Origin of the sequence: Clostridium sp. AM34-11AC (genome assembly GCF_003435375.1) — a bacterium.
Classification (GTDB): domain Bacteria; phylum Bacillota; class Clostridia; order Lachnospirales; family Lachnospiraceae; genus Pilosibacter; species Pilosibacter fragilis.
Map to the genome: position 1 here is coordinate 1 of NZ_QWGL01000020.1, position 57,671 is coordinate 57,671.

At 50.5% G+C, this 57,671-nt stretch carries 46 protein-coding genes and 6 tRNA genes (1 of these 52 running past the window's edge); 49 read left to right on the plus strand and 3 right to left on the minus strand.

Features of this window, described 5'->3' with window-relative positions; genetic code table 11:
* The first annotated feature begins 89 nt into the window (after positions 1 to 89).
* The 6 genes from DW826_RS11790 to DW826_RS11815 all read left to right on the plus strand — a co-directional run bounded on the left by DW826_RS11790 (position 90) and on the right by DW826_RS11815 (position 658).
* Positions 90 to 162: transfer RNA gene (locus tag DW826_RS11790), tRNA-Val, on the plus strand.
* Positions 163 to 178: 16 nt separating this feature from the next.
* Positions 179 to 251, plus strand: a tRNA-Thr gene (locus tag DW826_RS11795).
* A 28-nt stretch (positions 252 to 279) separates the two neighbouring features.
* Positions 280 to 361: transfer RNA gene (locus tag DW826_RS11800), tRNA-Tyr, on the plus strand.
* A gap of 53 nt (positions 362 to 414) precedes the next feature.
* Positions 415 to 488 (plus strand) — tRNA-Met (locus DW826_RS11805).
* 4 nt (positions 489 to 492) lie between these two features.
* A tRNA-Phe gene (locus DW826_RS11810) sits at positions 493 to 565 on the plus strand.
* Between the two features lie 20 nt (positions 566 to 585).
* Positions 586 to 658: transfer RNA gene (locus tag DW826_RS11815), tRNA-Lys, on the plus strand.
* 125 nt (positions 659 to 783) lie between these two features.
* Here the strand turns inward: DW826_RS11815 and DW826_RS11820 are convergent.
* Positions 784 to 1,470: a TIGR00266 family protein gene (locus DW826_RS11820; protein ID WP_015553911.1), complete on the minus strand. Its 687-nt coding sequence runs from the start codon at positions 1,468 to 1,470 to the stop codon at positions 784 to 786.
* A 307-nt stretch (positions 1,471 to 1,777) separates the two neighbouring features.
* Between DW826_RS11820 and DW826_RS11825 the strand changes: the two genes are divergently transcribed.
* From DW826_RS11825 to DW826_RS11905, 18 genes are all read left to right on the plus strand, one after another.
* The gene (locus tag DW826_RS11825) at positions 1,778 to 3,049 is read left to right on the plus strand and encodes a hypothetical protein (RefSeq protein ID WP_147327148.1); all 1,272 of its coding nucleotides are present in this window, start codon (positions 1,778 to 1,780) and stop codon (positions 3,047 to 3,049) included.
* A gap of 222 nt (positions 3,050 to 3,271) precedes the next feature.
* Complete coding sequence (locus tag DW826_RS11830) at positions 3,272 to 4,843, plus strand: aminotransferase class I/II-fold pyridoxal phosphate-dependent enzyme (RefSeq protein ID WP_278286578.1); 1,572 nt, start codon at positions 3,272 to 3,274, stop codon at positions 4,841 to 4,843.
* Positions 4,844 to 5,097: 254 nt separating this feature from the next.
* Complete coding sequence (locus DW826_RS11835) at positions 5,098 to 5,679, plus strand: guanylate kinase (RefSeq protein WP_117552809.1); 582 nt, start codon at positions 5,098 to 5,100, stop codon at positions 5,677 to 5,679.
* Positions 5,680 to 5,830: 151 nt separating this feature from the next.
* A complete protein-coding gene (gene holB, locus DW826_RS11840; RefSeq protein ID WP_117552823.1) occupies positions 5,831 to 6,823 on the plus strand; it encodes a DNA polymerase III subunit delta' in 993 nt (330 codons plus the stop codon).
* 10 nt (positions 6,824 to 6,833) lie between these two features.
* Complete coding sequence (locus tag DW826_RS11845; protein WP_117552810.1) at positions 6,834 to 7,745, plus strand: stage 0 sporulation family protein; 912 nt, start codon at positions 6,834 to 6,836, stop codon at positions 7,743 to 7,745.
* Complete coding sequence (locus DW826_RS11850; RefSeq protein WP_117552811.1) at positions 7,735 to 8,472, plus strand: tRNA1(Val) (adenine(37)-N6)-methyltransferase; 738 nt, start codon at positions 7,735 to 7,737, stop codon at positions 8,470 to 8,472. The genes DW826_RS11845 and DW826_RS11850 overlap by 11 nt, the downstream gene beginning before the upstream one ends.
* Before the next feature lie 196 nt (positions 8,473 to 8,668).
* Entirely contained in the window at positions 8,669 to 9,517 is an 849-nt protein-coding gene (gene rsmI, locus DW826_RS11855; RefSeq protein WP_015553916.1) for a 16S rRNA (cytidine(1402)-2'-O)-methyltransferase, read from the plus strand.
* 214 nt (positions 9,518 to 9,731) lie between these two features.
* The gene (locus DW826_RS11860) at positions 9,732 to 10,007 is read left to right on the plus strand and encodes a hypothetical protein (protein ID WP_117552812.1); all 276 of its coding nucleotides are present in this window, start codon (positions 9,732 to 9,734) and stop codon (positions 10,005 to 10,007) included.
* A 168-nt stretch (positions 10,008 to 10,175) separates the two neighbouring features.
* The gene (gene pgsB, locus DW826_RS11865) at positions 10,176 to 11,303 is read left to right on the plus strand and encodes a poly-gamma-glutamate synthase PgsB (RefSeq protein WP_117552813.1); all 1,128 of its coding nucleotides are present in this window, start codon (positions 10,176 to 10,178) and stop codon (positions 11,301 to 11,303) included.
* Positions 11,296 to 11,721, plus strand: a complete 426-nt coding sequence (gene pgsC, locus DW826_RS11870; RefSeq protein ID WP_117472162.1) for a poly-gamma-glutamate biosynthesis protein PgsC — start codon at positions 11,296 to 11,298, stop codon at positions 11,719 to 11,721. The genes pgsB and pgsC overlap by 8 nt, the downstream gene beginning before the upstream one ends.
* Positions 11,722 to 11,737: 16 nt before the next feature.
* The gene (gene pgsW, locus DW826_RS11875; RefSeq protein WP_117552814.1) at positions 11,738 to 12,811 is read left to right on the plus strand and encodes a poly-gamma-glutamate system protein; all 1,074 of its coding nucleotides are present in this window, start codon (positions 11,738 to 11,740) and stop codon (positions 12,809 to 12,811) included.
* Positions 12,801 to 14,240 carry a HAMP domain-containing sensor histidine kinase gene (locus DW826_RS11880; RefSeq protein WP_117552815.1) on the plus strand — a complete coding sequence of 480 codons (1,440 nt, stop codon included), beginning with the start codon at positions 12,801 to 12,803 and terminating at the stop codon, positions 14,238 to 14,240. Before pgsW ends, DW826_RS11880 begins: the two co-directional genes overlap by 11 nt.
* Positions 14,209 to 14,832 carry a response regulator gene (locus DW826_RS11885; protein WP_117483873.1) on the plus strand — a complete coding sequence of 208 codons (624 nt, stop codon included), beginning with the start codon at positions 14,209 to 14,211 and terminating at the stop codon, positions 14,830 to 14,832. Before DW826_RS11880 ends, DW826_RS11885 begins: the two co-directional genes overlap by 32 nt.
* A 341-nt stretch (positions 14,833 to 15,173) precedes the next feature.
* Complete coding sequence (ggt, locus tag DW826_RS11890; protein ID WP_165859998.1) at positions 15,174 to 17,036, plus strand: gamma-glutamyltransferase; 1,863 nt, start codon at positions 15,174 to 15,176, stop codon at positions 17,034 to 17,036.
* Between the two features lie 93 nt (positions 17,037 to 17,129).
* A complete protein-coding gene (locus DW826_RS11895) occupies positions 17,130 to 17,789 on the plus strand; it encodes a DUF6305 family protein (RefSeq protein WP_117513033.1) in 660 nt (219 codons plus the stop codon).
* Positions 17,790 to 17,872: 83 nt separating this feature from the next.
* The gene (locus DW826_RS11900; RefSeq protein WP_015553925.1) at positions 17,873 to 19,159 is read left to right on the plus strand and encodes a TRAP transporter large permease subunit; all 1,287 of its coding nucleotides are present in this window, start codon (positions 17,873 to 17,875) and stop codon (positions 19,157 to 19,159) included.
* 15 nt (positions 19,160 to 19,174) lie between these two features.
* Positions 19,175 to 19,330 (plus strand): hypothetical protein, encoded by a 156-nt coding sequence (locus tag DW826_RS18260; protein ID WP_015553926.1) that lies wholly within the window; start codon positions 19,175 to 19,177, stop codon positions 19,328 to 19,330.
* Between the two features lie 15 nt (positions 19,331 to 19,345).
* On the plus strand, positions 19,346 to 20,473 hold the full coding sequence (locus DW826_RS11905) for a succinylglutamate desuccinylase (RefSeq protein WP_181968053.1): 1,128 nt from the start codon (positions 19,346 to 19,348) through the stop codon (positions 20,471 to 20,473).
* Positions 20,474 to 20,540: 67 nt separating this feature from the next.
* Here the strand turns inward: DW826_RS11905 and DW826_RS11910 are convergent, their stop codons facing one another.
* Both DW826_RS11910 and DW826_RS11915 read right to left on the minus strand, forming a co-directional pair.
* Positions 20,541 to 21,068, minus strand: a complete 528-nt coding sequence (locus tag DW826_RS11910; RefSeq protein ID WP_117552816.1) for an ECF transporter S component — start codon at positions 21,066 to 21,068, stop codon at positions 20,541 to 20,543.
* Positions 21,069 to 21,280: 212 nt separating this feature from the next.
* Positions 21,281 to 22,039, minus strand: a complete 759-nt coding sequence (locus tag DW826_RS11915) for an amidohydrolase family protein (protein ID WP_015553930.1) — start codon at positions 22,037 to 22,039, stop codon at positions 21,281 to 21,283.
* A 423-nt stretch (positions 22,040 to 22,462) separates the two neighbouring features.
* Here DW826_RS11915 and DW826_RS11920 point away from each other — a divergent pair, with 423 nt between their 5' ends.
* The 25 genes from DW826_RS11920 to DW826_RS12040 all read left to right on the plus strand — a co-directional run.
* Complete coding sequence (locus DW826_RS11920; RefSeq protein WP_117552824.1) at positions 22,463 to 23,425, plus strand: beta-ketoacyl-ACP synthase III; 963 nt, start codon at positions 22,463 to 22,465, stop codon at positions 23,423 to 23,425.
* Positions 23,426 to 23,547: 122 nt separating this feature from the next.
* Positions 23,548 to 23,781, plus strand: a complete 234-nt coding sequence (acpP, locus tag DW826_RS11925; RefSeq protein ID WP_015553932.1) for an acyl carrier protein — start codon at positions 23,548 to 23,550, stop codon at positions 23,779 to 23,781.
* A 104-nt stretch (positions 23,782 to 23,885) separates the two neighbouring features.
* A complete protein-coding gene (gene fabK, locus DW826_RS11930; RefSeq protein ID WP_278286476.1) occupies positions 23,886 to 24,824 on the plus strand; it encodes an enoyl-[acyl-carrier-protein] reductase FabK in 939 nt (312 codons plus the stop codon).
* A gap of 8 nt (positions 24,825 to 24,832) precedes the next feature.
* Positions 24,833 to 25,741, plus strand: coding sequence for an ACP S-malonyltransferase (fabD, locus tag DW826_RS11935; RefSeq protein WP_117552817.1), 909 nt, complete (start codon positions 24,833 to 24,835; stop codon positions 25,739 to 25,741).
* Positions 25,742 to 25,821: 80 nt separating this feature from the next.
* On the plus strand, positions 25,822 to 26,565 hold the full coding sequence (gene fabG / locus DW826_RS11940) for a 3-oxoacyl-[acyl-carrier-protein] reductase (RefSeq protein ID WP_117470021.1): 744 nt from the start codon (positions 25,822 to 25,824) through the stop codon (positions 26,563 to 26,565).
* Between the two features lie 113 nt (positions 26,566 to 26,678).
* Entirely contained in the window at positions 26,679 to 27,914 is a 1,236-nt protein-coding gene (gene fabF / locus DW826_RS11945) for a beta-ketoacyl-ACP synthase II (protein WP_015553936.1), read from the plus strand.
* 11 nt (positions 27,915 to 27,925) lie between these two features.
* On the plus strand, positions 27,926 to 28,402 hold the full coding sequence (gene accB / locus DW826_RS11950) for an acetyl-CoA carboxylase biotin carboxyl carrier protein (protein WP_015553937.1): 477 nt from the start codon (positions 27,926 to 27,928) through the stop codon (positions 28,400 to 28,402).
* 74 nt (positions 28,403 to 28,476) lie between these two features.
* The gene (gene fabZ, locus DW826_RS11955) at positions 28,477 to 28,899 is read left to right on the plus strand and encodes a 3-hydroxyacyl-ACP dehydratase FabZ (RefSeq protein ID WP_015553938.1); all 423 of its coding nucleotides are present in this window, start codon (positions 28,477 to 28,479) and stop codon (positions 28,897 to 28,899) included.
* A gap of 13 nt (positions 28,900 to 28,912) precedes the next feature.
* Positions 28,913 to 30,268: an acetyl-CoA carboxylase biotin carboxylase subunit gene (locus DW826_RS11960; RefSeq protein ID WP_117483878.1), complete on the plus strand. Its 1,356-nt coding sequence runs from the start codon at positions 28,913 to 28,915 to the stop codon at positions 30,266 to 30,268.
* A gap of 190 nt (positions 30,269 to 30,458) precedes the next feature.
* Positions 30,459 to 32,243: an acetyl-CoA carboxylase carboxyltransferase subunit alpha gene (locus DW826_RS11965; RefSeq protein ID WP_117483879.1), complete on the plus strand. Its 1,785-nt coding sequence runs from the start codon at positions 30,459 to 30,461 to the stop codon at positions 32,241 to 32,243.
* 83 nt (positions 32,244 to 32,326) lie between these two features.
* Positions 32,327 to 33,466 carry a nitronate monooxygenase family protein gene (locus tag DW826_RS11970; protein WP_117483880.1) on the plus strand — a complete coding sequence of 380 codons (1,140 nt, stop codon included), beginning with the start codon at positions 32,327 to 32,329 and terminating at the stop codon, positions 33,464 to 33,466.
* A gap of 196 nt (positions 33,467 to 33,662) precedes the next feature.
* Positions 33,663 to 34,313, plus strand: a complete 651-nt coding sequence (locus DW826_RS11975; RefSeq protein ID WP_117470022.1) for a nucleoside recognition protein — start codon at positions 33,663 to 33,665, stop codon at positions 34,311 to 34,313.
* Between the two features lie 252 nt (positions 34,314 to 34,565).
* Positions 34,566 to 36,236 carry an ABC transporter substrate-binding protein gene (locus DW826_RS11980; protein ID WP_117552818.1) on the plus strand — a complete coding sequence of 557 codons (1,671 nt, stop codon included), beginning with the start codon at positions 34,566 to 34,568 and terminating at the stop codon, positions 36,234 to 36,236.
* Positions 36,227 to 37,222 (plus strand): ABC transporter permease, encoded by a 996-nt coding sequence (locus DW826_RS11985; RefSeq protein ID WP_117513018.1) that lies wholly within the window; start codon positions 36,227 to 36,229, stop codon positions 37,220 to 37,222. The genes DW826_RS11980 and DW826_RS11985 overlap by 10 nt, the downstream gene beginning before the upstream one ends.
* Positions 37,222 to 38,043 (plus strand): ABC transporter permease, encoded by an 822-nt coding sequence (locus DW826_RS11990; protein ID WP_117469946.1) that lies wholly within the window; start codon positions 37,222 to 37,224, stop codon positions 38,041 to 38,043. The genes DW826_RS11985 and DW826_RS11990 overlap by 1 nt, the downstream gene beginning before the upstream one ends.
* 13 nt (positions 38,044 to 38,056) lie before the next feature.
* The gene (locus tag DW826_RS11995; RefSeq protein ID WP_117552819.1) at positions 38,057 to 38,896 is read left to right on the plus strand and encodes an ABC transporter ATP-binding protein; all 840 of its coding nucleotides are present in this window, start codon (positions 38,057 to 38,059) and stop codon (positions 38,894 to 38,896) included.
* Positions 38,893 to 39,510 carry an ATP-binding cassette domain-containing protein gene (locus tag DW826_RS12000; protein WP_117513016.1) on the plus strand — a complete coding sequence of 206 codons (618 nt, stop codon included), beginning with the start codon at positions 38,893 to 38,895 and terminating at the stop codon, positions 39,508 to 39,510. Before DW826_RS11995 ends, DW826_RS12000 begins: the two co-directional genes overlap by 4 nt.
* Positions 39,511 to 39,757: 247 nt before the next feature.
* Complete coding sequence (locus DW826_RS12005) at positions 39,758 to 40,798, plus strand: type II secretion system F family protein (RefSeq protein ID WP_117483885.1); 1,041 nt, start codon at positions 39,758 to 39,760, stop codon at positions 40,796 to 40,798.
* A complete protein-coding gene (locus DW826_RS12010; protein ID WP_117469950.1) occupies positions 40,782 to 41,279 on the plus strand; it encodes a hypothetical protein in 498 nt (165 codons plus the stop codon). The genes DW826_RS12005 and DW826_RS12010 overlap by 17 nt, the downstream gene beginning before the upstream one ends.
* Complete coding sequence (locus DW826_RS12015) at positions 41,276 to 41,623, plus strand: type II secretion system protein (RefSeq protein ID WP_117469951.1); 348 nt, start codon at positions 41,276 to 41,278, stop codon at positions 41,621 to 41,623. The genes DW826_RS12010 and DW826_RS12015 overlap by 4 nt, the downstream gene beginning before the upstream one ends.
* Positions 41,624 to 41,625: 2 nt before the next feature.
* Complete coding sequence (locus DW826_RS12020) at positions 41,626 to 42,123, plus strand: prepilin-type N-terminal cleavage/methylation domain-containing protein (RefSeq protein WP_117483886.1); 498 nt, start codon at positions 41,626 to 41,628, stop codon at positions 42,121 to 42,123.
* Positions 42,108 to 43,337: a GspE/PulE family protein gene (locus DW826_RS12025; RefSeq protein WP_117483887.1), complete on the plus strand. Its 1,230-nt coding sequence runs from the start codon at positions 42,108 to 42,110 to the stop codon at positions 43,335 to 43,337. The genes DW826_RS12020 and DW826_RS12025 overlap by 16 nt, the downstream gene beginning before the upstream one ends.
* A gap of 355 nt (positions 43,338 to 43,692) precedes the next feature.
* On the plus strand, positions 43,693 to 44,757 hold the full coding sequence (locus tag DW826_RS12030) for a hypothetical protein (RefSeq protein WP_117483888.1): 1,065 nt from the start codon (positions 43,693 to 43,695) through the stop codon (positions 44,755 to 44,757).
* Positions 44,758 to 44,771: 14 nt separating this feature from the next.
* Complete coding sequence (locus DW826_RS12035; RefSeq protein ID WP_181968054.1) at positions 44,772 to 48,467, plus strand: peptidase A26; 3,696 nt, start codon at positions 44,772 to 44,774, stop codon at positions 48,465 to 48,467.
* A 15-nt stretch (positions 48,468 to 48,482) separates the two neighbouring features.
* On the plus strand, positions 48,483 to 57,671 hold the 5' portion of the coding sequence (locus DW826_RS12040; RefSeq protein WP_117552820.1) for a SpaA isopeptide-forming pilin-related protein. Its footprint extends 984 nt past the window's final position; the window shows 9,189 of its 10,173 coding nt (coding positions 1-9,189); it begins with the start codon at positions 48,483 to 48,485; its stop codon lies beyond the right edge, outside the window.

Below are 57,671 nucleotides of genomic sequence, written 5' to 3' on the forward strand. Positions count from 1 at the left end.
TGTCACGGCGGAGGTCGTGGGTTCGAATCCCATCCGGGTCGCGCATACATTTAGGTTTCCAGTATGTATGTAAGTATTATTTAAAATTTGGGGTCTTAGCTCAGCTGGGAGAGCATCTGCCTTACAAGCAGAGGGTCATAGGTTCGAGCCCTATAGGCCCCATTTTTAGACAGTACATGCCGATGTGGCTCAATTGGCAGAGCAGCTGATTTGTAATCAGCAGGTTATCGGTTCGAGTCCGATTATCGGCTTTAGTTTTAAAAACTAAATAATTCTTATGGGCGGATTCCCGAGTGGCCAAAGGGGACAGACTGTAAATCTGCTGCAACTTGCTTCGGTGGTTCGAATCCACCTCCGCCCATTAAATAGGTATTGATTTTTCGATATTTATTTTGTATAATTAAAAAGCATCGTCGCGGGGTGGAGCAGTCTGGAAGCTCGTCGGGCTCATAACCCGAAGGTCGTAGGTTCAAATCCTGCCCCCGCAATTATGCCCAGATAGCTCAGTTGGTAGAGCAGAGGACTGAAAATCCTCGTGTCGCTGGTTCGATTCCAGCTTTGGGCATTACAACTTCATAGTTGTATGGGATATTAGCTCAGTCGGTAGAGCACTTGACTTTTAATCAAGTTGTCCGGGGTTCGAATCCCCGATGTCTCATTAAGTTGCGGAAGCCGAGAGGTTTCCGCTTTTTAGTATTCTAAAGTTTGCTAAAAAAGAGGTTGCTGCACATTCACACAGCAACCTCTTTTTAGGTTAAAGTATATGTTGTTGAAAGTCGAAGATCAGTTTGATTTTGTCGGAATGAACTGTGCAATGCGTCCGGCGAAATCAGCGATATTCTGAGTCTGAAGGATCACACGGCCAGGACCGGTAAGCTTTGTGAGGAAGAGACCTTCGCCGCCGAAAAAGATGTTTCCAAGGCCTTTGATCGTCTCAACTTCATATTTTACGGTTTTCTCGAACGCAACGATATTTCCTGTATCAACTTTGATCACTTCGCCCGGTGCAAGCTGTTTCTCGACAACATCGCCGTCGATTTCGAGAAAGGCCATTCCGGAACCGGAGATGGATTCAAGGATGAAGCCTTCGCCGCCAAACAGTCCGGAAGTAAATTTCTTTGTGAAGGTGACATCAAGATTTACAGAATCCTGTGCGCAGAGGAATGCACCTTTCTGGCAGATCATGCCGCCGTTTTCTGCCGCGTCGATCGGAAGAACCTGACCAGGTACAGTTGACGCAAATGCGATCGTGGCACCCGGAGCATCCGCACGGTAGGTAGCCATAAACATGGATTCACCGGCAAACATGCGGCCAAGACCTTTCATAAATCCGCCGCGTGTGTTTGTGGACATGGAAATCCCTTCAGACATCCAGGACATTCCGCCGGACTGTGTATACATGGTTTCGCCTGGAGCATCAAATTTGATCTCAACTGCAGGGATAGTTGTGCCAATAATTCTGTATTTCATAGGATCCTCTCTTTCTGGCGTATTGAACGATGAAAATACGCTTGTATTGCTGTATCCAAAAGATACACAAGGGTGAACAAATATATTATATCATACTCTGCCGATAGTTACAGAAGAAATACTGGAATGAAATTTACATGAAATTTACAGTGAAAAATCCTGTTTATGAAAATAACAAAATGATAACATGTTTACAGTTTCCTTAAATATGGGGGTGCTCGCTTGTGTGAAAAAATTATGGATGATAGAATATCGGTAACAAGTTCAGTGACAGGCGAGTTCAGTTTTGGAAAAAGAAGGTGGCAAGGTGAAAAAGATTTGGATGATGACGGCAGCTTTAGGACTAGGAATCTGGCTGACAGGGTGTTCGCCGGCTTTTGTTCCGGTAGAAGATCCGAGTGAGCCACAGACAGAGGAACGAAATAGTCCTGAAACGGAAAAAGAAGATCAGAGGGAAAATCTGGCCTTTCAGCCACTTTCGAAGGAAGAACGTCGGTGGATCGTAACAGAATTGGAATCCTTTGATGGAGATCATAAATTTTCGGATATGGATCCGGAAAAGGCAGCATCCTGCGGCGGAGAGATCCGGGATGCGTATGATTTTGTTGGACGGGAGACGGAAAATGGTTACGGGTATGTCCTGGGATTTCGAAAAGGCAAGGAGGATCCGCTGAAAGATCTCAGCATTTACAGCATTGATGATGTGATCGAGGCTGAAAAGTGGAACGAGGACGAAAGTATTTTTGAAAAAGTATATACTTTCGAAAATGTTTATGAAATGTATTACACGGAAGCAAAGGATGTTCTGTTTTTTGTTCCGAGCGGAATAGAAGAACCGGAAGAACTCAGAAAAGCGTTTACATATAGCCTCTGTGACGGTGACGAGGGGGTCCGGTATCTGGAGACTGTAAAGAAGCGCGGCGTGCGGATGTCACCACCGGAGGACGGCGGATATCTTACCGTCCGAAGATTTGAAGATGCAGAGGTACTGGAGGAATATATTCCTTTGACTGAGGATCAAGAGAAAGAGATCACCGGCTCGGATGAGATCATTGATCCGGTCATGTATGGAATAGATGGGATCACATATGCGGCAAGCCAGGAAATTTATGAGTCAGAAAACCCGGATCCGGATGAGATCACGGTTCCGGCATTAAAAATTGCAGAGGAAAAATGTGAATTTCAGACGGTCGGAACGGAAGACATGAAAGAAATTACAAGTGCGGAACTTGAGGTGGTCCCGATTTCCAAAGAGCTGGAGAAAAACACCGATTTGGCGCGCAAAGATTCTGCTGACTCGGAGGTCGTAGGGATTTCCGAGATGCTGCAGGATCCGGAATTGTTAAAAAGGCTGGAGGAGATCCTGGCGGGGGCATCTTTTGATGAAGCGAAAGAATGTCCGTATAACGGGATCCTGACGCTGACAAAGGCGGATGGGACACAGGTAGTGGTGAGACTGGCATCGGACGGATGCGATTCGATGGTTTATGGCAGCTATAGCTTTTATCAGGCAGCCGGGGGTGAAGTCGCGGAAATTTGGGATATGTTTCCGGAGGTAAAAGCGGAGATTGTAAAGTAAGCCGGCGTTTGTAGTATTGACATTTCTTATGGAATACAGACAGATATTAGACTGGGTGAACAAAGAAGACTGGAGTGCATTATTGGATGTAGGACAGTCGCAGATTGAGAAACTTCTCTCGGAGCAAAAAGAAAAAAATATTTTATAACGAATGCGGATGCGAATTTGACGGACAACTCCCAGTTCATTTGCAGGCGGATGGGAAACAGGAGAATAAAAATTTTGAATTACAGAAAAGAAAAACAGCCGGGACTTTTAGAACGGCTGACAGAATATGCGGGCTCGGATGCGTATCCATTTCATATGCCGGGACATAAAAGACGGGAGATTACGGATGGGATCCCGGGGGGATTTCCGGACCCGTATGGGATCGATATCACGGAGATCGATGGGTTTGACAACCTGCATCATGCGGAAGGAATTTTGAAGGACGCCATGGATGAGGCGGCTGCGATCTACGGGACGGACCGGTCCTGGTATCTTGTGAATGGGAGTACCTGCGGGATTTTAAGTGCAGTTTTTGCGACTACGGAAAACGGCGGAAAGATCCTGACAGCGAGAAACTGTCATAAGGCGGTGTACCATGCGATCTGCCTGAACCGGCTGGAGGCGGAGTATCTGTATCCGGAGGAGATCACGGAATTCGGGATCAATGGAGGAATCCGTGCGGAGGATGTGAGAAAAGCGCTTGAAAAGGATGCGATGCACTGTGCGGGAAATTCGGGGGATGTGAGAGGAAAAATCACGAAAATCCAGGCAGTGCTCATCACATCCCCAACCTATGAAGGCGTGGTGTCGGATATCCGGGCGATCGCGGATGCGGCTCATGAATACGGGATCCCATTGATCGTCGATGAGGCGCATGGGGCACATCTGGAGTATGCAGATCAGTGTCACAGCTTTCCGAAATCGGCGTTGGAATACGGGGCTGATATCGTGATCCAGAGCCTTCATAAGACGTTGCCATGCTTTACACAGACGGCAATCCTGCATGTGAAGGGAAAACTTGTGGATCAGGACAGAATTTCGAGGTATTTGTCCATGTTTCAGACATCCAGCCCGTCATACCTTTTTATGGCTGGGATGGAGCGGTGCATCCGGTATATGGATGGGGACGGAAGAAATGGGATGGTCCGGTATGAGAAAAGACTGGAGCGCTTTATGGAGCGGATGGAAGGACTTCAGGTACTTGAGGTCCTGGACCGGGAAATCTGTGGGAAATATCGGACGGTGGCCGGATGGGATCCGTCGAAGATCGTGGTTTCCACGATGTGCGCAGAGGATTTTCATGGGGAAGAGCTGGCGGAGACACTGCGGAGAAAATACCATCTTGAGATGGAGATGACAGCGCCGGAGTATGTGATCGCGATGACGTCGCTGATGGACACGGAGGAAGGATTTGAGCGGCTTGGAACGGCGCTGCGGGAGATTGACGGGGCGCTGAGACACCGCACGGAGTCCGGGCGAAAGGAGAAAGCAGCTAGTGAGACTCCAGAAGGCCTGGAATCTAAACTTTCGCACCCGGTCAGGAGAATGCTCATCTGCGAGGCGATGAATGCCGATACGGAGCGCACAGCGCTTCAGGATACGGTCGGGAAGGTATCTGCGGAGTTTGTGTATCTGTATCCGCCGGGAATCCCGATCATCGCGCCGGGAGAGGTCTTCACGGATGCGATCGTGGAGAAGATCATGGCGTATAAGGCAGCAGGGCTTCTTGTTCAGGGACCGGCTGATCCGGATGCGGACGTGATCTTAACATGTCAGACGCCAGGGCTTGTTCATAAAGGATGCTGATGAGTATGCTGCTGGGGAAGGAAATCGTTAGTGATTCAATTATTTTTCCAAGCAGGAACAGGAATTCTTACATCGTATAAGTGGAGACGCGGATCCCGTGAAATTATCGAGCGAGGATGGAAACAACGGTTGCACGGGACCTCTGATTTTGATACAATGAAAAGATAGAACCTGAAAAGTGGTTGTAAAAGTTCGATCGAGAAGTCTTATCTGACAGGGATAAAAATTATAATACAGAAGGCTGAGAGAAACAAATGGGCAGGATATATTATCTTCTTGGAAAGAGCGCGACAGGAAAAGATACACTGTATAAGGAAATCCTGAAACGGAGACCAAAGCTGCGGACGGTGACGATGTATACAACAAGACCGATCCGGGAAGGCGAGACGGACGGAGTGGAATATTTCTTTACCGGTCGAGAGGAGCTGGAGCGGCAGCTGGCTTCCGGAAAGGTGATCGAGTCGAGAACTTATCAGACGATCGCTGGTCCGTGGACTTACTATACAGTGGATGACGGGCAGTTTGATGTTGCCGACGACGAGTCCTGTCTTATGATCGGGACACTGGAATCTTACGAGAAGATGTGTGCCTATTTTGAAGCGGGAAAGATGGTCCCGGTCTATATCGAGGTCCCGGACGGGATCCGGCTTCTAAGGGCCGTCAAACGCGAGGAAAACCAGAAAAGGCCGAATTATCGGGAAGTCTGCCGGAGATACCTTGCAGACGAAAAAGATTTTTCAGAGGAAAATCTGGAACGCCTGGGAATTACGAAGAGATATCAGAATACGGATATGGAAATCTGCGTGGAAGAAATCCTAAGGGATTTGGATAAATAACTTTTTATAGGCGCTATTTTGTGGTAAGATAAAATGGAAACACCGTTATCGGGAACAGTTAAATGTTCTGTTTGAACCGGGAAGATCCGGCGAAAAAGGCAGTGCCGGAACTAACAGGATGAGGAGGGATGCGGCTATGTCAGAAGAAAAGATCATGGGATTTGAAGAGATCCTCGGGAATGAGATGGTGAAAGATCACTTTAAAAAGGCGATCCAGAACCATAAGATCTCACATGCTTATATCCTGACGGGAGAAGCCGGCATGGGAAGAAAATCGATCGCGAATGCGTTTGCAATGACGCTCCTGTGCGAGAAAGGCGGAAGTGAGCCGTGTATGATGTGCCATTCCTGCAAGCAGGTGATGAGCGGAAACCACCCGGATCTCATCTATGTAACACATGAAAAGCCGGGAAGCATCGGCGTGGATGATGTGCGGGAACAGATCAACGATACGATCATGATCCGCCCGTACAGCAGTTATTATAAGATCTATATCGTGGATGAGGCGGAAAAGATGACAGTTCAGGCGCAGAACGCCTTATTAAAGACCATTGAAGAGCCGCCGGCCTATGCGGTCATCATTCTGATCACGACAAATCAGGAGGCGTTTTTACCGACGATCCTCTCCAGATGTGTCCAGATGAAGTTAAAGCCGCTTAAGGATTTCACGATCAAGAGTTACCTGACCCAGAATCTCCATATTGCGGAGAAGGATGCGGATATCTGCGCTGCATTCGCAAGGGGAAATCTCGGAAAGGCGATTCATCTGGCTTCGTCGGATGAATTTAGGGAACTTTTCCAGAAGGTCATGGTTCTCGTGAAAAACGTGGGAACTATGGATATTTCGATGCTTCTGGATTGTATCCGGGAGATGAAAGAGCAGAACTTTGATATCGGTGAGGTGCTGGACTTAATGCAGCTCTGGTACCGGGATGTGCTCATGTTCAAGGTCACCAAGGACATGAACCTGCTGATTTTCAAGGATGAATATAAAATGATCAACGAGACGGGTGAGAAAGTCGATTATGCCGGGCTGGAAGCAATTTTGGCGGCGATCGACACGGCAAGAACACGTTTAAATGCGAACGTAAATATGGAATTAGCGATGGAATTACTTCTGCTGACCATGAAGCATCCGTCATAAGGAGCGAAGAATGACGAAAGTAATTGGGATCCGCTTCCGAAAAGCGGGAAAAGTGTATTATTTCAGTCCTGGTGAGAATGAGATCAAGACCGGCGACCATGTGATCGTCGAGACAGCCAGAGGTGTGGAATATGGATATGTGGTGCTTGGAACCCACGAGGTGGATGATAAGAAGGTGATCCAGCCGTTAAAGTCCGTGATCCGTATGGCGACACCGGCGGATGAGGAGACGGAGCGCCGCAACAAAGAGAAAGAAAAAGAGGCCTTCAAGGTATGCGTTGAGAAGATCAAGAAGCACAATCTCAGTATGAAGCTCATTGACACGGAGTATACCTTCGATAATAATAAGGTGCTGTTCTATTTTACGGCAGACGGAAGAATCGATTTCCGTGAGCTGGTAAAGGATCTGGCTTCCGTATTTAAGACAAGGATCGAGCTTCGCCAGATCGGTGTCCGCGATGAGACAAAGATCGTGGGCGGAATCGGTATCTGCGGAAGACCGCTTTGCTGTGCGTCCTATCTTTCTGAATTTATTCCGGTATCCATCAAAATGGCGAAGGAACAGAATCTGTCCCTGAACCCGACGAAGATCTCCGGTGTCTGCGGAAGACTGATGTGCTGCTTAAAGTACGAGGAAGATACTTATGAGGAATTAAACGGAAGACTTCCGAATATCGGCGACTATGTGACAACAGACGACGGTTTAAAGGGCGAGGTCCACAGTGTGAGCATCCTGCGCCAGCTTGTGAAGGTCATTGTGACTGTGAACAACGATGAGAAGGAGATCCGTGAATATAAAGTGGATCAGTTAAAATTCCGCCCGAAAAAGAGACGGGAAAAGCAGTCCACGAACGATGCGGAGCTTAAGAAGTTAGAGGCTCTTGAGAAAAAAGAAGGGAAATCAAAACTCGATGACGATTGAGTTAAAGGAAAATGAGCGTCTGGATGATCTTCAGAGAAATGGACTGCAGATCATCCAGAAGACAGATGGGTTCTGCTTTGGTATGGACGCGGTGCTGCTTTCCGGTTTTGCTGCTGTAAAGCCCGGGGAGCGGGTACTGGATCTTGGAACCGGGACGGGGATCATTCCGCTTCTTCTTTCCGCAAAGACGGAGGGAGAACATTTTTCAGCGCTTGAGATCCAGGATGAGATTGCCAGGATGGCGGAGCGGAGCGTAAAATTAAACCATCTGGAAAATAAAATTGAGATCGTACATGGAGATATCAAGGAAGCCAGCCGGATTTTCGGAGCGGCTTCCTTTGATGTCGTTACGACAAATCCACCGTATATGAATGACTCCCACGGGCTTAAGAATCCGACGGAAGTGAAGGCGATCTCGAGACATGAGGTCCTCTGCACGCTGGAGGATGTTGTGCGGGAAGGCGCGAAGGTCCTGAAACCGGGCGGAAGGATGTATATGGTCCACCGGCCGCACCGTCTGATCGAGATCTTCGGGACGATGAAGCAGTATAAGCTGGAGCCGAAGCGGATGAAAATGGTCCATCCGTTCAAGGATAAGGACGCGAACATGGTCCTCATCGAGGCGGTCCGCGGCGGCGGAGCCTGGATGAAGGTCGAGGCGCCGGTGATCGTTTATAAGGAGCCGGGCGTGTATACGGATGAGATCTATTCGATTTACGGGTATTAAATTGTTGTGAGGGTTCTTTTGGCGGATGAGCCGGAAAATGTCAGGAATTTTCTAAACGAAAAGCTCCGGATAATGTAGGAATAGTCGCGGATCTTGCCAATCCGGAATGGAATCATCCGTAAACTCGCGTTACGGAAATGTTGAGATAAAAAGCTGTCGGTGAAAAAGCAGCATCGGGCAGCAGGAGGAATTGGTCATGCAGGGAAAATTATATTTATGTGCAACGCCCATCGGGAATCTGGACGATATCACGCTGCGGGTGTTAAATACGTTGAAAGAGGTGGATCTGATCGCTGCGGAGGATACGCGGCACAGCATCAAGCTTTTAAACCATTTTGACATCAAGACACCGATGACCAGTTACCATGAGTTTAATAAGGTGGAAAAGGCGAGAGTTCTCGTTGAGAAGATGAAGGAAGGCACGAATATCGCACTGATCACGGATGCCGGGACGCCGGGGATCTCGGATCCGGGCGAGGAGCTTGTAAAGCAGTGCTATGAGGCCGGAATCGAGCTGACTTCTCTTCCGGGACCGGCGGCATGCATCACGGCGCTCACAATCTCCGGAATGGCGACAAGACGGTTCGCGTTTGAGGCGTTTCTGCCGTCGGATAAGAAGGAAAAGCAGAGAATTCTGGAAGAATTAAAGTCAGAGACCCGGACGATCATCCTCTATGAGGCGCCGCACCGTCTGGTACGGACCTTGGAAGAGCTTCTTGAAGCGTTAGGAGACCGGAGGATCACGATCTGCCGGGAACTCACAAAGAAGTACGAGACGGCATTCCGGACCACATTTCAGGGGGCATTAGATCACTTTGAGACGGAGGAACCGCGGGGCGAATGTGTCATCGTAATCGAGGGAAAGAGCCCGGAGGAGATCAAAAAAGAGAAGGAACAGACCTGGGATGCCATGTCGATCACGGAGCACATGGATGTTTACCTGTCACAGGGAATCGAGAAGAAAGAAGCGATGAAGCTTGTGGCGAAGGACCGCGGAATCGGGAAGCGGGATGTGTATCAGATGCTTTTGGATGAGCAGGAATAGAGAATTAGAGAAGAAGATGTGTCGCTGGTTATTGAGTGAGATGACTGGTGGTACGTCTTCTTTTTTGCGAAAAATTACAGACAAATGACCAAAAAATAACGAATATCTTAATAATATAGCAGAGAAAAAATAATAGTTGAAAAACAGGGGGGGGTAAATGATATAATTCAAGTAGATGAAACGGAAACAATCAGCATAGCGGAGGGCGATCTATATGAAGAAAAAAATGTGGTTAACATTATGTAACTTAGGCGTTTCAGTAGTGTTTTTATTATCGTTATATAGCTATACAAAGGGTATGAGAATGTTTTCGCTGGGATTAGCAATGGCACTTCTTATAGAAATAGGTATCAGAGGGTTTATTGAGCAGAAATTTTCGCAGGAGGGCGCTGAGGTAAATGGAAATAAGATTTATCATGTATCTGAAATATTAAGATATGCCTGCGCTATTATTTTGGCAATAGCAGTGTGGCGCAATGGGTTTAAATGACAGTGATTAAAATAATAGTTGTAATATATAAAATGCTTCTTTTTCCCAAAACAATAATGCAGTTGGGAAGAAGAAGCATTTTCTCATATTTATCTGTGGAGTTTTGTGTCGTTTCGGAGTATGATTTAAGAAAATGGTTCTTCTGAACGATAAAATCAGAGGTGTTTTATGCTTAAGATTACGATTCTTCTCTTAGGGCTTTTCTGGTGCCTGGGACTTTGGATAGAGGGGCGGGAGGCGGCGAAAAGCCGCGCGACCCTGCGTCACGTGGTGCATGTAAACGGCACACGAGGGAAATCTACGGTCTGTCGGCTGATCGAGGCCGGATTGCGGGCAGGCGGATTGCGGGTATTCTGCAAAACTACAGGTACGGATCCGATGACGATAGATGTTTCCGGCAATGAAGAGCCTCTGCGCCGCAGAGGCAAAGCCAATATTAAAGAGCAGGTCGGCATTCTGCGCCGTGCTGCCGCCCAGAATGCGGAAGTTCTGGTGATCGAGTGCATGGCATTGCAGCCCGAATATCAAAGCTGTGCGCAGCATCGCATTTTGCAGGCCGATGTGGGCGTGATTACGAATGTGCGGCACGATCATGCCGATGTGATGGGGGACAGCCTTCCGAAAATTGCGGATACGTTGAGCAACACGATTCCCAAGGGAGGAGTTTTATTTACGGCCGATGAGGCCATGGCAGACCGTCTCAAGAATCATGCGGAGGAGCTGGGCAGTCGCTTCGTTCTGGCACGTCCCACTGGGGATGAGCCGGATTTTGATTTTGCCGAAAATATTTCCCTGGCACTAGCTGTATGTGAAGATCTGGGCGTTTCGCGGGAAACAGCTCTTGCGGGCATGGCACATTATAAGCGCGACCCTTATGCGCTGGCACTATATAAGATGGGGCAGGGGATTTTTGTGAATGCCGTTTCGGTAAATGATTCTGATTCCACCTGCATCGTCTGGGAAGATCTGCAGAAAAAACTTGGAGAGAAGGCCGGAAAGCTTATTTTGATCGTATGCAACCGGGCTGATCGGGGAAGCCGCACCCGGGATATGCTGACTGTATGTGAGAGACTGGCTCCGGCCGAGGTCTGGCTGGCAGGTTCGCATAAAGACTATATGACTGCCAAACTGCACCGGTTCTTGCCTGATTGCGCCGTGCGCAGTTTTTCACAGGCTGACGATATGCCTCTAAACGATACAGAACCAGGTACAGTGCTGTTTGCAGTCGGCAATTTGTATGGAGCGGGGCGCAAACTGATCGCCCGTGTCCGCGAGGAGGGAGAGCCTTATGTATAATCAAATCATTCTGTTAGGTGTAGTGGTGAGTATGATCTTTACCGAGATTACCGGGCTTTCGGCTGGACTTATCGTACCCGGTTATCTGGTTCTGGCGTTACATAGCCCCGGTCGTATTGTTACTACGCTGATTATGGCATCCGTGAGTGTGCTTTTATGCCGTCTGGCATCGCAATGGCTGATTTTATTTGGTCGACGCCGGTTTGCCTTTCTGATCCTGCTGACCTTTGTGCTGAATTGTGTACTTTCCGCATGGAGACTGCTTCCCTTCAGTGTGATTGGCATTTTAATGCCAGGTATTCTGGCGCGGGAAATCGATAGACAGGGATTCTTCGATGCCTTTCTGGCAATTGCCGCCACTACGCTTTTTACGGCGCTGATCTTACTGCTTATCGGGCAAAAGCTGCCCGGCGTGTGAAAGGAGGCGTTTTCGCATGAAAAGTTTGCAAAAACGCCGAAGCACGGCACTTATCCTGGCTGTGGTCTGGCTGGCCGTCGGCCTTGTCCTTACATTGGCGATGGGACAGACGAAAGCCACGGAAGACTATGAGATCAAACTTTTGGCTGCCCAGAAGCTGCAGGGCTGGATGGATGATATCCGGGATTATAAGCTGGAAGCAGGACTTTCCCTCACTCCTTATGATACGCACAAGACCGGAATGATCGGCGATGAATATACGCCAATTACCACCAGCCTTGGCTCGGAGGAGGCGAAGCGGACCACGGCAAACCCGGACATGGCCGCACTGCTGGTGCAGATGCTCACCGAGGCCGGGGTAAAGTCCGGCGATACCATCGGTGCGGGCTTTTCGGGTTCCTTTCCAACGTTGAATCTGGCTGTGCTGGCCGCCGGTGAGGCGATGAATGTGAAGGTGATCTATATCGCTTCCATGGGAGCGAGCACCTTTGGGGCAAACCAGCCGCAGTTTACCTTCCCGGACATGGTCTGCCGCCTTTATCTTGACGGCAGGCTCCAGACACCTCCGGCTCTGATCACACCGGGCGGTGATTATGACTGTGGAGGTGAAATGTTTGAGGAGGAAAAAGGGGAGGCACTTGCCCGCATTGCGTCCTATGGCGTGGCAGATATCATGCAGGAGCGCGATTTCGCGGCAAACCTGAAGGCACGTGAGAACCTGTATGAGACGTTAGGTCCCATAAGCTGTTTTGTCGGTGTGGGCGGAAACATTACGACCATCGGCCTGGAAGAGGACAAGATGAAGGCCGGTGTGATGGTTCCCTATACGGTTACCAGTGTGCGCAGTGATGACGGACTCTTGCAATATTATAATGCACATGGTCTGCCGGTTCTGCATCTGTTAAACATCAAGCAGCTGGCTGCCCAGTACGGTTTGCCGTTTGATCCAGAGACAATCGTCCCGCCAGGACAGAGTGCCCTGTATTACCATACGGTATATCCACATTTTCCGGCTCTGTCCGGGATCCTTGGGGCTGTGTGCATATTAGTTTTTGCCTTTAAAAGGAGATCCATGAGTGATGACAGGTAATATCAAACTGGCGGGTTTCGAGATCCACAAAATAGACCGCAAAGAAATGATGATCGGTCTGGCGTTGATCGCGCTGAGTTTTTTAATGCCGGTTTTATTTACGGTACAGAACTTTCAGGTGCGGGAGTATATGCATCTTGCGTTGGAAAAGCAGGAGAAGACCGATCTGATGGTGGCTGCTTTACGCCTGGTGATGTTAAATGCCCTGCGCGCTGCTCCGCATTATATCGGAGCATATTATATTGCCGAGTCGGTGGAACTCTACCGGAGAGGGAAAAAAAGTTGGATACCCAATGCATGCATGATTTTACTGATCCTGCCGCTTGTATATGAGGGCATTGGTCTGGTGCATGGTATTCGTTACGACTTTGGTTTGCCTGCTCTGCTTCTGGGTTCATCCGTGGTGCTGTTTCGGCGTCTGGATTATCAATATATATCATTAACCAAAAAGAACCTGATGCTGCTGATTTTTACTATAGCTTTTCAGTTCCTGGACATCATGCCGCTGATGAGCGGTCTGCCCGTGGGACGCGGTGAGACGAGTTCTGATATCAAGCTGTTTGCTGATGTTCTGGAGGCCAATTCTCTCTTAAATGCCATCGGTGCAGTGGGAATTTTAGTTGTAGCCCTGTTTGCAACGATTATTCTCCTGCAGCTGCGAGATGAGAATAATCTTCTGCGTCTGTCGGAGGAAAAAGAAAAAATGCAGACCGTGCAGAGCCGTGCCGCACTGCTGGAAATGAAAAACCGTACCTACCGGGAAATGAAATATCTGGTGCACGATTTAAAATCGCCTCTGACCAGTACTCAGACTTTGGTGGGAATTTTAAAAATGCAATGTGAGGTTGACGGAAGAAACAGGGAAATCGAATATCTGAGCCGCATTGAAAGCCAGATGGATCGGATGAGCAGTATGATCTCGGAAATCTTATATGAAAACAGGCGCAGTCCCAGCGACACCAAGCACATTTTAGATATGGCACTTGCGCAGATATCGGTAGAGAATTACGCATCTAACGTGCATATTGACAATGAGGTACCGGAGCTTCAGGTAAGCGTAAACAGTATTTTGTTTACGCGCGTGTTAGTAAATCTGATCCACAATGCTGCACTGGCGGTTGAGAAGGGGCGGGAGCTTGCCATTTGGATCCATGTACGGGCCCGCCTGGTGGATGACTTGCCGTTTATCACCTTTTCTGTTTCAGATAACGGCTGCGGTATGACTGAGCAGCAGCAGGCCACCATGTGGGAACAGGGAATTTCCGGCTTTGGCTCCAGCGGCCTGGGACTTGCCTTTGTGAAACAGACCGTGGAAGCCATGGACGGCTCGGTGATATCGGAAAGCCAGCCGGGCAAGGGCACACGGTTCATCATATTTTTACCGGAGGTAGTAAACCATGGAACGAAAGATTACGATACTTTCCATTGACGATGAAGAAAATATTCGCTTTGCCTTAGGCGAGCTGTTTCATTTTCAGGGCTGGGAGGCCTGCAGTGCCCCAAATGTAAAAAAAGGCCTGGAGCAGTTTCGTTTACACAAACCTGACATTGTATTAATCGATTATCACATGCCCGGCATTAACGGCGTGGAAGGAGTGCAGATGTTGCGTGCACTTTCACATACTGTGCCAATTATCGTGTTTACAATTGATGAAAGTCAGGAGGTGGCTGACCAGTTTCTTCAGGCGGGTGCCAGTGATTTTGCCTTGAAGCCCATCAAGGCTCCAGATATTATCAGCCGCATCAAGCTGCATTTACGCCTTTTAGAACGAGAGCATCAAAAACAGGCACCTTTGGACAAAGGCTTAAGCGAGGCCACGATGCAGCTGGTGCTGGATTCATTAAAAGAAGGTGAGGATTACATGACAGTAAATGAGGTGGCTCGCAGCAGCGGTCTTGCCTATCAGACGGTATACCGTTACCTGCAGTATCTGATTCAGAATAAGAAAGTGGAAATGGTGAGCATTTACGGCAAAGTCGGCCGCCCGCGCCAGTTATTCCGCTGGGTTGAAAATATGTAAGCGATCTATAATGAAACGAAAAAAGTTTTACCTTGAGAAAACGAGGCAAAACTTTTTTTTGTTTAATATGAAACTCGATTTAATTGATCAAAGGACATTATTACATTTTTGAGAAAAATATGAGAAAAAATAGACTTGAATAGAGCAATTTTGTATAATTTACACAGTTCCTACAGAACTTCGACACAGTTTCTACATAAATATTACTCTTATCCTGGGGATCAGCTTTCCCCCCGACTTGAGATGTGATGGTAAAGCTTTCGCTTACTAATAAAAGACACCACAAAACAGAGAGGAGTTGCCGATGGGCGGCGAACCTCTCAAACAAAAGGAGGATGACAATGAAAAGATCAAATCGTCTGGTTGCAAGATCTGCAGTTGCACTCAGTCTGGCAGCTTCATTGACTGCCTGCGGAACTGCTTCCTCAACGACAACGACAGCGGCGAGCAGTGAGGCTGCTACCGAGACAGCTTCCGAAACAGAAGCTGCTTCTACGACCGAAACCGTTGGTGAGGATGTCTGGCTGCCTTACAACGAAAACCTCGAGAAGAAGCGTGATGACCGTGACGCTACCGGTAAAAACGGCGCGGTTGCTTCCTGTAACTGGTACGCCAGCAAGGCAGGTCTGGAAATTCTGAAGGAAGGCGGAAACGCCTTTGACGCAGCGGCTGCTGTAGCCTACACTCTGGGCGTGGCTGAGCCGTACTTCTCCGGCCTGGGCGGCGGCGGATTTATGACTATTTATAGTGCCAAAGATGACAAGGTGAGTGTCCTTGATTTCCGTGAGACTGCTCCTGCCGCTGCTAATGCACAGATGTGGTTGGATGAAAACGGAAAGATGGAGCAGTTCAGTCTGGACGGCGTGAATAATCTGGGTGACAAGAGCGTGATCGGCGGTCTGTCGGTAGCTGTACCTGGAGAAGTTGCTGGTTTTGAGTATCTTCTTGATAACTACGGTTCTGATGCCGTAAGCCGTCAGCAGATCTTCCAGCCTGCTATCGACACAGCCAACAACGGCTATGTAGTGGGAGTTACCTTTAAGGAAGAGCTGGACAGCGAGTATACCGGTATTGCCGCAAACGAGACTTTAAGCAATATCTACCTGGATGAGAGCGGACTGCCGTATGAGGTTGGTGATGTGATCAAAAACCCGGATCTGGCAAAGACCCTGCAGCTGATCGCTGATGGCGGTAAAGATGCTTTCTATACCGGCGATATGGCACAGGCTATGGTGGATGCTGTTGCGGCTTGGGGCGGCAACATGACCATGGAGGACCTTGCAAATTATGAAGTAAAGGTTCGTGAGCCTGTCGTTGGTCACTATAAAGATTACACCATCTACTCTTTACCACCGGCATCCTCCGGCGGTACACACCTGGTTGAGATCCTGAACATTCTCGAGAACTACGACGATATGGACAAGATTGGTGTAAACAGCGCTGAGTATGTACATCGTTTCTCTGAGGCTTTCAAGATTGCCTTCGCAGACCGCGCGCAGTATATGGCAGATACTGACTTTGCTGATGTTCCGTTAGCTCAGCTGACAAGCAAAGACTATGCTGCAGAGCGTTATAGCGAGATCACTGATAAGAGCGGCAGCTATGTGGCTGTAGAGCCGGAAGAGTTAGAGCATTATGCAACTACAAGCTTTTCCGTTGTTGACCAGTGGGGCAACATGGTAGCCTGCACAAAGACTATCAACTACGGCTTTGGTTCCAAGGTTGGTGTTCCTGGCTATGGATTTATTATGAACGACGAGATGGATGATTTCTCAGCTGATCCTGAGAGCGTAAACTGCGCAGAAGGCGGAAAACGTCCGTTATCCAGCATGAGCCCGTCTATCGTTTTATATCCGGATGGATCTCCGTACATGACAATCGGAAGCCCGGGAGCTACCCGTATTTTCCCGACGATCGCTCAGGTTATTGAGCGCATGATTGACTACAATATGGATATTCAGGACGCGATCGATTGTGCACGTATCTACGACAACGCATCTGAAAATATCTGCTATGAGTCCGGCGGTGTGAACCCGATCACTCCTGAGGTTGCTAAAGAACTGCAGGATCGCGGACATGAAGTTACCGATAAGGGAGAATGGCAGCTGTTCTTTGGCGGCGTACAGGGAATCTCGATCGGTAAGGACGGAACCCTGCGCGGTGGTGCGGATCCTCGCCGTGACGGTAAGGCTCTGGCATATTAATTTTCATTTCCAGTAATACATGAACTATCAATGCTGCCTGCTTCCCGATAACGGGGCGGACAGCTGTAAAATAAGAAAAGGAGATATACGATTATGAAGAAACTTGGTATTTTTATTGCGGCTAGTGCTTTGACATTATCTTTGGCTGCTTGTGGTTCCGGCGCTTCCGGCACAACAACTACCGCAGCGGCGGCAGAAACCACAGCAGCAGCTTCCGCAGAAACTACAGCGGCAGCAGGTGCTGCAACTGAACTGACTGAGATCAGCGCAGGTATGTGCTCTACTCCGGCTATCCTGACCAGTATTGGACAGAGTGCTGATGTAGACATTGCAAATACACTTTGCACAAAGGCTGGCATTGAAGTAACAATGAATAAGAACATCACAGGCGCAGATCTTCCAGATGACTGCAAAACTCTGATCCTTGCAGTCGGTGGATCTTCCAAGGGACTTGGTGCTGCCGGTATCGATGCTGACCAGGAGCTTGCACGTACTGACGCTCTGATTTCCGCTGCAAAGGAAAAAGGCATCATTGTTCTTGCTCTGCACACTGGCGGATCCGCTCGTCGCGGTACCTTATCTGACAGCTTTATCACTCCGGCTTTCCAGGGCTGCGATGCTGCTATCGTAGTTTCTGAGGGAGATTCCGATGGTCTGATGTCTGGTATCTTATCCGGCAACGGAACTCCTGCAATCTATGTAGATAACACTGCAGGTACTCTTGACGCTTTAAAAACTGCATTTGGTCTGTAAATCTGAGTTACTAAACAAACAAACAAACTAACCTGCGGCCTGGCTGAACGGGCCGCAGTGATTTTGAAGAGGAGAACATCATTATGACACCTTACGTGATCACTTTTATTGTGATGGTCGGTGTTTTCATGATCGGCTGCTTTGCATTCAAACTGCCTGTTGGCGTATCAATGCTGATAGCAGCGCTCTGCGGTGCTCTTGAGGGCGGCCTCGGCACCGAGACTATCCGTATGATGGTAGAGGGCGAGTTCGGTTATGTAGATACCATTCTGACTATTGGCTGTGCCATGATTTTCATGAAGGTCATTGAGGGATCCGGTGCTCTGGATGCTTTAAGCAGCCTGATTATTGAGAAATTCCATCGTTTCCCTGCTGTTTTACTGGTTTTAATCATGCTCATCATCATGTTCCCCGGCATGATCACCGGTTCTTCCACTGCAGCAGTTCTTTCAGCAGGTTCCATTATGGCTCCGGTTCTTGCATTAATGGGAATTGATGCCGTTACCTCAGGCTCCATTATCGCTATGGGTGCTCTGCTTGGTATGATCGCACCTCCTGTAAATACCGCTGCATTAATTATCTGCGCAGGTATCGATGTTCCTTATGTTGGTTTTGAGGGTCCGCTGGCCTTAATCACTTTCCCGTTAGCGATTCTGTTCGTGCTTTTACTCGGCTACAAGCAGGCACGCCACATGGACTATGAAAAACTGAAACCTGCTCTTGAAAAGCAGGATGCGATTCGCAAGCAGTACGGTGTGCGCATCTACATTCCGTTACTGGTTCTGGTTGCTTTAATGGTTATCTTTAAGGTTCTGAAGTTAGGCGAAGACATCGGTATGCCACTCATGTTCCTTATCAGTGCTGCCGTTGGTCTGTTCACCGGAAAGAAGATCAATGTACTGACTGCTGTACCGGAAGCCATCCGTACCGCAGCACCTGTTATGGGTATTCTGATGGGTGTTGGTATGTTCATCGAAGTAATGACAGCGACCGGCGTTCGCGGTCTGGTAGTTATCAGCTGTCTGCGTCTTCCGAGCACATTGTGGCTCTTAGCCTGCGCGATCAGTATTCCGCTGTTTGGTGCAGTTTCCTCTTACGGCGCATGCTCGGTTTTAGGTGTTCCGTTCGCTTACATTTATGCTTCACTTTTAGGCGGAAATTCCGTTGTGGTCTTAGCTGCTATCAGCCTGATCGCTGCTGTGGGTGATATGATGCCTCCTACCGCTTTAGCGGGTCTGTTCGCTGCACAGGTTACAGGTGTAGAAAAATACACTAAGATCCTGAAGCGTTGTATTGTGCCTATCATCATTCTGCTGGTTTACGCTTGTTTCTTCCTGGCAAATTCAAAACTGATTGCCGGACTGTTTTAAAGGAGGGACTGAATTATGAGTATTATCACGATCATTTATTTAGCCATCGCCCTTCTGGTTTTTGTAAGCACACTGTACAACATGATTTTTAAGGAAGAACGCCTTGTTGATCAGATCAACGCAGCTATGATTTTAATTCCTCTGCTGCTGCGCATCTTCCTGATCAAGTAAGGAGGGTGAATGAAAATGAAGAAAACGTATCTGTCCGCCGTTGCCATCCTGGTTTGCGCGGCTCTTGTTGGCGGTATTGCCGGTACGAGCTTTTATACCAAGCGCCATTTCAAGGAAGACATCGTGACTGGTCCGAATGTGACCGAGGTATTTAAGTTGAGCCGTTATAATCCAAACCTGGAAGGCACCATCGGCGATTCCGATGTGTATGTACTGAAAGGCGAAAAAGAGGGAGGTTCCCTTGTTGTTCTGGGCAGCACCCATGCCAACGAACCTTCTGGGCATATGGCCGGCATTATTCTGGAAGAGAATGCAAAGGTTGAGGCGGGCACCATTTATGTGATCCCGAACATCAATAATTCCGCTTTGACCCACAATGACCCGCTGGATGGTTCTCCACAGTACATGCACTTCACCACAAAAAATGGTGACACCAGAACATTCCAGTACGGCTCTCGTGCAACCAACCCGATCGACCAGTGGCCGGATCCGGATATTTACACACACAAGTCTTCCGGTCAGACACTTTCCGGTTCAGAAACTCGTAACCTGAACCGATGCTATCCGGGAGTTGAGGATGGTACTTTGTCTGAGCAGGTTGCTTATGCGGTAACCAATATGATCAAGACCTTAGATATTGACATGGAGATCGATCTGCATGAGTCCAGCCCGGAGTATGCTGTAAACAATGCTACCGTAGCTCACGAGCGCGCTTCTGCTATTGCATCTGAGGGCGTTCTGAATCTGGAATTAGAGGGAATTTCCATGAGCCTGGAGCCGTCTCCGGTTTCCTTACATGGTCTGACTCACCGTGAGTTGGGTGACTATACCAATACTTACGCACTGTTGATGGAGACTGGTAACCCTAGTCAGGGCCGTCTTCGTGGCTATACAGATGAGGATCTGGTAAAGACAGGTGAGGATCCTTGCTATGTGATCGCCTATGATCTGGGGCTTCTGTATGTTGACTACAGTTCCGGCAACTTCCCAATCGAGTTGCGTACGGGTCGTCATCTTGCTGGTATCAGCGCTTACATCGATGCGTTCAACAATAACAGCAGCGAAGATAAGCAGATCATTGTGGAAGGTATTCCGACCTATGACGAGATGATCAACAGCGATTTAGGCGATTTCCTTCTGTAAAAATTTTATACAGACCCAATGAAAACCCCGGTCTGCAGTGCATGAACATTGCAGACCGGGGTTTTTGTTACGCAAATTTTGCCTTTAATGTTCGGATCGCCGGGGACTGTACGAGGATCGTGTAGGCTACGCCGCCGAGGACGATCCCTGCGATGGTCTGCATGGACAGGGTGAACATTTCACCGAAGGCAACAACGGTGCCGTAGAGCGGGATCTTTACGAGCGTGTAGCCGATAATATGGGCGATGCCGCCGACGATAGCACCGACGAGCCAGGAATATTTAAAGTTCGGCAGAAACTTGTAGGCAATCGTTCCGGCGATGAACGCCCAGAGACCTTTTAATACCATGGTCGGGAGAACCCATACCGCGTAGCCGCCGAGAAAATCGGAGAGACCTGCGCCGATGGCACCGGCGAGGACGCCGCGTCTTGTGCCAAATAAGCAGACGGTCAGGATGATCATGCAGTCGCCGAGGTGGGTGTAGCCAAAGGCGGAAGGAATTTTAAAGAAATAGGTTCCGACAAATACCAGAGCGCTCATTAAGCCGATGATGGAGATATCGAGGGTGGTGTCCTGGTGTGAGTGATTTTTCATAGGGGTGTCCTCCTTGAATACAATAATTTCAAATTTTTAATAAATTTAAATGATTCAAACACATGCAACAAAACTCTGTGATATGCAGATGAAAAACTTTTGGCAGGCTTGAATGAAAACGATTTGGCTTTTCGAAGTCGAAATTTCAGTGACACAATTTAAAAAATTGCTGTAACATTTACCCCCTGTTTCTGCAGTGGATACAAAAACTTCTATTTTAATCCCATAAATTTAGCTGCGTTATGATAGAAAATGTTCTCCAGTCCTTCATCATCCACGCCGCATGCCATGATCTTCTGGATCTCAACGGTCGGGGCATGGAACGGAGAGTCGATGCCGAACATGACTTTCTCATGGCCGACGGTGTTGTAGGCGTTGGCGATCTGGACACTCATGGAGGTTCCGGAGGTCTCAAGCCAGATATTGTCGTATTTTTTTGCCATGGTGATCGCTGCATCGACGTAAACACCGTGGGCATGTCCCATATGGATCATGACGATCGGGAGGTGCGGGTGGCGCTCAGCCAGAAGTCCGATCTGCCACGGAAGGGAGAAGGGCGGATGACCGGAATGGATGAATAACGGTTTTCCGTACTTTTCGCAGATCTCAGCGACGGGATCCACGCAGGGATCATCGGCGCAGTAGCCGTCAAAGAGGGACTGAAGCTTTGCACCGGCGAAGTGTTCGTCACGGATATAATGCTCTAAGGCATCGTAAGCCGGTTTTCCTTCGGCACAGTTGATCCACATGAGCGGGATGATCTTATCCGGGTGAGCCTTGAAGGCAGCAACGGTCTCTTCATTTGTGTGCGGGCCGTCGGAACAGAGGATCGTCTTTTCAATATTGAATTCTTCCATCTGTTTTAAGAGAAGGTCTGCATTAAAGTGGATATTGAACGGACTGCCGAAGGTGCCAATATGGCTGTGGGCATCGATTTTTTTAAATTTGCTGAAATCGCTTGTAATACTCATAATATCGCTCCTTTTATCTAAGTCAGATAAGACTCCCACTTTTTCTGGTGGTGAGCCATAGCAAATTGTCGGGAAAATTTCGCATGCGGTAAATATGTGATTATCATATCTGAGATATGGCATTGTTAAAATATCCAATTTTAAATAATTTGACCAGTCCAGATGCGGCAAATACTGAGCTTAAACAGGTGAAAAGGCGTCATTCCATCTTTTTTTGCGTGGAACCACAAGGGTACTGAATGGTTGCAGGTTTACTTAAGCAGCAGGCGGTGAGAAGGAAAAACAAAAATTCACTTGACAAAACAGCAGACATCTATTACCATTAGAATCAAACATTTTGAATATCAAACTATTTGAAATTAAAAACTACTGCGGGGAATAAAATTCCTTCCGCATAAACGAAATGGCAGGATTTAGAAGATGATGACAGCCAGAATTGCTGGAATCGGCGCGTATGTGCCGGAGAATTTGATTACGAACGACGATCTGTCGAAGATCGTGGACACGAATGACGAGTGGATCCGGACACGGACCGGAATCCGGGAACGCCGGATCTCCTCCGGAGAGGGAACGCGCCATCTGGCGGCGAAGGCAGCTGAGCGGGCGCTTGCGGCAGCAGGAGTTGCCCCGGAAGAGCTGGATATCATCATTCTCGGGACTTCGTCCCCGGACCGGAATTATCCCAGCGATGCCTGCAGTGTTCAGGCGGCCATCGGGGCAGTGAATGCAGTTGCCTTCGATATCTCGGCGGCATGCGCGGGATTTATTTTCGCCATGAATATCGTGGAAGGATTTTTTAAAGCCGGAATTTACAAGACGGCGCTGATCATCGGGGCGGAAACCCTCAGCAAAGTGACAGACTGGAGTGACCGCGGCACCTGTGTCCTCTTTGGAGACGGAGCAGGGGCAGCCGTTTTAAAAGCGGAAGAGACCGGAATCATCGACATGATGATGGGAGCGGACGGAACAAAGGGTGATGTTCTCGCCTGCACCTCGAGAACCGTCGGAAACTTTCTCACAGGTACAAAGCCGGAGCTCGGATTTATGACCATGGATGGACAGGAAGTTTTCAAATTCGCAGTGCGGAAGGTGCCGGAGAGTGTTATGGAGCTTTTACAGCGGACCGGGACAAAAATGGAAGACATTAAATATTATGTTCTTCATCAGGCGAATGAGCGGATCATTGAGGCAACGGCGAGACGCCTGAAGGAGCCGATGGAGAAATTCCCGATGACGATCAGTCAGTTTGGAAATACATCAACGGCATCGATCCCGTTATTGTTAGACGATATGATCCGGAAAGATATGCTGAAGAGGGGCGACAAGATCATCATGTCAGGCTTCGGAGCCGGAATGACCTGGGGTGCAGTACTCATGGAGTGGTAGATATCGGATTCATCCGGAAAGCAGGAGAAGTTATCTACATAATAAGAAATAATTTGAAAGAACAAAAAATTGCAAAAACTCATAAAATATAAATAATAAGAACATTTAAAGGAGATCAAATCATGTTAGAAAAAATGAAAGAAATCATCGCAGAGCAGTTAAGCACAGACGCAGACAGCATCACAGAGGCAACCTCTTTCAAGGATGACCTTGGTGCAGATTCCCTTGACTTATTTGAGCTTGTTATGGCTCTTGAGGATGAGTATTCCGTAGAGATCCCGGCTGAGGACCTTCAGAATCTCGCAACGGTCGGCGATGTTATGAAGTACTTAAAAGATAAAGGTGTTGAGGAATAATCAAACCGAATAAACCAGAGTAAAAACGCGTCTATGACGCGTTTTACTGATATAAAGATAATTCCGGGCAATACCCGACAGATAGATTTCAGGAAGTGAGAGCAATAAAAATGAAGACAAGAATTACAGAAATGCTGGGAATCGAATATCCGATTATTCAGGGCGGTATGGCCTGGGTCGCTGAGCATCATCTTGCTGCCGCTGTTTCCGAGGCAGGCGGTCTTGGCCTCATCGGCGGCGCAAACGCGCCGGGAGAGGTTGTCCGTGAAGAGATCCGTAAGGCGAAAGCACTGACAAAGAAGCCGTTCGGCGTTAATGTCATGTTAATGAGCCCGTATGCGGATGATGTGGCGAAGGTGGTTGTTGAAGAGGGCGTGAAGGTTGTTACGACAGGAGCCGGAAATCCTGCAAAGTACATGAAGATGTGGAAGGAGGCAGGGATCATCGTGATTCCAGTCGTTGCTTCTGTGGCTCTTGCGAAGCTTATGGAGCGCGGCGGCGCTGATGCTGTCGTTGCAGAGGGAACCGAATCCGGCGGACATATCGGTGAGGCGACCACCATGACTCTCGTTCCGCAGGTCGTTGACGCGGTATCCATCCCGGTCATCGCGGCAGGCGGCATCGGTGATGGAAGAGGAATCGCGGCGGCTTTCATGCTGGGCGCTGAGGCAGTCCAGATGGGAACAAGATTTGTTGTCGCAAAGGAATCCATCGTTCATGAAAATTATAAGCAGAGAATCATTAAAGCAAAGGACATCGATTCTGCGGTAACAGGAAGAACCCACGGACATCCGGTCCGCTGCCTGAGAAACCAGATGACAAGAGAGTATAACCGACTTGAGGCAGAAGGAAAATCCTTTGAGGAGCTTGAGTATCTGACACTTGGAACTCTCAGAAAAGCCGTTCAGGAAGGCGATACCACAAATGGAACCGTCATGGCAGGTCAGATCGCAGGTCTTGTAACGAAAGAGCAGACATGTAAGGAAATGATCGATGAGATGATGGAGCAGGCAGATAAGCTGCTTGGCGGATGTCAGAAGTAAGGAGAATCATGGGAAAGACAGCATTTATTTTTCCGGGACAGGGCGCGCAGGTATGCGGCATGGGCCAGGATTTTTATGAAAATTCGGAGACTGCAAAGGCAGTATTTGACCGTGCGACGGAGCTTTTAGGTTTTTCCGTTCCGGAGTTATGCTTTGAGAAAAATGACCGTCTGGACATCACGGAGTATACGCAGGCGGCAATGGTGACCACGAGCGTTGCCATGATGAAGGTGATGGAGGAGCGGGGCATCCATGCGGATGTGGCGGCTGGCTTAAGCCTTGGCGAGTACTGCGCACTGGTGGCAGCAGGCGTTATGACGGCGGACGACGCGATCCGCACGGTCCGGGAGAGAGGAATCCTCATGCAGGAGGCAGTTCCGGCGGGAGTCGGCGGAATGAGCGCTGTCCTCGGCATGACGGCAGATGAGATCAATGCAGTTGTGGACGAGATCCCGAACGTGCAGGTCGCAAACTACAACTGCCCGGGTCAGATCGTGATCTCCGGCCTCAAGGAGGCGGTGGAGACCGCGGCGGTGAAGTTAAAAGAGGTAGGTGCAAGACGTGTGATCCCGCTTAATGTCAGTGGACCGTTCCACTCCTATCTTTTAGAGGGAGCCGGGGAGAAGCTTGGAAGGTTTCTGGAGAATATTCCGGTATCTGAGCCAAAGATCCCGTATGTGGCGAATGTGACAGCCGCTTATGTGACAAAGGCGGAGGACGTAAAGCCGCTTTTGACACGCCAGGTATCTTCTTCTGTCAGATGGCAGCAGAGCGTGGAGACTATGCTGGCGGACGGTGTTGACCGTTTTATTGAGATCGGACCGGGAAAGACGTTAGCTGGATTTATCAGAAAGATCAACAGGGAAGCGACGGTCATCAACATTGAGAAATTTGAGGATCTGGAGAAGCTGAACTAAGTGATCGAAAGAGAAATTAGTAAATAATGTCGTCAGAGACAAAAATCTGGCGGCTGACTGATAGAAACACGGAGGGAAACATGAATTTAACAGGGAAGGTTACTCTTGTGACAGGCGCAAGCCGCGGAATCGGCCGTCAGATCGCTTTGACACTGGCTGGATACGGCGCGACCGTCATTGTCAACTATAACGGCTCCGCAGCAAAAGCAGAGGAAGTCGTAAACGAGATCACAGCAAACGGCGGAATGGCGGAGAGCATGCAGTGCAGCGTCAGTGATTTCGAAAAATCCAAAGAAATGATCGATGGGATCGTAAAGAAATACGGCCGTCTCGACATTCTTGTGAACAACGCCGGAATCACAAAAGACAACCTGATCATGAAGATGTCCGAGGACGATTTTGACGCAGTTATTGCCACAAACTTAAAGGGCGCATTCAACTGCATCAAACATGTCTCCCGCCAGATGTTAAAGCAGAGAGGCGGACGGATCATCAACATCTCCTCCGTTTCCGGAGTGATGGGAAATGCAGGTCAGGCAAACTACTGCGCATCTAAGGCCGGCATCATCGGACTCACGAAATCCGTTGCGAGAGAGCTTGGAAGCCGCGGAATCACATCGAACGCAGTCGCACCTGGATTTATCCGTACAGAGATGACGGATGTGCTGCCGGAGGACGTAAAGAAAGCCATGGGCGAGCAGATTCCGTTAAAGCATTTCGGTGAGACAAAAGACATTGCGGAGGCAGTCGCATTTCTTGCTTCCGATGAGGCAGCTTATATTACCGGCCAGGTTCTTCATGTGGACGGCGGCATGGCGATGTAAAAGACAGTTGGAAAAAGCGCCTGTTCCGGCCACATAGCCGGACAGCGGATGTTTCGGTTATCATCTGCGCGGGGCGTGGCTGATAACATATTTAGAACAGGAGAACGAAGAGCATGAGAAGAGTTGTAGTAACAGGAATGGGCGCGATCACCCCGATCGGAAACGATGTTGAGACATTTTGGAACGGATTAAAAGAGAAGAAACTCGGATTTGGACCGATCACCTATTTTGACACGACTGATTATAAAGCAAAGCTCGCGGCAGAGGTCAAGGACTTCGAGCCGAAGGACTATATGGATCCGAAGGCGGCAAGAAGAATGGAGCGTTTCGCACAGTTTGCGGTAGCGGCAGCCCGTCAGGCGCTGGAGGATTCTTCCCTCGACATGACAAAGGAAGATCCGTTCCGTGTCGGTGTCTGCGTGAGCTCCGGTATCGGAAGCTTACAGATCATCGAGAAGGAATATAAGAAGCTTCTGGAAAAAGGACCGAACCGCGTAAACCCGCTTCTGGTGCCGCTCATGATCAGCAACATGGCAGCAGGAAACGTGTCCATCCAGTTTGGCTTAAAGGGAAAGAACATCAACGTCGTGACAGCGTGCGCGTCCGGTACGAACTCCATCGGTGAGGCAATGCGTGCGATCCAGCACGGCGAGGCGGAGGTCATGGTCGCAGGCGGAACTGAGAGCTGCATCACACCGTTAGGCGTTGCGGGATTCTCCGGACTTACCGCTCTTTCCACCTCTGAGGATCCGGAGCGCGCCTCCATTCCGTTCGATCTTGAGAGAAACGGTTTCGTCATGGGCGAGGGCGCAGGTGTCGTTGTCTTAGAGGAATTAGAACATGCAAAAGCCCGCGGAGCGAAGATCTACGCGGAGTTAGCCGGATACGGAGCGACAGGCGATGCTTATCACATTACTTCTCCGGCGGAGGACGGAAGCGGTGCCGCAAAGGCAATGGAATACGCAATTGCTGACGCGGGAATGAAGCCGGAGGACATCGATTACATCAATGCCCACGGAACAGCGACCCACCACAACGATTTATTCGAGACAAAGGCCATCAAGCTTGCGCTCGGTGACCATGCATATAAAGTAAAGATCAACTCCACAAAATCCATGATCGGCCACCTCTTAGGCGCTGCCGGCGGCGTTGAGTTCATCGACTGTGTAAAATCCATCCAGGACGGCTTCGTTCATGCCACAGCGGGCTTAAAAGTAGACGATCCGGAATGCGATCTTGATTATACAAAGGGCGACGGCGTTTCCATGGAAGTAAAGACAGTTTTGACGAACTCTCTGGGATTCGGCGGACACAATGCGTGCCTGCTTGTCAGAAAGTTTGAGGAGTAAGGAGAACGGCAATGGAAGTAAAAGAGATCATTGAATTAATGAAGGCAATGTCAGAGAACGGCATGACCGGTTTCGAGCTTGAGGAAGGCGACTGGAAACTGAGCATGAAGCGGGAAAAGAAAATCGTTGCGGCGGCGCAGACACCGGTCGTTATGCAGGTCCCGGGACAGGGTTCCATGATCCAGACCGCGGATGTGACCGCTATGGAGCAGGTCTCCGGTGAAAATGCGGAAAAGAAAATTTCCGGAATCTCCGAGAAAGTGATCACCTGTCCGCTTGTGGGTACGTTCTATTCCTCCCCGGCACCGGACGCAGAGGACTATGTAAAAGTCGGAGATACCGTGAAAAAAGGTCAGGTCATCGGAATCGTGGAAGCCATGAAGCTGATGAATGAGATCGAGAGCGAGTATGACGGAATCGTAGAGGAGATCCTTGTGAAGAACGAGGAGACGGTTGAGTATGGTCAGCCGTTATTCCGGATTCGTTAATTAATAAAGATAACCGTTTGGCGGCCCGCGCATTGCCGCGCGGGCTGTGAAAGATTGGATAGAGGATAAAAATCATGTTAGGAATCAAAGAAATTCAGGAAATCATTCCCCACAGACATCCGTTTCTTCTCGTGGATTGTGTGGAGGAGCTGGAGCCGGGCGTGAGAGCCGTCGGATATAAATCTGTGACATACAATGAGCCGTATTTCGCGGGCCATTTTCCGCAGGAGCCGGTAATGCCGGGCGTCCTGATCGTTGAGGCGCTGGCACAGACAGGCGCTGTCGCGATCTTAAGCGTTGAGGAAAACAAAGGAAAGACTGCGTATTTCGGCGCAATGAATAATGTAAAGTTTAAGAAGAAAGTAGTTCCGGGCGACAAGCTCCGTCTGGAATGCGAGATCATCAAGCAGAAAGGACCGGTCGGTGTTGGAAAGGCGGTCGCTACCGTGGACGGCAAAGTCGCGGTATCTGCGGAACTCACATTTATGATCGGTTAGGACTGGTGAAGAGATGTTTCAGAAGATTTTAATCGCAAACCGCGGCGAGATCGCCGTTCGGATCATCCGGGCATGCCGGGAGATGGGGATCAAGACGGTTGCCGTCTACTCCGAGGCAGACCGGGACGCACTGCACACACTTCTTGCGGACGAGGCGATCTGTATCGGACCGGCGCCGTCCACGGAGAGCTATCTCGATATGGAGCGGATCTTAACCGCATGCGTTGTCATGAAGGCAGATGCTATCCATCCGGGCTTCGGATTTTTGTCCGAGAATGCCCGCTTCGCGGAGCTCTGTGAAAAATGCAATATCCGCTTTATCGGACCGTCAGCTGAGATCATTAACAAGATGGGAAATAAGTCCGAGGCAAGAAAAACTATGATGGCGGCGGGCGTTCCTGTGGTTCCGGGAAGCAAAGAGCCGGTCTACACCGTGGAGGAAGGCCTTAAGACCGCGAAAGAGGTCGGCTTTCCGGTGATGATCAAGGCGTCCAGCGGCGGCGGCGGAAAGGGAATGCGCGTTTCGAGGTCGGAGGAAGATTTCGAGGCGAACTTCTTAAATGCCCAGATGGAATCCGTTAAGGGATTTTCCGATAATACCATGTATATCGAGCGGTTTGTGGAGAATCCGCGCCACATCGAGTTCCAGATCTTAGGCGACCGTTACGGAAATGTGGTCCATCTCGGTGAGCGCGACTGCTCGATCCAGAGGAGACACCAGAAGGTTCTTGAGGAATCCCCGTCAGCGGCGATCTCCGGGGAGCTTCGGAAAAAGATGGGTGAGACGGCAGTCCGCGCGGCAAAGGCGGTCGGATATGAGAATGCGGGAACCATCGAGTTCCTTTTAGATAAAGATAAAAATTTCTATTTTATGGAAATGAATACGAGGATCCAGGTGGAGCATCCGGTGACGGAGGCTGTCACGGACATGGACCTCATCAAAGAGCAGATCCAGATCGCTGCGGGGGAACCGCTCTCCGTGAGCCAGGAGGACATCAAGATCTCCGGCCATGCTATCGAATGCAGGATCAACGCGGAGAATCCGGAGAAGAACTTTATGCCATGCCCGGGCATGATCACAGATATCCATCTCCCGGGTGGCAGGGGAGTCCGTGTGGACACGGCGGTCTACAACAATTACCGGATCCCGCCGAACTATGATTCCATGATCTTAAAGCTGATCGTGCGGGACAAGGACCGGGAGTCCGCCATCGCGAAGATGCGTAGCGCCCTCGGGGAGCTTGTCATCGAGGGAATCAATACGAATCTGGATTTCCAGTATGATATTTTAAGCGATCCGGATTTTCAGGCGGGAAATGTGGATACAAACTTCATTCCGTCGCATTTTCCGGAGTATACCAAAGAATAGGATTATACCAGTTCAGCCATGCACATAGTTAGGCATAGACGTGTGTTGCAAGCTTGCTTGCATAAGCACGTTTATGACTAACTATGTATATGCGGAACGCCACGAGCTTCTTGTTTTCATGGAACATGAAAACAAGAAGACTGCATGGCTGAACGTGCAATTTTCACAGTCTTGAAAGGAGCTTTTATATATGCTAAGGGATATGTTTAAAAAAACATATACGAAGATCGATATGAAATACCGTGCGGGAGAAAAGGAATCTGCCAGAACGGCAGAGGAGGACGCGCCGGTGATTCCTGCCGGGCTGTGGAAAAAGTGCAATAAATGCGGAAAGCCGATCTACACGGACGATGTAAGGGCGAACTTTTATATCTGCCCGAAGTGCGGCGGATACTTCCGTGTCCATGCGTACCGCCGGATCGAGATGATCGCGGATGAGGGAAGCTTTGAGGAGTGGGACAAGTTCATGCAGGTCTCCAATCCGTTAAGCTTCCCAGGATACGAGAAGAAGCTTGCAGCAGCCCGTGAAAAATCACAGCTCAATGAGGCCATCGTCACCGGATCCTGCACGATCCACGGACAGAAGACCGTTGTCGGTGTCTGCGATGCGAGATTTTTGATGAGCAGCATGGGCCACAACGTGGGTGAAAAGATCACGAGAGCCGTGGAGCGCGCCACGGAGGAAAAGCTTCCGGTGATCCTTTTCGCCTGCTCCGGCGGCGCGAGAATGCAGGAGGGCATGGTCTCCCTGATGCAGATGGCAAAGACTTCTGCGGCTTTAAAGAGACATCATGAGGCGGGACAGCTTTATGTGAGTGTCCTGACGGACCCGACAACGGGCGGCGTTACGGCAAGCTTCGCGATGTTAGGAGATATCATCCTCGCGGAGCCGGGGGCACTCATCGGTTTTGCGGGACCTCGTGTCATCGAGCAGACCATCGGGCAGAAGCTGCCGGAAGGTTTCCAGAGAGCGGAGTTCCTTGTGGAGCACGGCTTTGTCGATAAGATCGTGAAACGTGAGGAATTAAAAGAGACGCTGGCGATGATCTTAAAGCTTCATAAGAAGCCGGAGAGCGGATGTCTTGCGGACTGGAAAACGGAAAACACAGTTGACAGGGCGGCTTTTGAGGAAAAAGAGCAGAATTCTTCTGCGAAGAGAGCGCATCATGGTTCCGGAAAGGCAGCAGGAGCAATCCGCAGCGCATGGGATTCTGTCCTGCTTTCCAGAAAGGCGGACCGTCCGGTGGCTACGGATTATATCCGTGCGATCTTTGATGATTTCATGGAATTTCACGGAGACCGTTACTGCAAAGATGATGGTGCCATCGTCGGCGGAATCGCTTCCTTCCACGGAATGCCTGTGACAGTGATCGGGCAGGAAAAGGGTAAGAATACAAAGGACAACATCAAGCGCAACTTCGGAATGCCGTCCCCGGACGGATACCGGAAGGCGCTGCGTCTCATGAAGCAGGCAGAGACCTTTGGACGCCCGGTAGTGTGCTTTGTAGATACCCCAGGAGCCTTCTGCGGAATGGAAGCCGAGGAGCGCGGACAGGGAGAGGCCATCGCGAGAAATCTCTTTGAGATGTCAGATCTCACCGTTCCGGTGCTCTCCATCGTGATCGGAGAGGGCGGAAGCGGCGGAGCGCTTGCCATGGCTGTGGCGAACGAGGTCTGGATGATGGAGAATGCGGTGTACTCTGTTCTCTCCCCGGAAGGTTTCGCATCGATCCTCTGGAAGGACAGCAAGCGTGCGGACGAGGCGGCGCGGGTCATGAAGATGACCGCGGCGGAATTAAAGGAACTCGGAATTATCGAGCGTGTGATCCCGGAGCCGGAACCGGCAGACCCTGAGACGCTTCCGGAGATCGCGAAGACTATGGAGAATGCCATGGAGGAGTTCATTGAAGCGTGGACACAGCTTGACGGGAAGACGTTAGCAGAGCGCCGGTATGAGAGATTCCGGAAATTTTAGGCAGCGCTCCAGCAGCGTGCGGACCAGCATATGGTCATGTTAGAGATGGAACAAATACGGGGAGTTATAATTTAGGAGGAAATATGGAGGCAGCAATCGGTCTGAAACCATTAAAAATAGGGAACCTCGTGGCGAAGCACCCGGTGATCCAGGGAGGAATGGGGGTCGGCGTGAGCCTTTCGTCCTTAGCCGGAGCAGTCGCGAAGGCGGGAGGAATCGGAATCATTTCCACAGCCCAGATTGGATTTAAGGATCAGGATTTCGGAAAAAATCCGATGGCGGCGAATCTGAGAGCGATCCATTCCGAGCTTAAGAAAGCCAGGGACAAAGCGCCCCAGGGAATTCTGGGCTTTAATATCATGGTCGCAACGAAGGAGTACGCGTCCTATGTGAAAGAGGCGGTGAAAGCCGGAGCGGACGTGATCATCTCCGGCGCCGGTCTCCCGATCGACATGCCGAAATTTGTCGCGGAGGCGGAGATTGAGAACGGAGGTTCTGAAAAGAAAGAGCGGCGTACCATGATCGCGCCCATCGTTTCCTCTGTGAAATCTGCTCTTGTGATCTGCAGGATGTGGGATAGAAAGTACCACACAGCACCGGATTTCGTCGTAGTGGAAGGACCGTGCGCGGGCGGTCATCTCGGATTTTCCAGGGAACAGCTCACTGAGCTTGGAGCCGACACAGACCATGTAGCCGAGACATTTAATGAAGCGGCTTATGATAAGGAGATCCGCGGAATCATCGAGACGGTGAAAAGCTTTGCGGAGAAGTACAAAAAACATATCCCGGTCATCACGGCGGGGGGAATTTTTGATCATAAGGACGTTCTGCACCAGTTTGAGCTTGGCGCGGAGGGCGTTCAGGCGGCGACGAGATTTGTGACGACTGAAGAATGTGACGCGGATATTGCATACAAAGAGGCATATATCAACGCGAAAGAGGAAGACATTGTGATCGTTAAGAGTCCGGTTGGAATGCCGGGCAGAGCGATCAAAAATAAGTTTTTAGAGCGTGTTGCTCAGGGACCGGTGAAGGTGGAGCGGTGCTTCCGGTGTCTGGAACACTGTAATCCGGCGGAAACACCGTATTGCATCACGAAAGCGCTGATCAACGCCGCAGAAGGAAAGATTGATGAGGCGCTGCTGTTCTGCGGAAGCAATGCATACCGTTGTGAGAAGATCGAGACGGTGCCGGAGGTTATGGCGGCGCTGTGCGGAGAGTAAAAAACTCAGAGAGGCTGTTGTGCAGATCATGTGAATCAGCCAGAATATAAATTTTCAGGAAAGCAGTTTTATAAAGTTCATAGATCCCGTATTTCTGTCATAAGATAAAGAAATTCAGGTGGTGGTTTGGCGTATCTGCGCTTCGAGTGCAGGCAGCCGAAGCGTCGCCGACTTTGACAGAAATGCGGGATTTTTTATGTTAAATATGCTCTGGGCAGGAATGATGGCAGCCGGGATCTTCTGGGCGGCGTTTCATGGAAATATGGGGGCAGTGACGAATGGGTTGCTGGATTCGGCGAAAGAGGCGGTGACTCTGGGTGTTACGATGCTTGGGATCATGTCGTTCTGGTGCGGGATCTTAAAGATCGGGGAGCGAGCGGGACTCATCGAGGCGTTGACGGAGAAGATGCGTCCGGTGATCCGGTTTCTCTTTCCGAATCTCCCGGACGGACATCCGGCGGGGAAATATATCGCGACAAATATGATTGCGAACATGCTGGGACTCGGCTGGGCGGCGACACCGGCAGGGTTAAAGGCGATGGAAGAGTTGGGGAAACTGGAGGATGAGAGACGGGAGGAAAAAGCGCCGGATAAGAGGAAAAATACGGCAGGGCAGAGCAGTCTGGCGAGACAGTCGGGCACTGCCAGCAATGAGATGTGCACGTTCCTGATCGTAAATATTTCCTCACTCCAGCTCATTCCCATCAACATGATCGCCTACCGCAGCCAGTACGGCAGTGTCAGCCCGGCGGCTATCGCAGGACCGGCGCTCCTCGCGACCATCGCCAGCACGGCGGCAGGAATCACGTTCTGCAAGGTCATGGACCGGAAAAACGTTGATTTTTGAAAAAAAGTCTACTATAATATTACTATTATGTGGCTGAAGCCCATACTCATAAAAGAGTTCCCCGCCCAAGGCGGTTTAAACCGAGAAATATTTACTGCCGCATGGCATCGGAGCCAGATGCACAGTCTATAGAGACAAATAATACAATACCAGGAAGGTTGATGCATACAGAAAGTATGCCTCTTTCTGGTATTTTTAGTTGTGTGGGACGTTAGATATTACCAGGTATAAAAAAGAAACGGGGATAAATTCATGAAAAAACAAACAACAAAGACAATAGCAGCGGCATTGACAGCAGCAATGGTATGTTCCCTGGCGGGCTGCGCCGGAAATAGTTCGGGAACAACAGAAACCTCCAACGCGGAAAAGTCCTCTGAGGCGGAGAAAACAGAAGCAGCTGCCGGGATGGAGCAGGATAATGAAAAAGATTCTGTTATCGTTGTAATGGGACCATCATCTGAGCCTGAGGCTGGATTTGACCCGGCATACGGATGGGGCGCGGGGGAACATGTCCATGAGCCGCTGATCCAGAGTACGCTGACGGTAACAAAGGCAGATATGACGATCGGTTATGATCTGGCGACAGATATGAACGTCAGCGATGATGGGATGACATGGACCGTGACGATCAGGGACGATGTAAAATTTACGGACGGGGAACCGCTGACAGCGGAGGATGTGGCATTTACCTACAATACACTGCGGGATACCAGTTCTGTCAATGACTTTACGATGTTAGAAGAGGCAAAAGCCCTCGACAATACCACTGTGGAATTTGATATGACCCGCCCGTATTCCATATGGCCATATACGATGGCAATTACCGGAATCGTCCCGGAACATGCTTATGGACCGGACTATGGTTCCAATCCGATCGGCTCTGGCCGCTACATCATGAAACAGTGGGATAAGGGGCAGCAGGTGATCCTCACGGCAAACCCGGACTACTACGGGGATGAGCCGGAGATGAAGACGGTGACGGTTTTATTTATGGACGAGGATGCGGCCTATGCGGCGGCTCTCTCCGGGCAGGTGGATCTTGCATACACTTCCGCGGCGTACTCGGATCAGACCGTAGACGGATTTTCCCTGTTGGTCTGCAAGACCGTGGACAACCGCGGCTTCAACCTGCCGGCGATCCCGGCGGGGGAGACGGATGAGAACGGAGTGCCGATGGGAAATGATTTCACCAGCGATATCAATGTGCGCCGGGCCATCAACCTGGCGATCGACCGGGATGAGATGATCGAGCATGTGTTGAACGGATACGGAACAGCGGCCTACAGTGTCTGTGATCAGATGCCGTGGTACAATGAGGCAGCGGAGGTGGATTATGATCCGGATATGGCGGCAGCAATCTTAAAGGAAGCCGGATGGCTTGCCGGAAGTGATGGAATATTGGAGAAAAACGGTGTCCGCGCCGAGTTCAACATGCTCTATCCGACAGGGGATTCCGTCCGCCAGGCACTTGCGGAGGACACCGCAAACCAGTTGAAAGAGATTGGAATCAAGGTGACGACAGAGGGCGTCGGCTGGGATACCGCCTATGACCGGGCACAGTCCACGCCGCTTATGTGGGGATGGGGCGCCCACACACCGATGGAACTTTACAATATTTACCACACGGCACCGGGAAAGGAATACGCGGAGTATTCCCCTTATGCAAACGAAAAGGTGGACGAATATATGGACGAGGCCCTGGCGGAGAGCGATCTGGAAAAGTCCTATGAACTCTGGAAAAACGCCCAGTGGGACGGAACATCTGGAATTACCCAGGATGGTGACCTTCCGTGGATCTGGCTTGTAAATATTGATCATTTATACTGGGTGAAGGATGGTCTGCAGGTGGCAGAGCAGAAGCTTCACCCACATGGACATGGCTGGTCGATCGTAAACAATGTCGACCAGTGGACATGGAAATAAAGAAAACGGGTCTGTGGTTTGGCAGACAGGCAGTGCGGATGTGTCTGATGGTGCTTCTGGTAAGCATTCTGGCGTTTGGGCTCCTGACGGTCTCACCCATAGATCCGCTTCAGACAAATGTCGGACAGACAGCTCTGGGCTCTATGAGCCCGGAGCAGATCGCAAAGCTGAAAAGCTACTGGGGAACAGATCTGCCTCCGGTGGAGCGGTATCTGAACTGGCTGAAAGACTTTCTCCACGGAAATATGGGAACATCCCTTTTATATCGCCGTCCGGTGGCAGAGATCATCGGGGAGAAGGTCATGAATTCCATCTGGCTTTTATTCACGGCATGGTTGTTTTCTGGTATTCTTGGCTTTTTCCTCGGCGTTCTCGCAGGAAAAAAGCGCGGTGGGATCATGGACCGGATCGTGACGGGATATTCCCTGTTTGTGGCCAGCACCCCGGCATTCTGGGTGGCAATGGTGCTGCTTATGGTATTTGCGGTGAAGCTTCACTGGTTTCCCATCGGATTCAGTGTGCCCATCGGCATGGATGCCGGGCAGATCTCCATTGCGGACAGGATCCGCCATGCGATTCTCCCGGCGGCGGCCCTCAGCATCACGGGAATTTCCTCCATCGCCCTGCACACGAGGGAAAAGCTCATCGAGGTCATGGAGAGCGACTATGTGCTGTTCGCGAGAGCCAGAGGCGAGTCGGACTGGTCGATCTTACGTCGTCATGGACTTCGGAACATTCTTCTGCCGGCCATGACGCTGCAGTTCGCGTCGGTGAGTGAGATCATCGGCGGCTCCGTCCTTGTAGAACAGGTATTTTCCTATCCGGGATTGGGCCAGGCGGCTGTGACGGCAGGACTTGGAAGCGATGTGCCGCTTCTTCTGGGGATCACGGTGGTTACAGCGGTGATCGTCGCGGCGGGAAACCTTGCGGCGAATGTTCTCTACGGCGTGATCGACCCGCGGATCAGAGAGGGGGCGAAGCGCTGATGAAGAAAAATCGCAGAATACAGAGCTTCGCGCTTCTGATCCTGGCGGCTGTGCTGTTAGCGGTCATTGCGGTGCTCGGAAGTTTCTGGCAGGAAGCTGCCATCAGGACGGATTTTACGAGAAAAAATCTGGCACCGTGTATACAATATCCTTTTGGAACGGACTGGATGGGACGTGACATGTTCGTGCGGACAGTTGCGGGACTTTCTTTGAGTATCCGGATCGGACTTCTGACGGCGGCAGTCAGCGCGGTGATGGCCTTTATATTGGGACTCAGCGCGGCGGTCTTCGGAAAGTTCGTGGATAGTGCGGTGCGGCTGCTTATCGATATCGTCATGGGAATTCCCCATATGCTGCTTCTGATCCTGATCTCCTTTGCCTGCGGGCGTGGATTCTGGGGCGTTGTCTGCGGAATCGCGTTTACCCACTGGGCATCCCTGGCGCGGCTGATCCGCGGGGAGGTCTTGCAGCTGAAGCAGAGTCAGTATGTGAAGATCGCGGAAAAGCTTGGAAAAGGGAAATTTTACATCGCGTTTTCCCATATGGCACCGAATCTTGTTCCGCAGTTTATCACGGGCCTGGTGCTCATGTTTCCCCATGCGATCCTGCATGAAGCCAGCATCACGTTCCTGGGCTTCGGTCTGTCTTCCGAGAGTCCGGCCGTCGGAGTGATCCTTTCGGAAAGCATGAAATATCTGGCTATGGGAAAATGGTGGCTGGCGCTGTTCCCGGGACTTTTCCTCGTTGGGACCGTGCTTCTGTTTCATTATATCGGACAGGAACTCTGCAGACTTTTGGATCCGGGCAGTGTTCATGAGTAAGGAGGCGGGGAAGATGAATGATACGATTTTGGAAGTTAAGGACCTCTCCGTCACCTTCACCCAGTATGAACGGGGATTTTCCAGGCGGACGATCCATGCGGTGGAGAAGATGGACCTGGAAATAAAAAGTGGTGAGATCGTCGCGGTGGTGGGATCCAGCGGTTCGGGAAAAAGTCTGCTGGCCCATGCGATCATGGGAATTCTTCCATACAACAGTGAAATGGACGGAGAGATACGGTTTCTTGGGGAGCCGCTTACGGAAAAGAAGGTCAAAAGACTCCGGGGACATGAGATCGTTCTGGTGCCCCAGAGCGTTTCTTACCTGGATCCGCTTATGAAGATTGGGGATCAGATCCAGAACGGGAAAAAGGATGTTTCTGTGAAGGAAAAATGCCTGGCGGTGCTGAAGCGCTATGGCTTAGCCCCGGATATCCGGGGAAAATACCCATTTCAGCTCTCCGGCGGCATGACGCGGCGTGTCCTGATCTCCACGGCGGTGATGGAGAAGCCAAAGCTCGTCATCGCGGATGAGCCGACACCGGGACTTCACCTGGAGGCGGCAACCCGCGTCATGGGACATTTCCGGGAGATGGCGGACGATGGGGCAGGCGTGCTGCTGATCACCCACGACCTGGAGCTGGCGCTCCTGACAGCTGACCGGGTCATCGTGCTCTACGGCGGCAGAGTCGTCGAGGAGACAGATGCGGCGGCATTTCAGGATGAGAGGAATCTCAAACATCCGTACACGAAGGCGCTGTTTCGGTCCATGCCGAAGAACTGGAAGAAGGATGGGGAACAGCTCTGCGATATGGGGGAGATCTTAGAGGACATGCGAAAGGAATACGGCAGATGAGGCTGGAAGCGAGAGATATTTCTTTTAAATATGGAAAAGGGACGAGACAGATCCTGGATCATGTGAACCTTACGGTGGAACCCGGAGAGAGTGTGGGGATCATGGCGCCCAGCGGATACGGGAAGACGACGCTCTGCAAGATTCTGGCGGGGTACGAGAGGCCGGATTCGGGGGAGGTTCTTGTGGACGGGATGCCGGTTCTTGAGCTTCGTGGCTACTGCCCGGTGCAGATGGTATGGCAGCATCCGGAACTCTCGGTGAATCCGAAGAGACGGTTGAGTACGGTTCTGGAGGAAGGCGACTGGACCTTTGAGAATCCCAGCGAGCGGGCACGGATCGAGGCGGGACTTGGGATCCGGGACGATTGGAAAGACCGGTTCCCAGTGGAGGTCTCCGGCGGCGAGCTTCAGAGATTCTGTATTGCGAGAGCGTTGGGGCGACGGACGGAGCTTCTGATCGCGGACGAGATGACGACGATGCTGGACCTTATTACACAGGGACAGATCTGGGATTTTGTCTTGAAGGAACTGAAGCGCCGGGAGATGGGGATGATTGCGGTGAGCCATTCGCCGGAGCTTCTGGAGAAGGTGTGTGACCGGGTGGTGCGGCTATGAGTCGTACAATACAGTGGTGGTAGTGGATTTGCCGATTTGGAATGCGAAGCAACGGCGAAGATATTGAAAGTAGACCGTCTGCGGACAATACATTGACAAGTTTTGTAAGATTCCGTAAAATAACATCATAAAAATATTGAATAACATCATAAAAATATTGATTTTACACGGTGCAGTGGATAACTGCGCCGTTTTGTTTTACCGCAGGCGGCTACGCCCAGCACGGAAATAGGGGGGAAAGCTTTGTATGAAAAAGCGTAAAAAGCTTGGAGCAGAAAGGCTGTCGGAGTTTTTCAGGCAGTTTTCTGTCCTGGTGGAGTCGGGATTATCAATTCCGGAAACATTGGAGATCATGCAGCAGGATGATACCGACCGGGAGTTCTGCCTGGCGTGTCGAAAACTGGGAGCGTTCATGACCGAGGGGAAGACCGTCGGGGATGCCATGGAAGAAACCGGGCGGTTTCCGGAACCGGCGATCCAGATGATCCGGGCAGCGGAGATGAGCGGCCAGCTTGTCAGGACGACGGCACGGCTGGCGGTCCATTATGAGAAAGAACACAGGACAGAGGGAAAAATCCGCAGCGCGGTTTTGTATCCGAAGATCCTGGTTCTGATGATGATCTTTCTAATGCTGTTCGTATTTCTGGAGATCCTGCCGACGTTAGAGCCGATCCTGGTGGATGTGACGCTGCCGCTTCTTACAAGAATCCTCATGGGGATCAGCCATTTTCTGTATGCGTACCGCTATTTCCTGCCAGTGGCGGCTGTTATGATCCTGGCAGGATGGAAGATCCTGACGGAAAGAGTATGGTTTCGTTACAGCTATGACCGGGTAATCTGCAAATTTCCGGTGGTCGGACGGCAGATAAGGATCATCTGTACGGCAAGATTCTGTGAGAACATGTCCAGCCTTTATTCCAGTGGACTTCCGATCACATCCTGCCTGAAATATACGGAGGGAACGATCGGAAACAGGTATCTGGACCGGGAGATCAGGACGATCATGGCGTGTGTGAGCAGCGGAATGCTTTTGAGCGAGGCAATCCGGGAGAGTGGTGGATTTGAAAAGAAACTGGCGGCGGTGATCGTTACGGGAGAAGAGGCGGGTCACCTGGATAAAATGCTGGAGCGGATCGCGGGAAGCTATGAACATGAGTCAGATCTGGCGCTGAATAAGCTGGTGAACCTGCTGGAACCGGTAATGATCCTGCTGATCGGGATCTTTACCGGAATCCTGATCCTTGGAATCATGGAGCCGATGTGGAACATGTATGGAAGTATTCGATAAGGAGGGAGTGGCGGTGAGAAAGAACCGGAGCGAAGGATTTGTGATGGCGGAGGTTCTGGTGACCGTGCTGTTTGTCACGGTATTTACCTCACTTCTCTTTTCGTCTGGGGCAAGGCGCTATCGTTCAGCATTGAACTTTGCTGCTGGAACGGAAGCGAGGCTGGCAGCCGAGGCGGTGGTGCAGATCCTTGTGGAGAATATGTGTCAGGAGGAGCCGACAGGAATCCTTGAAAAATTACAGGGACCGGAGGGACTTCCGGAGACGGAGGCGGCAGTGTGGGCAGAGACTGGAAATGGGGAGAAAAAGAGGATCGAGACAGTCATCTCCTCCTATTGGAAAGAGGACGGTTCAGGACTTGTGTTACAGGCGGTCTGTACTGTAAATGACCGGAAGGAAGGTGCGTCGAGACTGATCCCCATGGCACCTGTTTTCGTGAGTACGCCGTCTTCGGCGGAACGGAGTGGGGAGGAAAAGCCATGAAAAAGAGATGGAAACGGAATGAGAATGGCTCAACACTGGTGGAGCTGATGACGGCGTTTCTGATCCTTCTTCTGGTAGCTGAGGCGATGCTTCTCAGTGTCTCCGGCTATTCAAAGACCGTGAAACGGTATCGGGAGATTTATGAGGCAGGAAACAGACTGGAACGCCATATGGGAGATACGGAATACGGGGAACCGGCAGAGATCCATCTGGCGGTTGATGGAGAAGAATTTCTGGAATCGGGATATTTCGCGGAAGAAACGTCGGATACCGGAACCGTCCAGGTCTCGGGATTCTGGGTGTCCATGACTTCGGAAGAAGAGACAGGTGAAAGGAAAGATTAAAGATGGAGAAGGGTCATAGACGGGGGTTTACACTGGTTGAGGTTATGATCGTCATGCTGCTTTTCAGTATGCTGCTCCTTATGATCTTTCCGATGCGGCGGATGGCGGTGTGGGTACTGGATCACGCAAGGACACAGGAGCAGGCAGAAATGCTTGGGGACGCGGCATGGAGATATGTGGCGGACCGGCTGGAGACAGGTGCTGTGGAAGTGGAAGAACTGGACGGACTGTCCATGGACGCGTTTCATATCGATACGCTGAAACCGGAAATTGAGGTGGAAGAGAGCCGGTCTGGCCGCGTCCTTGTCACGGTACGGGTGATGGATGGAAAAAAGGACCTGTATGAGAGGAATGGCAGTGTGCAGACCGGAGATGGTGCTGGATACAATCCCCGGCAGCCGCGGATCCGAAGTACAGACAGCAACTCACGAACCGTCTGCGTCAGCGAGGGGGGAATGAGTTATGATAGAAAGAGGAAAATGGGATGTTGGGCATATTAGGCGGAGAAGGAAAACAGGAAAATAAGAATGAGGTCCAGGAGATGGAGAACTATGGGGCAGAGGCCGGATCTGCGGTGAAGCTCCTTGAGGAACTTTTAAATCTGGGATACCGGAAAAATGCCAGTGACATTCATCTGGAACCGCAGGAAGACCGGATGGTTGTCCGGATGAGGCTGGACGGCATGCTGCTCCATGTGCGGGAATATGACAAGGAAATGCATCAGCCGTTGGTGACGAGGGCGAAGGTCCTCAGCGGAATGGACATTGCGAAAAAGAGAGTGCCGCAGGACGGGCATTTTAAGGAGATGATCGACGGGATCTGCCTGGATGTGAGGACCAGCGTGGTCCCGACGATCTTTGGCGAGAAGATGGTGCTGAGACTCCTGAATATGAAAACGGAGATCGATCATGGCAAAACCTTTGGAATGCGTGAGAAAAATTATGAGAAGATGAAGAGGATCCTCAGAAGTCCGGGCGGGATCCTGTATCTTACAGGACCGACAGGATGCGGGAAGACTACCACATTATATATGATCCTGGAATATCTCGCGAAACAGCCGGTGAATATCGTGACCATCGAGGATCCTGTGGAGCGATATCTTCCGGGGATCAGCCAGATGCAGGTGAATGAACAGGCGGGGATTACTTTTGAAGCAGGACTCCGTGCCGTTTTGAGACAGGATCCTGATATTATCATGGTCGGCGAGACGAGGGATCCGGAGACAGCGAAAATCAGTGTCCGCGCGGCAATCACCGGTCATCTGGTGCTCTCGACTCTGCACACGAAAAGCGCGGCGGGCGGAATCACGAGAATGGCAGATATGGGTGTCGAGCCGTATCTCACGGCGGACAGTTTATGCGGCATGGCGGCACAGAGACTGGTGAGAAAGGTATGTCCGCACTGTGCGGAGACGGTGGAACTTACGAATGAGGAGCAGAAGTTGTTTGGAAGAAAGATCCGGAGCGCAAGGCGCGGACGCGGATGTGAATTCTGTCGGAATACAGGATACAAAGGAAGAACTGCGGTTCATGAGATATTTGTGATGGACCGGGAACTGAAGAAGATGACTGCGGAAAACCGGCCGGAGTGGGAGATCGAGGATTATGTGGTGAAGACACAGGGGATGCGGACCATGCGGGAAGAGCTGGCGGATCTTGTGTGCGCCGGAGTGATTTCGATGGAGGAATTTTTGCGGACGGTGGAGACGTGGTAAGACAGGTGAAAGGCAGGACGTGCGCGGCATGTCCTGTCTTTTTTGACATCGAAAAATGCTTATAAATAATGCTTTTACTGGCATCGGTGAAAAAATGGTATGGTAAAAGTGACGAAAATGCAAAAATATTTTCGTGAAACTGGCTAAATAATGGGGCTTTGGTTTTACGGATCCGATATGGATTCCGGGTATGGCCTGTGATATAGTTATGGACAAACGGAGGAACGAACCGGTTGGGGAGTTCCAGTCAAATCATAATAGATCTTTTGGGAGTCTTAAAAATCTTTGGAGGCAGATATTATCTGCTTTATCGAAAAGCCGCCGGCGGCTTTAGCCGGAATATCCAGGAGGAAAAATGAATCGAAAGAAAGTGGCGAAGTGGCTTGCTGCGGCCGGTTCTCTTGCTGTACTCACAAGCTGCCGGGGAGAACTCGTTCCCTACGCGGCGGAGAGAACGGCAGAATTTCTGACAGCAGAACCTGTGATCCTGAGGGATCGGGAAGCGGGCAGGCGGTTTCTGATGGAGACGGTATCTGCCGCAGAACGGGAAGGGCGGCAGGAAATTGTGGTAACGGGAAAAGACAGCTCGTTCGATACGCTGGTGATCGCGCAGATGTTTCCCGGAGTGGTAAATATTTCAAAGCTGGATCTGGGGACCAGGAATGTGAACGGTGAGACGGTTACGGACTGCCGGATCGGCTTTGAATGGCGGGGGCGGGCGCCGGATTCCGGGGAAAATACCGTTCCAGGAACGGGAGACAAGTTCGGGGAGAAGGAAGACCGGGCCGCATGGAGGACCGGGGATGTGGTCTCGCGGGAGATTGCGGGAAAAATATGCCGGTTTCGATGTATCGATGATGATTACCAGGACGGCAGAGGCAGTTATGGGAAACGTGCGCTGTTTCTGGCGGAAAATGTGATTCGGTCCGATGTGGACAGTACTTATGAGGAGCGGATCTTACTTCCGTTTGGAGAAAACAATAACTATAAGAAATCCCGGGTGAGAGAATGGCTGGGGGAACAGGCAGAGACTGCGGTTCCAGATGCATCTTTTGTATACACGGGAGCTTTGACGGCATTTACAGGGAAAACAGTGGATGGTGATTTTGCTGACAGCCGTCTGGATGGTCTTGAGAGCCATTTGCTGCCATACCAGGAGTGCCGGGACAGATTCTTTCTGCTGTCTTTGGAGGAAGCATACCGGTATCGGGATGAGATCTGGAATCCGGAAGGAAAGGGAAGTCCTTACAGCCGGGGGTTCTGGCTTCGGACACCGGCTTATGAGGTGGATGAAAGAGGCAGTTTTGTATATGGAAACAGGGAGTATGTTGTAGATCTTGAAAATGGATGCTTCAGACAGGCGGATGTGTCAGATGTTGGGATCGGGATCTGCCCGGCATTCTGTCTGCCGCAGGCATAGAGGGGAGAAAAGAAATGAAGAAGAGCAGAAAAAACAGAGGCAGAAAGAGCCAGATGATGTTAGCAGGGTTAGGACTCTGCATGGCGCTTGGAACACCGGTAAGAGGAATGGCAGTTTTGAGAAGTGTGGAAACAGCGGCGGAGAGAACGGCGACGGCATCGGATGCCGTGGAAAATATTGCTGTGCTCGCTGCGGATGAGGAGATCTGGGGCGCTGATGTGGGCGATATGAGCTTTTTAAGTGGAAGAACTGGGGATGGAACAAAGGAAAAGCCGTACCAGATCACAACGAAGGAGCACCTCATTGGGCTCGCTGCCCTTGCGTCCATGGGAATGGAGGTTGGAAGGGGAGAGGGCACTTATCCGGGAAATTATAAAGGTGCCTGGTTTGAGTTAGGGAAAAATATTGATCTCGGTGGAATGAACTGGATCCCTATCGGATTCTATCACACTGGGGCGGATATGCGGGCCGGAAAAGTATCGCCGTTTGAGGGGCATTTTAGCGGAAACGGAAAAACTGTGTCCAATTTCCGCATGTACCAGCCGTCCTGGGACTTTGGGGGACTGTTCGGCGCAGTGGAGAACGCGGAGATCACAGAGCTCAAGGTAAAGCCGGGGCATGTGATCACGGTAAAGGAGAATGGGGGAATTCTCGCGGGCCGTGCGAAACATTCGGTGATCCGGAATGTGACGGTAAACGGCACATTAAGGACTACCGGTACAGCCGGTGGAGTTATTGCGGATGTCCTGGAAGACTCTGTGGTGGAAAACTGTGTTTCCGACCATGTGGCTATCGATACGGGAAGCGGAAAGGAGATTTTTGCCGGGGGAATTGCCGGACGGGCGGCAGAGTCTTTGATTGCGGATTGTGAGGTCAACACAGGGGACAGTCTGAGTGCCAGGATCCAGGGAGGAGGCTATGTGGGCGGAATCGTGGGATTCCAGAATTCCGCGGATATTTTCAATACGCATGTGATGGGAACCATCGGCGGAAGCGGCTCCCAGTCCATCGGCGGTATCACGGGAAAATACGCTTCCGGAAAGATGAAGGTGGCACGGTTTGAGGGGACCATCGCATCTTCAGGGCTTGGAAGTGCGGCGCGTGAGGGAACTTTTATTGGAACTCATGACACTGACTTCCACTTCCGTTATGGGGTTGAGGACGGAGCAGATGTGGCGTACCTGTTCGCGGATACGGAGGAGAAGATCGCAGCCGGTGTCTGCGGCTCAGGTGTCTCGGATGACAATCGGTTCACCTATGATGCTCATATTGGCTTCTGGAACAAAGGAGATAATTTCTACACATTGGTGCAGGGACAGAACACGAAGAAGGAGGACGAACTCTATTTCTATGAGGAACTCGAGAATGGCGTTCTCCATGTAGTGGATACCGAGTCTGTGGCGAGACAGGATCTCTATACTCCAGATCATTTCGCACCGAATTCCGTGGGACGACCGGTGAGGGGATATCTGCTGTCGGTCCTTCAGGTGGATACAGCGGCAAATTCAGGGAATTTCTATGATGTGGCGGTGTTGACGGCGAGAGGTCCGTCTGCCTACAGCAAGGAATTCCACAAAGCATACCGGGGCGCGGTGGCTGCCGGAGATACCGTTGCAGTCCTCACGGCTCCGAAGAACACGGAGACAGAAAAGTTCCAGATGGATGGTGTGCCGACCTATACAGATTCCCTGGGACGTAGAAGGAAGATGACCTATCAGACAGGCGGTTCCTACCAGTTTGTGATGCCGGAACATGATACGGAGGTCTCTGCGTTCTATAAGAAAGTGGCAGCAGGTGTGCGGGTAGAGCCCCAGGAACTTGGTTTCCGGGTGATTGAGGAGCGCACCGGGGACCGGATGAACCCGTCGATCACCACGGAAGTGAGGGATACCGCGGGGAAATTGCTGGCGAGATATTTAAACGGAAAGCTGGAGTCGGGAACGAAGGTCCAGGACGTGAAGATCCATGCTGTGGTCGATAAGAACAACGATGTCGCCGATGAGGCGGTGAGATGGAGTGTGGATGACGATGAGTTGATCATCTTAAAGAAAAATGATGATGAGGACGAGTCCGGATATACGAAAAAGAGCGCATCCATCGAGTTGAACCTGAATGCAGGATTCTTTAAGGATATTGTGGAGAAAGCGGAGACAGAACAGGCGAAGAAACAGTACCGGTACCCTATCGAGGATACGGTCTACGGAAACGGTACCCAGGGCGGACTTGCGGTTCTGACAGCAAAGACGAGACCGGCATCCAGCTTTGAGGAGAAGTCTGTGACCGCAAACTGCAGGATCCCGGTGACATTCCAGATCAAGGACCGGACGAAGATCGCAGCGGAAGGCGCGACTCTCGACAAAGCGGCATTGAATTTTATGGTGACAAGAACATTGACCGGTGACAGGAAAAAGCCGCAGGAAACGATCACGGTATCCGCGCCGCAGATCCTGTCAGGATCCTTTGCACCGGACTATTTCGATAAAAAAGATATCAGCTGGACCGTCGGCGATAATGCCATTATCCAGGTGGACGCCGGTTTTGTGGAAGAGGGAATCGCGGACGGAGATTACCGGAACGCAAAGGTGATGGCGAAAAAGGATACGAGATGGATCCTGGATCTCATAGAGGCGGATGAAGCGGCTCATAAGGAACATATCTATGAGAAACGTACTGGGTGTGGAACAAGAAGCACGGAGGTAGTGATGGCGGCAAAGGATGCCCTTGGAAATATCCAGTCGGCAGTCTGCAGCGTGAAAGTGGATTTTGTGACAGATGACAGGACTGTGGTGATGCCGGAGGAGATCAAGGTGGATCAGGGAGAGCTGGTGTTTGACCTGATACTCACGAAAACGGGATCGAGATATAACCCGGCGGTCATATGGCAGGGCGCGGATGCACAGAAGATTACGGCAAAGCTGATACCGCAGGAAGCGTTAAAAGGAAATGGGGACGGTAGCTTCGAATTTAACTGGAACGTAAAAAATGGTGCTGTAAAGGTAGAAAACGGTGCGGTATCAGTAAATACGGAGGCATTCTGGATTGCGGAGGGGATGAAGAAATATCCGTATACGGCGGAATATGAGGACGAGATCACGGTCAGAGCTGGGGCTTTGAAGAAAAAGATTCCTGTGAAATTAAAGTTTAAGCTTGTGGATAAGACCTGGTCCGGCAGCTCAGGAGGACGTTCTTCCGGCGGCGGAAGAACGGGAAGTGTGCTGAAAAAGGACCAGAACACAGGGGAACAGCCAAAGGGCAGTGTCACCGGTGAGTGGAGAAAGCAGGAGGATGGAAGCTGGAAATTTGTTTCCGGCGGAAGAACGTATGCCAATGAGTGGGCCTGGATCTACAACCCATATGCGAAAGAAGGACAGGAAAAGACTTCCTGGTTCCATTTTGCGGCTGACGGCAGGATGCAGACAGGGTGGTTTCTCGATGAAAAAGATGGAAGCTGGTATTATCTCCAGAAGACAAATGACGGAAGCCAGGGGAAAATGCAGACTGGTTGGATAAAAGAAGGAGAAGCGTGGTATTACCTGGGACCGACCGGGCGGATGACGAAAGGCTGGAACTGGATCAATGGAAAATGCTACTATATGGACCAGAAAAACGGACATATGCTGGCGGACTGTGTGACGCCGGACGGCTACACTGTGGATGAGACAGGCGCATGGTGTGTCGGAGGTGCGGTACAGACGATTGGAAAGAAATAATGGCGGGGGATCAGTATGGAAGAGAAAAAAAGAAGGCGATGGTTGGCTGGATTTCTGGCAGTCATTATGACGATCACGGGAGTGGGGATTCCACTCCCGTTCCCGTCCGAGGCATCGGATGTGTGGCCGCAGAAATCGACGGCCCCGTATTACTGCCTCGATGGGGGAAAAGGCTGGAAGAAGGTCGACCGGTATGATATGTATAAGTTTGATACGATGCCGTCTCCGCTTACGGAAACGCAGGCGAAACGGTTATTCTGGGCATATCCGGACAACTGGTCGGCACTGAAGGACGCGGCAAAAAAGTTTGATCCGGGTCTTTATGCGGAGATCGCGTCTGTGACGTCCAGTGCCAATATCGTAAAGTATGTGAAAGACGATGCAGGGACAAAATTTGCCTGGGTGGCTGACAATCCGGAAATTGAAGACCGCGCGATCGCTGTTATGGAGCAGGCGTCCTCCGTCGGGCTGGCGGCGGGAAAAGAAGCTCCGGATGCGATCAGGGGAGCAACTTCGGAAGATACGGCAGTGCCATTTCAGGTACTGCCTTTTTCTGACGGACCTGGCGCCCTGGATACGGAGTTTGTTCTCGGAAAAGAGTTTATCCGGGATATCGCGAAGATCGAGCTCCAGAGTGTGTGGGACAATGGATCCACAGGGGGAAACGTGGGATGGCTTGACGCATCCCAGGATAAAAATATCGCGAAATCGGTGATGGGACAAAATCTGTATGAGGTGACCTGGAGCGGGGATGCGATCCGGATCCACAATAATGGTTCGGTGACCGCAAATGAGAATGCTGTCGGAAGCAATATGACAGATGAAGAGAAATACAACAAGACAACGGTGCGGTATAAGATCACTATGAAAGGCAATTCCGGCTGGTATACGGAAGGCAGCTGGAATCCGGAATATCTCAGGGAGTGGATGGACTTTAAGGTCTGCATCAACGCGCCGGAACATCAGAGACTCTATAAGGCGGATATGAGGATCATTCCCTCTGATATGGTGTTTTATCTGGTGATCAGCCAGGATGGGGAAAGCGGAGAACCAGGAGGCGCGGGAGACGGGGAAATACCGGAATACGGCGTGGAACCCCCGACTCTCGAATTTCAGATCTATCGTCACAAGGAGACCTTTTCGGCGGATTACAATGTCAGGCTTGTCAAACATGACGATGAGACTGGAATGCCGCTCAAGGGAAGCCAGTTCTATCTGTATGAAAGATTTGAGGACGGAGGAAAGATCTCAAAGACAGACGGCGAGGAAAGACTTGCGGAAAAGAACCTGAGCTTTCGTCCATGGAGCGGATTTCAGGTGTTTTCGGAAGGAACCACGAACGGAAAAGGGGAGATAACCTACAAAGATACCAGAAAGTACGCGTATGAAAAGACATACTGTGACGGACATGCCGCGCCGTCATGGGCAAATATGCCGGAGGACCAGGAAGATGGGGATTCCGGCGATGAGGACGGGAAAAAGAGCGATGCCTATGAGGAGGCCGCAGAACAGACCAGGGATAATAACAGGGCTGCGGCAAAGCAGTGGATGGAACTGGTGGAGGCCTGTGAGGCAGAGGCGGAAGGAGGCTGCCATTTTCACTGGCTGGCGGATGAGAGTGTCTACGATGAGGTACAGGAAGTATTGGAAAGCGGAGAACCGGATGGGAGAAGCCGAAAAAATGCTGGAAATGAGCGAAAGCTCCGGGCTGCATCCGAAGCCGCATTTGAGGAATCCGGCTGCAAGGCGGACTGTGAGGAGACATACCGGAAGTTTATCGGACTGCGGTTTACCTATACATGGAGGGAGATCCAGGCAAGAAACGGGTATATCCTCCACGATCTGCACTTGGATGATATCCCTGTGGAGATGATCACGACGGATTCTTCCCAGGCGGGAGCAGACGCGGAAAAGCGATCCGGAAGCAGCCGTGAGATCACGGAAAACATCTGGTATTCGGGAAATGGAATGACAGGCGGGAGTACTGTTTCGGAGAGAAAAATACCGGTGGTAAAAAGCCGCGCGGGAACAATTATGAAGAGAACGGCGTCTAACGCGGAAGCGGATACGAAAGAAGCTGCGGTTAAAGCAACGGCGTCCAATGCAGAAAAGAAAAGTATTTTTGATCGGTTTTATGGCTGGTTTATGGGAAGAAGCCGGGAAGAAGCTGATGATGGTGAAGAATCTGATGACTGGGGAGAGTTTGAAGGCGTCGGGGACTTTGAGGATATTCTGGCGGATGCAGAGGAGGACGGAATCCGGCATCTGGATCTCGGGGATTCCGAGAGGTATTCGCACTGTAATGGCGCTGAGGACTGCGGGGATGCCTGGCATGTGTATGACCATCGAACTGAGGGGCGGATCCATATCACGAAAAAAGACAGAGATCTTTTTCGGGGAGAATCGGATGATTATTCGTCCTACGGGGATGCGGAAGGAGATGGAACACTTGAAGGGGCCGTGTATGGCCTTTTTGCGGCGGAAGACATCGTTCATCCGGATGCGGAGGTGACAGGAAACGGAATTCTGACCAATACTGGCGTTGTCTATAAGAAAAATGATCTTGTGGCAGCGGCAGCAACAGATCAGGATGGAAATGCGGATTTCCTGTGTTATACGGAAGCACCGGGAGTGGAGTACGATTATACGGCCGGAAAGATCAGAAAAAGGACGGATATCTCCTGGAACGGGCCAGGAAACCTGTATCAGGAGAACATGGAGAAGAACGGAAACTGGTGGATCGGGAGACCGCTGATTCTGGGAAAATATTATATAAAAGAACTTTCCAGAAGTGAGGGATACGAGCTTTCAGTAAACGGAATGGATCAGGAGATCACCAACCGGGGAGCAGGCTTTGAAACTCCAGGATCTGTGACGGACGCAAATGGAACGGCTGTGGTCACGATGCCGGAACTCGCAGCGGCAATGGAAGGCGATGACGGAAGAGGAAAAGGATATGATGAACTTCCATTTTCGGTCACATCAGCGGGGGCAGCAGGGGAAAATGGAGATGGAGGTTATGAGATCTTTGCCTATGGTTTTTCGGAAGGAACGAAATTCTACCGCGTTGATACAGGGGAGGAGCTGGTGACAGGACCTCACGTGACGGGAACAGAAGAGGTGATTGTAAAAGATGGGGCCGGGAGAACCGTATGGAAACGGGCGGAGAGCGATACCAGTGATCTTCTCTATCAGCCGGAGCGGGATGCGGCGGGAAATATTACCGGACAGGAACCGGTGAGCCGGATAGAACCGCAGATCTTAGAGGCAGAACAGATTCCGGAAAAGATACCGATGAGCCTTTCAAATCTGTCTGTCAATGAGGAAGATGAGCGGTTTCAGGTGAAACTGGAGGACTGTGACCTTTCAGACGAAACGTCGGAGAGCTTTCTCTTCTTGAAGGCTCAGACAGAGGAGATCCTTGGAAGAAACGGGTATGAAGTTCCGGTTACGGCCGGAGGTATCCGCTCGCTGGAGGATGTGCCGGTCTATAGCCGGGGAGTAAAAAAGGGCCAGAAAGATCTCTGGGGAATGACAACAGATCCGGGAGAGCCGGCAAAAAAGACCGTGTATGGTGCAGCGGTGCAGGAAATTACAGTGCCTGTCGAAAAGAATTCCTGTGTTCTGGATCTTATGAGAAGCATTTTCACCTGGTATCAGGAACATCCCCAGTGGAACTTTTGCGGAATCGATGGGATCAGAAAAGAGGATGCTGGTTATCAGGTAACGCTGTATGCAGGTGCATCTTCTATTGGAAATCGCAGATTTTTTACCTCAAAAGTGGAAAATGGGAAAAAGACGACGGACAGTGTCTATGCGGTGTACGAGGATCCAGTAAATCTCCGCTGGGTGTATCAGGAATATAAAAATAGCGGAAACTTCCGGTTCCAGATCGACAGACAGTATGTGATGGGGTCCGCCGGAAACAGAAGATATTATCTCGATGCGACTCTGACACCGGCTCTGATGCCGGGAACAGATGGAAAGCTGACAGAGATCATGCATCAGGTCATGGTTTATCATAAAGAGGGAGAAGAGGTGATCGATTATCTGTCGGGAGATCCGGCACATGGATACCGTGTTCCGCTGACGAGAACGGAAGATAAGATCGAGGTCACAACAGAAAAAGAGCTCGTGGAAAAAGATGTGGAGATTCAAAGCGTAGTGAGGGAGAAGACTGGTGTATACAGAATTCAGGTTCGGACTTCCGGAAAAGATTCGTTCGGAAAGGACTTTACCGATGGAAAGACGAGTCTCACCTTAAACTTTATCGTAAAACTTCCGGAAAAAGATCATGTCCTGACGGAAAAGGAGATCCAGACGATCGGAAACGCGAATGTCTGGGGATATCAGGAAGGAGACCGGATCGGTTATGCGGAATACCTTGTGAAATTCTCGGGGGCAGCGCTTGCTGTGTCAGTCTCAAAAAATCAGGACCTTTCAGACACTTACATCACTGCGAAGCGGTTGGTATACCGCGGTCAGGATAAGATCAGCGAGGATGGAGATACGGGGCTCACGCCTGTTCTTGTACTGGAACGGCCGGTAAAGCAGAAGATACGGGTAGAGAAAAAGACGGATGACGAGAAAAACATCGGAAATTTCCGGTTTAAGATCTATCTGAAGTCCAATCTGGAACGGATCTTTTGCACAAGAGACGGAGAGATCTTCTGGGTGGATAAAAACGGGAAAACGGTGCAGATCGAAGAATACCAGAAAAATTTCCCGGAGCTGGTCCAGAAGGTCTATACGAAAAAGACGGACCGCCAGGTACTGGAGACAGTGGGGCGGAAGATAGATCCGGACCATGGGGAAGCCGGGACGGATAAAGGGTATAACTATGAGAAATTCTTTGCAGCTGTCCGGACAGCGGACACGGATCGCTGGAAGAGAAGGGGATTCCTGTGGAATACATCATTTAAATCGTTTGCGGCCAGTCTCATTACCGGAAAGCAAAATGAGATCAATACCTCGGAATACGCGAAGGAGAATGCGAAGCGCTCGGACGCAGTCCGGCAGTTTGCCATCGACTGGTATCTGAAAGCGGAGCAGGAACAGATGAAACAGGGAGAAAACGCATATTCGGATGAGCAGTATGATCATGCGTTCTATCTTGCGATCCAGAAAGCGGAGGACTATCTGCAGCCATTTTTCAAGTATGATCTGGGAAAAATCTATGCGATTGCCTGGGACTGCGAAGAGAATGGCGGACTAGACGGGGATAGGACGACTCTGGCGGTCCGGAAGGAAAATGGACAGGCACAGGAAGAGGCAGCGTCAGCGGTATCGAGGTATCTTCCTTACGGAGAATATGTGATCGTGGAGGAACAGCCCCATGCGCCGGAGCTTCTTGACTTTAAGAATAGGCATTATGAGATCGATGCGCCGAAGGAGATATTTCTTCCAGTGGCAGGCGGACAGACTGAGGCTGGAGATGACTGGAAGGAGAAGTATGTATACAGGACTGCAGATTCTCCGTGGGATCTTGCAAAAAAATATCTGATACGCTTTAACGAGGAGTCGGCGGAAAACCAGAAACAGGAACTTCGGGAGTATGTGATATGTGCCCACAGCAATGATGGGGATTTTGAAGTCTATCCGTATGGACTTTCTGAGAAAAAGAGAGCAGGGCATTACGAGCCTTACGGGAATGAGAAGGTAAAGCAGTACTATCATTACCGGTCAGATAGTGAAAATGGAGCGAAGAGAGAGGGAAAGGAGATGATGACAGGCATAAAGACTGCCTATGACGGGGAATATGCGCCGATGCTTGTTCCATGGAGCATTGTGGATCCGAATGAGGAGAAGGAGGATACAGTCTGGGCCGGTTATGGGGAAAAGACATTTTTGAATCGAAAGTATTTCTCAAATCTGAGAATTGAGAAGCTTGACGCGGAAACTGGAGAGCCGATCCTTCATGATGACGCGGTATTTGGGGTCTATCGGGCGGAAAGAAATGAGACGGACGACGGGGATGGTGCCGTGCGATGTTATACGGCGGATACGATGATCCTTGGAAGCCAGCATTTTCTTGAGGCGATGGGGGCAAAGGAAATCCGGACATTTGCGAGAAAGGCAGCCGGGGCCGGAGAGCTTTTCTATGGAACGGTCCCTGCCGGAACACCGATCTGTCAGGAGAGTGATCTGGTAAGTTTTACGGATAAAAATGGGCTGCAGACAGGAACACTCATGGCGATCCCGACGATTCGGGATATCGAGGAAAAGGGGATTCTCCAGGCAGTTGGATATGCAAAAACACCGAATCCGCTTCCCGCGGGGGTTTATGTGCTGGCGGAGGTGAAGCCGCCGGCCGGGTATGTGCGTTCAGGACCTGTGGCAGTAGAGATTTACAGTGACCGGATCCTGTATTCCGGAGGCTGGACAGAAGGAAAAACGGCGGCAGCAGTTTACGGGTACGAGCAGGATCCGGATGGAATCCACCCGGAAAATGTCACGGATACTGCCAGAATATATGCGGAAAATACCGCAACAATTCTGGAAATTTCAAAAACAAAGGCAATAGACTCAATTCGTGGAATGAAAGTATCAGGGCGAGTGGAAGGAACGATATCGGAACTTCGTGCACAGTACGGGCTTGAGAATCTAGATCTTGCCTACAATCATGCAGGTACATACCAGGGATTTGGCTGGAAAAAGGGGACTCTGGAGATGCTGGAGCAGAGGAAACGCGGCGGAGAACGGGTGGAGATTGTCTATGAGAATGGAATCTTTCAGGGTTATGGTTATGTGACGAGAAAACTGGAGGCGGCAGATCATCAGAATCCGTATGTAACAGGAGCCAAGCTTGCACTTTACGATGCGATCCGGGTCAATCAGACCGGGGATTCACAGGATCATGCATTTGAAGGTGTTGAGCTCACAAGGGACAGAAATGGAAATGTGACAGATATTGTTGTAAAAGAGGGATATGCCGGAGAAAAGCTGGAATTTTCCCGGGACAGAGCATCAGTAGATGAGATGCGGGGAGAAGATACCTGGGAAATCAAGACAGTGAAGCGAAGGGATACACCGGTCTTATTCTATGATCTTGGAAATCTTGATGTGATAAAAAAGGGAAAAGACGGGACTTTCTACGGCTATGACCGGGAAGGACGGCAACAGAAGATCACCTTTGATACAGAATCGATCTATGCGTTGAAAAACGGACAGCCGGTATTTGAAATATCGGGAGGCGATTTTACAAAACTTGTGTATGACCGGAAATCGAAGGTATTTACTGCAACGGATCCGGAGACCACACTGTTTCATCTCGATGGATCTTTGTGCAGGGATGCGGAGGTTGATGCCTACACAGGCTTGGCATATGTGAAGAAGACAGAAATCGGATCGAATGGAAGAGAACAGCAGGTATTCTATGTATGGCCCGTGGTAAAGGAAACAGACACCGCGGGAAATCTGACTGGAAGAAGAAAAATACTGACGGGAAGACCGGCGGAGATCATGGAAGGAAGTGAGAATGCCTATATTACGGGAACATGGAACACGGAAACAAGGGTTTTTGAAAAATGGATGGAACCGGTTCTCGATGAGTTTGGCCTGGTGAAATATTATCCGGAGAGCGGAGCTCTGTATAAAAAGGGTGAGCCGGTCTATGACCGGGATGGGGACTATGTGACATACCGGTATGAGGAGCTTCTGGAGATGGAAAACCGGGCTGCGTATCATTTAAATGAGAGAGAAAAGCTGCTTGATGTGGGAGATCCGGAGAATGAGGCGGATGACGTGCCGCTAAAGCACAGGAAAGGAGAGTCCTATCTGATTCCAAATGTGTGGATCAGCGGCGAAAAAACGATTCAGGATGGACGGATGGATGAAAGTACGGACGGACAGCCGGACCTTTTAAGGCGGGTGATCCCGGGCAGCTATATCCTGGAAGAACTGGAAGCGCCGGATGGCTATGTCCGCACATTTCCGTCAGCAGTGGAAGTGAAGGAGACGAATGAGGTCCAGAGAGTACTCTTGTCGGATGAAAAAACAAAGGTGGAGATCGCAAAAATCGACGGAACAGAAGATTACCGTCAGAAGGTAGAAAACCGCACAGATATGGAGACAAGTGAAACAAGCACAGAGATCCGGGGCACATACAGCCAGACCTTTGTAACAGGGGCGAAGCTTGCGCTGTTTAAGGCAAAGCGGGTAAATACTGCCGATCAGGATAAATATCCTAAAGGATATTATCTCGTGAAGGCAGAGGAGACACCGGCTGTGTGGAACTCGGAAGATCCTGTGGATAACCGTAAAGCTTCAGTCACTGCAATGTGGATAACGGATGAAAAACCGAAATATTTTGAAGGAATTCCTGTAGGTGATTATATTCTGGAGGAACTAGAAACACCGGGTGGCTACATTCCTGCATCCATGGAGATTACAGTGGAGGAAACAGGAAATCTGCAGAGCTTTGTTTTGAAAGACGATCATACGAAGCTGGAGGTCTTTAAGCTTGAGAGAAATGCATCCGGGGAGAAAGAGCCGTTATCCTGGCCTGCCGCAGCAGAGTTTGTCCTCTGTGAGGCAGTTCTGGATGAGAATGGGGGAGCAAAGACGGAAAACGGCGCTTATCTGTACCGGAAAGACCGAATCGTGGACAGTTGGAAGGCGGATGATCTGTCGGAATATGTTCCGGCGATTCCAGAGGCGTATGAAAAGATGTTTGGACAGTATGGAAATGAATTCCGGCAGTTCTCGTGGAAAGAGGAATTTCAGGGAAGAGTCTCTTCAGGAGATGCCAGACTTCTGGAGGATATGGCGACGGAAAACAGAAAAATCATCACACAGATCTGGGAATTATCGGATGGAAGCAGAATGCGGGTCTCAGTCACAGTTGATGGAGATCCGAAAAGATTAACATCCGACGGTCAGCTGTCACCGCGGTTTGAATACCAGTTCCGCTATCATGACAGATCATCCGAGAGGTATCCGGGAATGACCAGTTATGATATGAGAGCCGGTCTGCACCGAATTGACCGGATCCCGGAAGGAAAATATGTACTTCTTGAGACGAGAGTTCCGGACGGTTATCAGGGAGCGGAACCGATCCTTATCACGGTAGACCAGACGGAGAATATCGTCCGTTATGAGGTGGAAAACAGACGGGAACCAGAAGAAAAGATAGCATGTGGCAGGATCAGGATCCGAAAGACAGATGCGGAAGATAAAGAATTGAAACTTTCCGGGGCATGGTTT

Bases quoted from the DNA above. Each gene is read 5' to 3' on its own strand.
- DW826_RS12025 (WP_117483887.1), top strand. From the start codon at position 42,108: ATGTTGGGCATATTAGGCGGAGAAGGAAAACAGGAAAATAAGAATGAG.
- DW826_RS11995 (WP_117552819.1), top strand. From the start codon at position 38,057: ATGAATGATACGATTTTGGAAGTTAAGGACCTCTCCGTCACCTTCACC.
- DW826_RS11960 (WP_117483878.1), top strand. From the start codon at position 28,913: ATGTTTCAGAAGATTTTAATCGCAAACCGCGGCGAGATCGCCGTTCGG.
- DW826_RS11975 (WP_117470022.1), top strand. From the start codon at position 33,663: ATGTTAAATATGCTCTGGGCAGGAATGATGGCAGCCGGGATCTTCTGG.
- DW826_RS11820 (WP_015553911.1), bottom strand. From the start codon at position 1,470: ATGAAATACAGAATTATTGGCACAACTATCCCTGCAGTTGAGATCAAA.
- DW826_RS11900 (WP_015553925.1), top strand. From the start codon at position 17,873: ATGACACCTTACGTGATCACTTTTATTGTGATGGTCGGTGTTTTCATG.
- fabD (WP_117552817.1), top strand. From the start codon at position 24,833: ATGGGAAAGACAGCATTTATTTTTCCGGGACAGGGCGCGCAGGTATGC.
- DW826_RS11880 (WP_117552815.1), top strand. From the start codon at position 12,801: ATGACAGGTAATATCAAACTGGCGGGTTTCGAGATCCACAAAATAGAC.
- pgsW (WP_117552814.1), top strand. From the start codon at position 11,738: ATGAAAAGTTTGCAAAAACGCCGAAGCACGGCACTTATCCTGGCTGTG.
- DW826_RS11985 (WP_117513018.1), top strand. From the start codon at position 36,227: ATGGAAATAAAGAAAACGGGTCTGTGGTTTGGCAGACAGGCAGTGCGG.
- DW826_RS12035 (WP_181968054.1), top strand. From the start codon at position 44,772: ATGAAGAAGAGCAGAAAAAACAGAGGCAGAAAGAGCCAGATGATGTTA.
- DW826_RS11990 (WP_117469946.1), top strand. From the start codon at position 37,222: ATGAAGAAAAATCGCAGAATACAGAGCTTCGCGCTTCTGATCCTGGCG.
- fabF (WP_015553936.1), top strand. From the start codon at position 26,679: ATGAGAAGAGTTGTAGTAACAGGAATGGGCGCGATCACCCCGATCGGA.
- DW826_RS11980 (WP_117552818.1), top strand. From the start codon at position 34,566: ATGAAAAAACAAACAACAAAGACAATAGCAGCGGCATTGACAGCAGCA.
- DW826_RS12010 (WP_117469950.1), top strand. From the start codon at position 40,782: ATGGAAGTATTCGATAAGGAGGGAGTGGCGGTGAGAAAGAACCGGAGC.
- DW826_RS12030 (WP_117483888.1), top strand. From the start codon at position 43,693: ATGAATCGAAAGAAAGTGGCGAAGTGGCTTGCTGCGGCCGGTTCTCTT.
- accB (WP_015553937.1), top strand. From the start codon at position 27,926: ATGGAAGTAAAAGAGATCATTGAATTAATGAAGGCAATGTCAGAGAAC.
- DW826_RS11860 (WP_117552812.1), top strand. From the start codon at position 9,732: ATGAAGAAAAAAATGTGGTTAACATTATGTAACTTAGGCGTTTCAGTA.
- DW826_RS11915 (WP_015553930.1), bottom strand. From the start codon at position 22,039: ATGAGTATTACAAGCGATTTCAGCAAATTTAAAAAAATCGATGCCCAC.
- DW826_RS11895 (WP_117513033.1), top strand. From the start codon at position 17,130: ATGAAGAAACTTGGTATTTTTATTGCGGCTAGTGCTTTGACATTATCT.
- ggt (WP_165859998.1), top strand. From the start codon at position 15,174: ATGAAAAGATCAAATCGTCTGGTTGCAAGATCTGCAGTTGCACTCAGT.
- DW826_RS12020 (WP_117483886.1), top strand. From the start codon at position 41,626: ATGGAGAAGGGTCATAGACGGGGGTTTACACTGGTTGAGGTTATGATC.
- fabG (WP_117470021.1), top strand. From the start codon at position 25,822: ATGAATTTAACAGGGAAGGTTACTCTTGTGACAGGCGCAAGCCGCGGA.
- DW826_RS11970 (WP_117483880.1), top strand. From the start codon at position 32,327: ATGGAGGCAGCAATCGGTCTGAAACCATTAAAAATAGGGAACCTCGTG.
- DW826_RS11850 (WP_117552811.1), top strand. From the start codon at position 7,735: ATGACGATTGAGTTAAAGGAAAATGAGCGTCTGGATGATCTTCAGAGA.
- DW826_RS12015 (WP_117469951.1), top strand. From the start codon at position 41,276: ATGAAAAAGAGATGGAAACGGAATGAGAATGGCTCAACACTGGTGGAG.
- DW826_RS11835 (WP_117552809.1), top strand. From the start codon at position 5,098: ATGGGCAGGATATATTATCTTCTTGGAAAGAGCGCGACAGGAAAAGAT.
- DW826_RS11905 (WP_181968053.1), top strand. From the start codon at position 19,346: ATGAAGAAAACGTATCTGTCCGCCGTTGCCATCCTGGTTTGCGCGGCT.
- DW826_RS11910 (WP_117552816.1), bottom strand. From the start codon at position 21,068: ATGAAAAATCACTCACACCAGGACACCACCCTCGATATCTCCATCATC.
- DW826_RS11845 (WP_117552810.1), top strand. From the start codon at position 6,834: ATGACGAAAGTAATTGGGATCCGCTTCCGAAAAGCGGGAAAAGTGTAT.
- DW826_RS11885 (WP_117483873.1), top strand. From the start codon at position 14,209: ATGGAACGAAAGATTACGATACTTTCCATTGACGATGAAGAAAATATT.
- DW826_RS11965 (WP_117483879.1), top strand. From the start codon at position 30,459: ATGCTAAGGGATATGTTTAAAAAAACATATACGAAGATCGATATGAAA.
- DW826_RS18260 (WP_015553926.1), top strand. From the start codon at position 19,175: ATGAGTATTATCACGATCATTTATTTAGCCATCGCCCTTCTGGTTTTT.
- pgsC (WP_117472162.1), top strand. From the start codon at position 11,296: ATGTATAATCAAATCATTCTGTTAGGTGTAGTGGTGAGTATGATCTTT.
- DW826_RS11920 (WP_117552824.1), top strand. From the start codon at position 22,463: ATGACAGCCAGAATTGCTGGAATCGGCGCGTATGTGCCGGAGAATTTG.
- DW826_RS12000 (WP_117513016.1), top strand. From the start codon at position 38,893: ATGAGGCTGGAAGCGAGAGATATTTCTTTTAAATATGGAAAAGGGACG.
- fabZ (WP_015553938.1), top strand. From the start codon at position 28,477: ATGTTAGGAATCAAAGAAATTCAGGAAATCATTCCCCACAGACATCCG.
- rsmI (WP_015553916.1), top strand. From the start codon at position 8,669: ATGCAGGGAAAATTATATTTATGTGCAACGCCCATCGGGAATCTGGAC.
- DW826_RS12005 (WP_117483885.1), top strand. From the start codon at position 39,758: ATGAAAAAGCGTAAAAAGCTTGGAGCAGAAAGGCTGTCGGAGTTTTTC.
- pgsB (WP_117552813.1), top strand. From the start codon at position 10,176: ATGCTTAAGATTACGATTCTTCTCTTAGGGCTTTTCTGGTGCCTGGGA.
- acpP (WP_015553932.1), top strand. From the start codon at position 23,548: ATGTTAGAAAAAATGAAAGAAATCATCGCAGAGCAGTTAAGCACAGAC.